Annotated in this window: 48 protein-coding genes and 8 pseudogenes; 21 read left to right on the plus strand and 35 right to left on the minus strand. The window is 67.7% G+C overall.

All coding sequences use genetic code 11. From position 1 onward, the window contains the following. Positions 1-39: 39 nt before the first annotated feature. A complete protein-coding gene (locus tag ACZ5CZ_RS33515; RefSeq protein WP_468948246.1) occupies positions 40-1890 on the minus strand; it encodes a DUF2637 domain-containing protein in 1851 nt (616 codons plus the stop codon). 741 nt (positions 1891-2631) lie between these two features. On the opposite strand from ACZ5CZ_RS33515, the pseudogene ACZ5CZ_RS33520 reads away from it, so the two are divergent. Next, a pseudogene (locus tag ACZ5CZ_RS33520) lies at positions 2632-3152 on the plus strand (transposase); the annotation flags it as partial. Positions 3153-3260: 108 nt separating this feature from the next. Further along, a pseudogene (locus ACZ5CZ_RS33525) lies at positions 3261-3701 on the plus strand (ISAzo13-like element transposase-related protein); the annotation flags it as partial. A gap of 263 nt (positions 3702-3964) precedes the next feature. Here ACZ5CZ_RS33525 and ACZ5CZ_RS33530 read toward each other — a convergent pair. The 4 genes from ACZ5CZ_RS33530 to ACZ5CZ_RS33545 all read right to left on the minus strand — a co-directional run bounded on the left by ACZ5CZ_RS33530 (position 3965) and on the right by ACZ5CZ_RS33545 (position 9329). After that, complete coding sequence (locus ACZ5CZ_RS33530; protein ID WP_468948248.1) at positions 3965-4696, minus strand: prepilin peptidase; 732 nt, start codon at positions 4694-4696, stop codon at positions 3965-3967. A gap of 822 nt (positions 4697-5518) precedes the next feature. Beyond that, complete coding sequence (locus ACZ5CZ_RS33535; protein ID WP_468948250.1) at positions 5519-6643, minus strand: glycosyltransferase family 4 protein; 1125 nt, start codon at positions 6641-6643, stop codon at positions 5519-5521. 27 nt (positions 6644-6670) lie between these two features. Next, positions 6671-8029 (minus strand): hypothetical protein, encoded by a 1359-nt coding sequence (locus tag ACZ5CZ_RS33540; RefSeq protein WP_468948252.1) that lies wholly within the window; start codon positions 8027-8029, stop codon positions 6671-6673. 52 nt (positions 8030-8081) lie between these two features. After that, a complete protein-coding gene (locus ACZ5CZ_RS33545; protein WP_468948254.1) occupies positions 8082-9329 on the minus strand; it encodes a nucleotide sugar dehydrogenase in 1248 nt (415 codons plus the stop codon). 65 nt (positions 9330-9394) lie between these two features. Between ACZ5CZ_RS33545 and ACZ5CZ_RS33550 the strand changes: the two genes are divergently transcribed. After that, a complete protein-coding gene (locus ACZ5CZ_RS33550; RefSeq protein ID WP_385847410.1) occupies positions 9395-10168 on the plus strand; it encodes a glycosyltransferase family 2 protein in 774 nt (257 codons plus the stop codon). 139 nt (positions 10169-10307) lie between these two features. On the opposite strand, the gene ACZ5CZ_RS33555 is transcribed toward ACZ5CZ_RS33550, so the two are convergent. The 5 genes from ACZ5CZ_RS33555 to ACZ5CZ_RS33575 form a co-directional block, all read right to left on the minus strand. Next, complete coding sequence (locus ACZ5CZ_RS33555) at positions 10308-11207, minus strand: TauD/TfdA family dioxygenase (RefSeq protein ID WP_468948256.1); 900 nt, start codon at positions 11205-11207, stop codon at positions 10308-10310. 56 nt (positions 11208-11263) lie between these two features. Next, positions 11264-11872: a hypothetical protein gene (locus tag ACZ5CZ_RS33560; protein ID WP_468948258.1), complete on the minus strand. Its 609-nt coding sequence runs from the start codon at positions 11870-11872 to the stop codon at positions 11264-11266. Continuing rightward, positions 11857-12249 (minus strand): hypothetical protein, encoded by a 393-nt coding sequence (locus tag ACZ5CZ_RS33565; RefSeq protein ID WP_385847414.1) that lies wholly within the window; start codon positions 12247-12249, stop codon positions 11857-11859. Before ACZ5CZ_RS33565 ends, ACZ5CZ_RS33560 begins: the two co-directional genes overlap by 16 nt. 364 nt (positions 12250-12613) lie before the next feature. Beyond that, a complete protein-coding gene (locus ACZ5CZ_RS33570) occupies positions 12614-13153 on the minus strand; it encodes a hypothetical protein (RefSeq protein WP_468948260.1) in 540 nt (179 codons plus the stop codon). After that, positions 13150-14049, minus strand: a complete 900-nt coding sequence (locus tag ACZ5CZ_RS33575; protein ID WP_468948262.1) for an ATP-binding protein — start codon at positions 14047-14049, stop codon at positions 13150-13152. Before ACZ5CZ_RS33575 ends, ACZ5CZ_RS33570 begins: the two co-directional genes overlap by 4 nt. 311 nt (positions 14050-14360) lie before the next feature. Here ACZ5CZ_RS33575 and ACZ5CZ_RS33580 point away from each other — a divergent pair, with 311 nt between their 5' ends. The 5 genes from ACZ5CZ_RS33580 to ACZ5CZ_RS33600 all read left to right on the plus strand — a co-directional run bounded on the left by ACZ5CZ_RS33580 (position 14361) and on the right by ACZ5CZ_RS33600 (position 19295). Beyond that, on the plus strand, positions 14361-15215 hold the full coding sequence (locus ACZ5CZ_RS33580) for a helix-turn-helix domain-containing protein (protein WP_385847418.1): 855 nt from the start codon (positions 14361-14363) through the stop codon (positions 15213-15215). Further along, the gene (locus ACZ5CZ_RS33585) at positions 15115-15465 is read left to right on the plus strand and encodes a DUF397 domain-containing protein (RefSeq protein ID WP_468948265.1); all 351 of its coding nucleotides are present in this window, start codon (positions 15115-15117) and stop codon (positions 15463-15465) included. The genes ACZ5CZ_RS33580 and ACZ5CZ_RS33585 overlap by 101 nt, the downstream gene beginning before the upstream one ends. Before the next feature lie 95 nt (positions 15466-15560). Further along, positions 15561-15752: a hypothetical protein gene (locus tag ACZ5CZ_RS33590; RefSeq protein ID WP_468948267.1), complete on the plus strand. Its 192-nt coding sequence runs from the start codon at positions 15561-15563 to the stop codon at positions 15750-15752. Positions 15753-16276: 524 nt separating this feature from the next. Next, a complete protein-coding gene (locus ACZ5CZ_RS33595; RefSeq protein ID WP_468948269.1) occupies positions 16277-16585 on the plus strand; it encodes a hypothetical protein in 309 nt (102 codons plus the stop codon). A 43-nt stretch (positions 16586-16628) separates the two neighbouring features. After that, on the plus strand, positions 16629-19295 hold the full coding sequence (locus ACZ5CZ_RS33600) for a helicase associated domain-containing protein (protein WP_468948271.1): 2667 nt from the start codon (positions 16629-16631) through the stop codon (positions 19293-19295). 62 nt (positions 19296-19357) lie between these two features. Here ACZ5CZ_RS33600 and ACZ5CZ_RS33605 read toward each other — a convergent pair whose 3' ends face one another. From ACZ5CZ_RS33605 to ACZ5CZ_RS33620, 4 genes are all read right to left on the minus strand, one after another. Next, positions 19358-21205: a hypothetical protein gene (locus ACZ5CZ_RS33605; RefSeq protein ID WP_468948273.1), complete on the minus strand. Its 1848-nt coding sequence runs from the start codon at positions 21203-21205 to the stop codon at positions 19358-19360. Then, positions 21202-21684, minus strand: a complete 483-nt coding sequence (locus tag ACZ5CZ_RS33610; RefSeq protein WP_468948275.1) for an ABC-three component system middle component 2 — start codon at positions 21682-21684, stop codon at positions 21202-21204. The genes ACZ5CZ_RS33605 and ACZ5CZ_RS33610 overlap by 4 nt, the downstream gene beginning before the upstream one ends. Further along, complete coding sequence (locus tag ACZ5CZ_RS33615) at positions 21681-22817, minus strand: ABC-three component system protein (protein ID WP_468948277.1); 1137 nt, start codon at positions 22815-22817, stop codon at positions 21681-21683. Before ACZ5CZ_RS33615 ends, ACZ5CZ_RS33610 begins: the two co-directional genes overlap by 4 nt. A 145-nt stretch (positions 22818-22962) precedes the next feature. Continuing rightward, positions 22963-23529, minus strand: a complete 567-nt coding sequence (locus ACZ5CZ_RS33620) for a hypothetical protein (RefSeq protein WP_468948279.1) — start codon at positions 23527-23529, stop codon at positions 22963-22965. A 372-nt stretch (positions 23530-23901) separates the two neighbouring features. Here ACZ5CZ_RS33620 and ACZ5CZ_RS33625 point away from each other — a divergent pair, with 372 nt between their 5' ends. Continuing rightward, the gene (locus ACZ5CZ_RS33625; protein WP_468948354.1) at positions 23902-24606 is read left to right on the plus strand and encodes a TRADD-N-associated membrane domain-containing protein; all 705 of its coding nucleotides are present in this window, start codon (positions 23902-23904) and stop codon (positions 24604-24606) included. Here ACZ5CZ_RS33625 and ACZ5CZ_RS33630 read toward each other — a convergent pair. Further along, on the minus strand, positions 24603-25436 hold the full coding sequence (locus ACZ5CZ_RS33630; protein WP_468948281.1) for a hypothetical protein: 834 nt from the start codon (positions 25434-25436) through the stop codon (positions 24603-24605). The genes ACZ5CZ_RS33625 and ACZ5CZ_RS33630 overlap by 4 nt on opposite strands. Positions 25437-26026: 590 nt before the next feature. Then, positions 26027-26262: pseudogene (locus ACZ5CZ_RS33635) on the minus strand (hypothetical protein). A gap of 429 nt (positions 26263-26691) precedes the next feature. Between ACZ5CZ_RS33635 and ACZ5CZ_RS33640 the strand changes: the two are divergent. Then, complete coding sequence (locus ACZ5CZ_RS33640) at positions 26692-27429, plus strand: DUF6207 family protein (protein WP_468948283.1); 738 nt, start codon at positions 26692-26694, stop codon at positions 27427-27429. 429 nt (positions 27430-27858) lie between these two features. Here ACZ5CZ_RS33640 and ACZ5CZ_RS33645 read toward each other — a convergent pair whose 3' ends face one another. The 5 genes from ACZ5CZ_RS33645 to ACZ5CZ_RS33665 all read right to left on the minus strand — a co-directional run bounded on the left by ACZ5CZ_RS33645 (position 27859) and on the right by ACZ5CZ_RS33665 (position 40336). Further along, on the minus strand, positions 27859-28059 hold the full coding sequence (locus tag ACZ5CZ_RS33645; protein ID WP_468948285.1) for a DUF6417 family protein: 201 nt from the start codon (positions 28057-28059) through the stop codon (positions 27859-27861). 242 nt (positions 28060-28301) lie between these two features. Beyond that, the gene (locus tag ACZ5CZ_RS33650; RefSeq protein ID WP_468948287.1) at positions 28302-28763 is read right to left on the minus strand and encodes a hypothetical protein; all 462 of its coding nucleotides are present in this window, start codon (positions 28761-28763) and stop codon (positions 28302-28304) included. Positions 28764-28858: 95 nt separating this feature from the next. Continuing rightward, entirely contained in the window at positions 28859-35413 is a 6555-nt protein-coding gene (locus tag ACZ5CZ_RS33655; RefSeq protein ID WP_468948289.1) for an RHS repeat domain-containing protein, read from the minus strand. Positions 35414-35539: 126 nt separating this feature from the next. Then, positions 35540-39163 (minus strand): laminin G domain-containing protein, encoded by a 3624-nt coding sequence (locus tag ACZ5CZ_RS33660; RefSeq protein WP_468948291.1) that lies wholly within the window; start codon positions 39161-39163, stop codon positions 35540-35542. 690 nt (positions 39164-39853) lie between these two features. Further along, positions 39854-40336: a hypothetical protein gene (locus ACZ5CZ_RS33665; protein ID WP_468948293.1), complete on the minus strand. Its 483-nt coding sequence runs from the start codon at positions 40334-40336 to the stop codon at positions 39854-39856. Positions 40337-40972: 636 nt separating this feature from the next. Between ACZ5CZ_RS33665 and ACZ5CZ_RS33670 the strand changes: the two genes are divergently transcribed. The 3 genes from ACZ5CZ_RS33670 (at position 40973) to ACZ5CZ_RS33680 (ending at position 43429) form a co-directional block, all read left to right on the plus strand. Further along, the gene (locus ACZ5CZ_RS33670; protein WP_468948295.1) at positions 40973-41716 is read left to right on the plus strand and encodes a 2OG-Fe(II) oxygenase; all 744 of its coding nucleotides are present in this window, start codon (positions 40973-40975) and stop codon (positions 41714-41716) included. 672 nt (positions 41717-42388) lie between these two features. Then, positions 42389-42760, plus strand: a complete 372-nt coding sequence (locus tag ACZ5CZ_RS33675; RefSeq protein ID WP_468948297.1) for a hypothetical protein — start codon at positions 42389-42391, stop codon at positions 42758-42760. Between the two features lie 261 nt (positions 42761-43021). Continuing rightward, positions 43022-43429 carry a hypothetical protein gene (locus ACZ5CZ_RS33680; protein ID WP_468948299.1) on the plus strand — a complete coding sequence of 136 codons (408 nt, stop codon included), beginning with the start codon at positions 43022-43024 and terminating at the stop codon, positions 43427-43429. Here ACZ5CZ_RS33680 and ACZ5CZ_RS33685 read toward each other — a convergent pair. Further along, entirely contained in the window at positions 43409-43921 is a 513-nt protein-coding gene (locus ACZ5CZ_RS33685; protein WP_468948301.1) for a PadR family transcriptional regulator, read from the minus strand. The two genes, ACZ5CZ_RS33680 and ACZ5CZ_RS33685, sit on opposite strands and share 21 nt — an antisense overlap. Before the next feature lie 77 nt (positions 43922-43998). On the opposite strand from ACZ5CZ_RS33685, the gene ACZ5CZ_RS33690 reads away from it, so the two are divergent. After that, positions 43999-44670 carry a cysteine hydrolase family protein gene (locus ACZ5CZ_RS33690; RefSeq protein WP_468948303.1) on the plus strand — a complete coding sequence of 224 codons (672 nt, stop codon included), beginning with the start codon at positions 43999-44001 and terminating at the stop codon, positions 44668-44670. Between the two features lie 188 nt (positions 44671-44858). On the opposite strand, the gene ACZ5CZ_RS33695 is transcribed toward ACZ5CZ_RS33690, so the two are convergent. From ACZ5CZ_RS33695 to ACZ5CZ_RS33710, 4 genes and pseudogenes are all read right to left on the minus strand, one after another. Then, positions 44859-45518 carry a hypothetical protein gene (locus ACZ5CZ_RS33695; protein WP_468948305.1) on the minus strand — a complete coding sequence of 220 codons (660 nt, stop codon included), beginning with the start codon at positions 45516-45518 and terminating at the stop codon, positions 44859-44861. 412 nt (positions 45519-45930) lie between these two features. Further along, positions 45931-46718: pseudogene (locus ACZ5CZ_RS33700) on the minus strand (IS5 family transposase); the annotation flags it as partial. A 63-nt stretch (positions 46719-46781) separates the two neighbouring features. Continuing rightward, on the minus strand, positions 46782-47105 hold the full coding sequence (locus tag ACZ5CZ_RS33705) for a transposase (RefSeq protein ID WP_468948307.1): 324 nt from the start codon (positions 47103-47105) through the stop codon (positions 46782-46784). Continuing rightward, on the minus strand, positions 47005-47250 hold the full coding sequence (locus ACZ5CZ_RS33710) for a hypothetical protein (protein ID WP_468948358.1): 246 nt from the start codon (positions 47248-47250) through the stop codon (positions 47005-47007). Before ACZ5CZ_RS33710 ends, ACZ5CZ_RS33705 begins: the two co-directional genes overlap by 101 nt. Here ACZ5CZ_RS33710 and ACZ5CZ_RS33715 point away from each other — a divergent pair. The 5 genes and pseudogenes from ACZ5CZ_RS33715 to ACZ5CZ_RS33735 all read left to right on the plus strand — a co-directional run. Further along, positions 47231-47602 (plus strand): hypothetical protein, encoded by a 372-nt coding sequence (locus ACZ5CZ_RS33715; protein ID WP_468948309.1) that lies wholly within the window; start codon positions 47231-47233, stop codon positions 47600-47602. The genes ACZ5CZ_RS33710 and ACZ5CZ_RS33715 overlap by 20 nt on opposite strands. A gap of 546 nt (positions 47603-48148) precedes the next feature. Then, positions 48149-48484: a hypothetical protein gene (locus ACZ5CZ_RS33720; protein WP_468948311.1), complete on the plus strand. Its 336-nt coding sequence runs from the start codon at positions 48149-48151 to the stop codon at positions 48482-48484. A 230-nt stretch (positions 48485-48714) separates the two neighbouring features. Continuing rightward, complete coding sequence (locus ACZ5CZ_RS33725) at positions 48715-48990, plus strand: hypothetical protein (protein ID WP_468948313.1); 276 nt, start codon at positions 48715-48717, stop codon at positions 48988-48990. Positions 48991-49267: 277 nt separating this feature from the next. Next, positions 49268-49825 (plus strand): GNAT family N-acetyltransferase, encoded by a 558-nt coding sequence (locus tag ACZ5CZ_RS33730; protein ID WP_468948315.1) that lies wholly within the window; start codon positions 49268-49270, stop codon positions 49823-49825. 18 nt (positions 49826-49843) lie between these two features. Beyond that, a pseudogene (locus ACZ5CZ_RS33735) lies at positions 49844-50057 on the plus strand (NF041680 family putative transposase); the annotation flags it as partial. Here the strand turns inward: ACZ5CZ_RS33735 and ACZ5CZ_RS33740 are convergent. From ACZ5CZ_RS33740 to ACZ5CZ_RS33755, 4 genes and pseudogenes are all read right to left on the minus strand, one after another. Continuing rightward, positions 50045-50211: pseudogene (locus ACZ5CZ_RS33740) on the minus strand (transposase); the annotation flags it as partial. The pseudogenes ACZ5CZ_RS33735 and ACZ5CZ_RS33740 overlap by 13 nt on opposite strands. Positions 50212-50381: 170 nt before the next feature. Continuing rightward, entirely contained in the window at positions 50382-50567 is a 186-nt protein-coding gene (locus ACZ5CZ_RS33745) for a hypothetical protein (protein ID WP_468948317.1), read from the minus strand. A gap of 87 nt (positions 50568-50654) precedes the next feature. Next, positions 50655-51017: a hypothetical protein gene (locus ACZ5CZ_RS33750; protein ID WP_468948321.1), complete on the minus strand. Its 363-nt coding sequence runs from the start codon at positions 51015-51017 to the stop codon at positions 50655-50657. Between the two features lie 192 nt (positions 51018-51209). Beyond that, positions 51210-51614: a helicase associated domain-containing protein gene (locus ACZ5CZ_RS33755; protein WP_468948323.1), complete on the minus strand. Its 405-nt coding sequence runs from the start codon at positions 51612-51614 to the stop codon at positions 51210-51212. Here ACZ5CZ_RS33755 and ACZ5CZ_RS33760 point away from each other — a divergent pair. Further along, positions 51597-51869: pseudogene (locus ACZ5CZ_RS33760) on the plus strand (LamG-like jellyroll fold domain-containing protein); the annotation flags it as partial. The gene ACZ5CZ_RS33755 and the pseudogene ACZ5CZ_RS33760 overlap by 18 nt on opposite strands. A gap of 209 nt (positions 51870-52078) precedes the next feature. After that, positions 52079-52468, plus strand: a pseudogene (locus tag ACZ5CZ_RS33765) (IS5 family transposase); the annotation flags it as partial. Here the strand turns inward: ACZ5CZ_RS33765 and ACZ5CZ_RS33770 are convergent. The 5 genes from ACZ5CZ_RS33770 to ACZ5CZ_RS33790 form a co-directional block, all read right to left on the minus strand. Further along, positions 52458-52814 carry a hypothetical protein gene (locus tag ACZ5CZ_RS33770; protein ID WP_468948325.1) on the minus strand — a complete coding sequence of 119 codons (357 nt, stop codon included), beginning with the start codon at positions 52812-52814 and terminating at the stop codon, positions 52458-52460. The pseudogene ACZ5CZ_RS33765 and the gene ACZ5CZ_RS33770 overlap by 11 nt on opposite strands. A gap of 214 nt (positions 52815-53028) precedes the next feature. Beyond that, the gene (locus ACZ5CZ_RS33775) at positions 53029-53418 is read right to left on the minus strand and encodes a hypothetical protein (RefSeq protein WP_468948326.1); all 390 of its coding nucleotides are present in this window, start codon (positions 53416-53418) and stop codon (positions 53029-53031) included. 45 nt (positions 53419-53463) lie between these two features. Next, complete coding sequence (locus ACZ5CZ_RS33780) at positions 53464-54681, minus strand: hypothetical protein (RefSeq protein WP_468948328.1); 1218 nt, start codon at positions 54679-54681, stop codon at positions 53464-53466. A 406-nt stretch (positions 54682-55087) separates the two neighbouring features. Next, a complete protein-coding gene (locus tag ACZ5CZ_RS33785) occupies positions 55088-55951 on the minus strand; it encodes a hypothetical protein (RefSeq protein WP_468948330.1) in 864 nt (287 codons plus the stop codon). Next, positions 55948-56841, minus strand: a complete 894-nt coding sequence (locus tag ACZ5CZ_RS33790) for a JmjC domain-containing protein (protein ID WP_468948332.1) — start codon at positions 56839-56841, stop codon at positions 55948-55950. Before ACZ5CZ_RS33790 ends, ACZ5CZ_RS33785 begins: the two co-directional genes overlap by 4 nt. Positions 56842-57102: the final 261 nt, after the last annotated feature.

Below are 57102 nucleotides of genomic sequence, written 5' to 3' on the forward strand. Positions count from 1 at the left end.
TGATCACTGGTTGTACAGCGTCAAGCCGGGCGCAGCTTCTCACTGCTGTGGCTGGGCGTGGTGGCGGGTCAGTGCCTGCCAGCGCCGCTCGAAGTCGACGGCTTGCTCGGCAATGTAGTCGGTGGTGAGGGGCTTGTTGTGTTGCGCAGTGATGCCGCGGGCTGCGCACTGCTGCGCAATGGCATCGAGCGACGGGGATTCGTTGCGCACCCGCTGTTCCGCCCACAGGTTGTAGACCCTGAACGGCAGGAGGTAGCGGCGCAGAGTGGACGGGCTGACCGGCTTTCCGCCACGGCCAGTCATGCCCTTCCTCTCTGCAAGGTAGGCGGAGAGCTGCTCGGCCTTGGGCTCCTCACCGTGCTCGGTCTGGTACTCCATCCAGGCGAGGTAGTAGCGGTCGACTGTGGTGAGCGCGGCCGGCTCCCCAGCCGTATCGTCCTCGCCCGGCGGGCCACCAATAGTCGCGCTCACTCGGGGCCGGCGATGCTCCCTGGCGGGGTGCGCGCCTACGCCGGCCGGCGACTCTTCGGACTCCTCGTCCGGGAGTGGATCGCCAGAAGGCACTCGTGCGGCGGGCAGGGTGGCTACCTCGCCGGCTGACGGCTCCGTCTCGGCGAACTCGCGCTGCCGGAAGGCCGCGACTAAGCCTTCCAGGTCTGCACCCGTGATGGGCTGGCCGTTGCCGCCGGTGATCCGGTCCCGCTCGTGGAGGTATGTGGCGAGGGCGGCGGCATCGGGGTAGCCCCGGTGCTCCTGGGCGTACGACAGCCAGGCGTTGTAGAAGTAGTCCGCCCATCCGTCATCGGTGTCCTGCGGGGCCTGGGATGCGGTTCCGTTCTCCGCTGAGGGCGTGTGGCGCTGCTTGAGGGACCCCAGCAGGGGTTCGAGTTGCTCATTGGGCAGGGGCCCGCTCGCCGGGGTGGCAATGCCGTATTGGTCTCGGAGCCACAGAGCGAACTGCGCGCTGGTGGGCTCGAAGCCGAAGGCGGTCACCCAGTCCTCATAGGCGTCGGCGAGTTGGGCGTTCCGGTCGTCTCGGAGGCCATCCGGCTGTTTTGGGCGCGCGGCTGGCACCTGCGCCGACGGCCGGGTGTCCGCCCCCTCTGCCTGCGCCGTTTCCTTCTGCTGGTCGATGGCGGCCTCGAGTTCGGGGCTCTGCGGCTGCGCCGGTTCCGGCGCCCGCTCGATGATGAACTGAATCGGCGGCTCGTTGATGCCGGCGGCGGCAAGCCCGGCCGGCGCCGTCTTGGCCAGGGGCACGCCGTAGCGGGCCAGGCGGAGTGGCATCAGCGATTCCACCGGAGCCTTGCGGCGCCAGGCGCGGCCGAAGCGGGAGCGGAGGCTGGCCTGGTAGACGAGGCGCTCCTGCTCGAGCTTGATGACCTGGTCGTAGGAGCGGAGCTCCCACAGCTTCATGCGGCGCCAGAGCAGGAAGGTGGGGATCGGCGAGAGGAGCCAGCGGGTGAGGCGGACTCCTTCCATGTGCTTGTCCGCGGTGATGTCGGCGATCCGGCCGATCGCGTGCCGGGCGGCCTCGACCGCGACGACGAACAACACCGGGATCACGGCGTGCATGCCTACGCCGAGCGGGTCGGGCCAGGCCGTCGCCCCGTTGAAGGCGATGGTGGCGGCCGTCAGGAGCCAGGCTGTCTGCCGCAGCAGCGGTAACGGGATTCGGATCCAGGTCAGCAGCAGATCCAGGGCCAGGAGGACACAGATGCCGGCGTCGATGCCGATCGGGAAGACGTAGGAGAAGGTGCCGAAGCCCTTCTTCACCGCCAGTTCACGGACTGCCGAGTATGAGCCGGCGAAGCCGATGCCAGCGATGATCACCGCGCCTGCCACGACTACGCCCATGAGGACCCGATGTGCTCGGGTCAGCTGGGGCATCGCACCGTTCCCCGCAGCCACGTCCCACTCCCCTGTCAAAGCCTCATCACTGAGCTGTTCTCACACTCCCATGAGCTGCGCCGAGCTGGGGCCCTTTGGGGGCGGCTCGGGGCGGATCGTCTGCGAAAAGTGATCCTTGAGGGGCAGTTGCGGCTGTGCGCGGCAGGGGCTGCTCGGCGTTCGTGGTCCGGCCTGCGGACAGCGGAACGGCGCCTGTCCCGGGGAGGAGGGACGCGTCGTGCGCGATATTCCGTCGGAATACGTTTCATCGCTTCCGTGTGGAGTTGAGCCGCTGGATGCCGAGGGCGTCGGCAATAGCGGCAAAGTCCTTCAGAGCCTCGTTGTGAGGGTCAAGGAAGCACCGCGGGCGCTTGCTGTACGCGAAGCGCACACCACCAGTATGCCCAGCCGGCCTAAGCTCAGCCAACTGGCTCTGGCTCTTGACTGAAGGGGCGTCATAAACGCGGCTTGCTGCCGTACTGGAGCGGCCGAGATCCGGGGATGGGTGCTGAGCCTCCTGTCGACTCAGCAGGGGAACGAAGTGTGAATGGCGTTCAAGCTCAAGTCCGCCGATGCAGCAATTCCGGACGACCCGGTTGACCTGTACCGGATTCTTGCCCTGACGAACCGCGGTCCCGAATACGTATGGGGACACCAGCAGGACGTCCTTCGGGACTGGCACGAGAAGAAGTCGGACGCATCAGATGTTGTAATTGAGCTGCCGACCGGAGCGGGCAAAATATCGCCTACCTCGGGCCATTGCTCGCCCTGCGGCCTCTCACGAGGTTCCGGAAGGACACGGTGCTGATCGTCGACGACATCCTGGCCCCTACCCGGGACCACACGATCGCCGAGCAGTCGAAGAACTACAGGTACTCCCCCAACCACCAGGTCGTCATCGATGCCGACCCCCGCCTGGTTGTCGCCGTCGGCCGGCCGGTCCCGGGGAACCGCAACGACTGCAAGGCATGGGAGCTATCCGGAGCGAAGGACGCCATCGGCCGGAACACTGTGATCGCTGACGGCGGCTACCGGGGCACTGGCCTGATCATCCCTCACCATCGTGACCCCGGTCGGGCCGAACTACCGAGCTGGAAAGGGAAAAGCAACGCCTCTCACCGCAAGGTCAGAGCCCGCATCGAGCACGCCTTCGCCCGGATGAAGAGCTGAAGATCCTCCGCGACTGCCGTTTGAAAAGCAACGGCGTTCACCACGCCATGCTCGGCATCGCCCACCTCCACAACCTCACCATCACCGGCTGAACTGAGCAGGCAGGTCAGGAAGCACGACCGTGATCAATTAGGGGACAACGCTTAGGGCTTGCAGATCATCAAGGTGTTGCTTCCCGTCCCGTGGCTCGTTGGTGTGGTATGCGCATCCCGGATGAGATCCGTACCCAACTCGCTGTGAAGTTCGCGGTGTTGTTCCCGCATCTGGACGAGCGGCAGCGACGGCTACTGATGGCCGCGGAGGCCCGTGTCCTGGGACACGGTGGTGTTCGGGCCGTCGCGCGGGCGGCCTCGGTGAGTGAGACCACGGTTCGCAAGGGCGTGTTCGAGTTGGAGACCGGCGAGGAGCCTCTGGGGCGGGTGCGGCGACTAGGCGGAGGCCGCAAGAGGGTCGCAGATCTCGATCCGGGGCTGCGGCCGGCCCTGCTGGCACTGGTCGAGCCGGACGAGCGCGGTGATCCGATGTCGCCACTGCGGTGGACGGTCAAATCGACCCGCAACCTCGCACGGGAGCTGGCCCGGGCCGGGCACAAAGTCAGCGCGGACACCGTTGCCGACCTGCTGCGGGAGGAAGGCTTCAGCGACAGCAGTCGCACCGCCATGCACCGCACCCTGCTCAAGATCAGGACACTGCTGAAGGCGCACAGCATCGTCATCCCACCGGCAGCCACCCCGCCCTCCGCCCTCACAGCCCTGCAGGCTCGGGTTCAAGCCCTGAGTGGCGACCCCAGCAGCATGATCAAAACAACGTGTTAATGATCTGCAAGCCCTTAGCCAGCACGACGCCCGCCACGCGCCCCATCGCCACACAGCCCCCGATCCAGCGTCCCTTCAGGGGCCCCGCGTCAGGGGCTGTGGGAGCCCAGGAGTACGCCAGCGAGTGTCCCGGCGAGCAGGAACGGGCCGAACGGGATCCTGCTCGTGCGGCCGGCTCGGCCCATGAGCATCAGGCCTACGCCGCACAGCGCGCCGAACAGGTACCCGGCGAAGGTTCCGACCAGGATGATCGGCCAGCCGTACCAGCCCAGGACGGCCCCGAGGAAGAGGGCGAGCTTGACGTCGCCGAACCCGAAGCCCTTGCTGATCAGGAAGAGTCCGAAGTAGCCGGCGCCCAGGATGAGGGAGCCGAGCAGCGCGGACGTCCAGCTGCCGTCGGCGCCGGGCAGCACGGCGGCGACGCCGAGCAGGACGAGCACGGTCGCGGCGAGCGGCAGGGTGAGCACGTCAGGGAGCCGGTGCGCCGTGAAGTCGACGGTGGCGAGCAGCACGGCGGCCGGTGTGTGCAGCAGCCAGACCACCAGCTCGGGTCGGGCCCCGGTGACGGCCGCGAGCAGGGCGCAGACCACGGCCGTGACGGAGGCGACAGAGAGTGTGCTCGGCCCGTAGGAATGCCCGGCGGCGCAGCGAGAACGTCCCAGCCATCCGTTGCCGGTGCCGGTGAGCGGATGGCCTGCCGGGCACGTTGACTGCCAGGGCTCCTCGAAGGACACGGAGAGCCGGTACGCGGGGCGGGGTATGAGCACGCCCGTGGTGCAGCCCCACAGAGCGGCAGCCGTGATGATCAGCAACGTCTCCACCGCATGGAGCTTAGAGTGAGGCGGACCCGGAGCTCAGCTTCGCTCGAGGGACGCTAATGAGGCGACGGGGACCGGAGTGCCCGGCCGCTGCGTGACCGCAGCCTGAGTCCCGCGGCCAGGCAGTTTGATTCGCGGCAGCCCGCTATGAGCGCCCAGACCAGGTAATCCGCGGGAGGAGCGACTCGGCATGAACTTTCTGCCCCTGGCCGAGGCCCCGGCCCACGCCGCGTGCGAGCTGCATGACGCCGCCCTACCAGGGAGTTGGAACGCGGCGGCTGTCGAGGACGCGCTCGAGGCGATGGAGACCACAGCGCTCGCCTTGCGAGCTGCTCGCCCGGCCGCCGCCGCGGCGACGGACAGCGTCGTCCAGGCCCTGTCCCGGCTCCGCCGCGACCTTGGCTTGATTACCGCGGACGGGAGTGAGGGGCAGGACCAGGCTGTTAGCCCGCCAGCCCTGAACCGCCGACCGAAGGCCCGTCGCGGCCTCGGCCTCAGGATCAGGGCGTGCGGATTCCCCAGCGCCGTCCCGACTCGGGTCGAGTAGGCGAGTAGCGTCGAAACCAGAACTATTGCCAGTTCCGCACCCGGGATAAGGTTTCTCCTTGCCCGCCCAACCTCGAGGACGGCTCGGGCGCCACGGTGCGTCGCCGGACATCACCCGTGCCGGTGATCGTCCGCGAGGCGTGCCGGATGCTGCCCGGCACGGCCTCACGCTGGACGAATACGTGCCTCTCCTCGCCGCGCTCGCCGTGCTGTTGTTCAGCACGGGCTGCGTCCACCTAACCCGGGCCGCCCCACCTCCGCCGCTGCTTCAGCCCGCCGTCAGTTGAGCGTGTGGCTGGTGGAGAGGCGGAGCGTCAGCTGGCGCAGCTGGCTTCCGGTGGTGGTGATGTCGTATCGGCGCGCGTTATCAAGAGCCGCCTTGGTCAGGGCCCTGCGTCGGTGGCAGTCCCGGCCCATCTCGTCCAGGGCCACCGCCAGCGAGCGCGGGTCGCCAGGAGTGTAGGGAACGCCGGCGCTCCCGAGGATGTCCCGCACACCGGGAAGATCGGAGTAGGCAACCGGAAGTCCGTGGGCTTGGGCCTCGATGAGGACGAGCCCGAAGGCTTCCAGACCCTTGGTCGTGAAGACGAAGGCGTCGAAGGTCGGCAGGCGGCGCCACAGGTCGGCGCGGGGAAGGAAGGGATCGAACTGAACCCGGTCCAGGAGTCCGAGTTCGGCGGTCCGCTGTTTCAGATGCCCCCGCAGGGCACCTTTGCCGATCACGGTCAAGTGGTGCGGCTGATCGGTGAGGGCGAGGGCTTCGACGGCGGTGACCGTGGATTTGTTGTCGTCCAGACGGCCGGCGTGCACCAGAGACAGCGGGCCGGCTCCGGTAGGCAGTTGATCGCGTAGCCGGACATCGCTCAGCGGGATTCCCCACGGGATGACGGTGAGCCGATCGGTGAATCGGTGTCCGGTGAGGCGGTCGATCCGGTCGGCGAGGGCGGAGGTCGGGGCGACGATCGCGGCGCTTGCGGCAGCGACTTCATGCATGGCCTGGCGTTCCAACGTGCTGCGCTCGGCAGCCATCACCTCGGGGCCGTGAGCGATGGCGACGATCGGGATGTGGCCGGCGGTACGGGCGAAGGCCAGGCTGAGAGCGAACCCGAGGTACTGGGCGTGAATGGCATCCGGATGGATCTTCTCAATGAGCGCCCCGACCTCACGCGTCAGCTCATCAACGTACGGGTCGAATTCGGGGCCGTGCGGGCGCTTCGTAGTGGAGAGGACGACCATCTGATCAAACGCGGCCTTCCAAGCCTGGTCGACCGGTGCCCTGCCCAGGAAGGTTGTGTGGATGTCAGGCATCGCGCCGTAGAGATCGTTGACGAGGATCATGCTCCCGGACGAAGGCTCGGAGGTGCGGTTGATGCCGGTCAGGATGCTCAAGGGCTTGGTGGCCATGCGGAAAGCTCTATTCACCGATGACCGTCAGGTGGGAATCGGAGAGCGGGCTTCCGGACCCGGCTCCAGTCGTGAAGTACCGGTGGCGTTCTGCGTCCCGCGTTGGCGGGGAGGCACCCACCACGACGCCAGGTGCGGCGTGAAGACGGCCTTGACCTCCTCGGCCGGATGTAAGTAGCCCTTGCTGTCCTGCTCTGCTGTCCACGCCCTGACTGTCGCACGGGGGTAGACGGGGCTGATACCGATCTCCCCCTTGGGGAGGATCCCGTTGAAGGGGGTCGGGATTCCCTCGGTGTTCCAGTAGTCCCATGCCTCAAGAGCCTTGGCCTTCTCGAAGCAGTGGTACAGCTGCCGGTAGCGGGGCATGTACCGGATCTCACGGAAGATCATCTGGCCGATCAGCCCAGGGGCGACGTTCTGGAGCGTGCCCAGATCGGCGCCCTGGAAGGTGACCGATGCCACGTCCTGGGACGGGTGCAGGGCGGTCAGTGCGACCAGATGGGACAGCCGTCGCCGGACGTACTCGGCGACTCCCGGCCCGAGAGTCGGTTCCATGCCCCCGATGATCTGGACGAGCCGGTGATGGCGCGGATTGAAACGGGCGAGGTCGAACAACCGAGCCATGCCGTCCACGGCGGCGAAGGCGAGTCGTTTGTAGAGCCAGTTGTTCAGCTCTCCTGCCTGGGCGCAGGTCTTAGTCTCCGCAGTAGCGGAGTGGAGCATCAGGTATTCGGACAGGACCTCGAAGTAGAGGTAGCCGAGGAACGGCACGTGGGTGACGGCATCGGACAGCTCGTCGATGAACATGGGTGCCGGAGTGGCACGGCCGGCGGCGTTGCGCAGGGCGAGGTCGAGGAACGGGGCGGCGGCGCGCAGCCCGCTCAGGACGGTGCGGCCGAGCTGGTCGTTCTCGGCCGGGGTGAGGAAGCTCTGGTAGCGCAGGTAGGTGCGCAGGTGGATGGCGCCGAGATGCAGGTAGTCCACGCCCTTGGGCGGGATCGGGGCGTCCGGGGCGACCTCGAAGACCACCGGTGTGGTGGAGGGCTTCGTCCGCATCAGGTAGGCGCCGAGGTTGTGGGGGCGCAGCCCCTCGCGCTGACTGGCGAGGGGTGAGCAGTACAGGGCCCCGACCAGGCACCCGGTGGAGACGTGCAGCTCCCGGCTGGCACGGATGGCGTCGATGTCCTTGGTGGTGTGCAGCAGGTACATCGGCTTTCCGCTGACGAGCGCTTCGGTCATGGCATTGTGCCGTATCAGCCAGCCGTTGGGGGTTGCGCACTCCAGGTAGTGGCGCCAGTCACTTTCACTTTCGGCGAGCGAGGCAGGGATACGGCGCTGCGCGGGCACGGTGTAGTCCGTGTGGGCGTGTTCCCATTCGTCGCGCAAGACAACTCCCGGGGACGGAGGGTTGGCGGCGGGGCCGACGGGTTCCGAGAAGCTAAAGCGTCTCGACGTTCGGCCCGGAAAGGCGGTTGCGGCAGTCGAGAACGTAGGGCGCGTTCTTCTCGATCATCGGGAGGTCGAACTGTGGGTGGTCCATGAGGAGAACCACGGCATCAGCGGCGGCTACCTCGTCCGGGGTAGCCCCGACCCGGGGCACGTTCAGCTTGGTGTCGTCGCCGTCCGGGGTGTTGGGTTCGGCGCCGCGGACCTGGGCGCCGAGGCCGATGAGAAGTTCGGCGACCCGCGCTGAGGGGGAATTGCGAAGGTCGGTGGCGTTGTACTTGTAGGTCAGGCCGAGCAGCAGAATCCGAGATCCGCGGACCGGCATGCCGCGCTGGTTGAGTGCTTCCACGAGACGCCGGACGACGTAGTCGGGCATGTGCCGGTTAACGTCGGCGGCGAGCTCTGCGAACCGGAAAGGGATGCCAAGCTCCTGCTGGGCCTTCCACGAGAGGAACATCGGGTCCACGGGCAGGCAGTGCCCGCCGACTCCCGGCCCCGGGGTGAACCGCGTGAATCCGAAGGGCTTGGTCGCGGCGGCGTCGATCGCCTCCCAGATGTTCACGCCGAGGGAAGCGGCCACCATCGCCATCTCGTTGATCATGGAGATGTTGACGAAGCGGAAGGTGTTTTCGAGCAGCTTGGCCAGCTCGGCGACCTTCGTCCCGGACACCGGGACCGTGGTTTGAAAGATCCCGTCGTAGAAGCCCTTGATCACGTCGAGTGACCTGGCGTCGATTCCGGACACCAGCTTCGGCGTGTCGAACGACCATCGCTTGTTCCCGATCCGCTCCGGGCTGAAGCCGGCCAGGAAGTCCACCCCGCCCTTGAGCCCCGATGCCTTCTCCAGGATCGGCAGCAGCAGTTCCTCTGTGGTGCCGGGATAGGACGTGGACTCCAGGACCACCGTCGCACCGGGGCGGAGGTGCCCGCCCAGCGTCCGGGCGCAGGACTCGATGTAGGTCAGGTCAGGCACGCCGTCCCGCAGAGGGGTCGGCACGGTGATGACCGCGATGTCGAAGCCGTCCAGCGCGGTAGCCTCGGCGGTCGCCGAGTAGGCCCCGGAGTCCAGCACAGCGCGCAGCCGCGAGGAGTCCACGTCCCTCACGTAGGACTGGCCGGCGGCGAGCTGCTGGACGCGGTGCGTGTCCACGTCGTAGCCGACGACACGGTGGCCCACCTCGGCGGCGCGTACGGCCAGGGGAAGCCCCACATAGCCCTGACCAGCGACAACTACGTGCATGACAGCTCCTACTCTGTGCGGTGCTTGAATGGACCGTCGTTCCCGATGTGGCAAGGAGAAGCGCTGTGCCCCTGGTGTCGGTCGTGATGCCCGTGTACAACTCGGCAGCCACCCTCGGCGCAGCCGTCCGATCGGTGCTCACGCAGACCCACAGCGACCTGGAGCTGCTCGTCACCGACGACCAGTCCTCCGATGGCTCCATGGACCTGCTCCGCGAGTTCGCCAAGCAGGACGAGCGCGTCCTGCCGAAGTCGGCACCCGAACAGGGCGGTGCCGGCCGGGCCCGCAACCTGGCGATTCAGCGGGCCCGCGGGGACTACATCGCCTTTCTCGACAGCGACGACATGTGGCTTCCGGAGAAGACCGAGAAGCAGCTCGCCTTCGCTGCGGAAGGCGATGCGCCGCTGACGTTCACCTCGTACTACAAGATGGACGCCGACTACGCCGGCGAGAGCACCGACTGGATCCCGAACGGGCGGGTGATCGGTGCGCGGGAGCACGTGGACTACCGCGCGATGCTGGTCCGAGACCACATCGGCGCCCTCACCGCCATGTACGACCGCAAGGTCCTGGGCACGCGGCTGATGCCGGAGATGCGCAAGCGCCAGGACTACGCCCTCTGGCTGTCGATCATGCGGGACGGCGCTGACGCCCGGGGTCTGGATGAGCCGCTGGCGGTGTACAGGGCCCACCAGGCGGGATCGCTGTCCTCCAACAAACTCTCCTTGGTCAAGTACAACTGGTCGTTGTACCGCGAGCACGAACATCTGTCGGTCCCGCGGGCGACACGGGCGCTGGCCGGCGCCGTGTGGCAGTCGCTGCGCAACGCGCGCATCTAGATCCGTGACCGGGCCCGAAGGGCCCGGTGCACGACCGTTTCCGGGGACGCCTGACCGGGTCCCGCTCCGTGGCCGGGCCACATCCTCGGAGTCTGGACCCGGGGGCGAGAGTCGGCGGGTCACCGGTGCCGTCGGCCGACTACGCGGCCGAGCCGTCGCCGGCCCTCGCCCGCAGGAACAGCTGAAGGAGCAGCCGCCGCTCGGAGACCGGAACGGTCTCCTGACCGCTATGGAGCGCCTCCCTGCCGTGCAGGAAGCGGCGCTGGTTCACGATGAGGTAGTCCCCGGGCTGGAGCATGAAGGAGACCTGCCCCCGGACGAGCTCCTCGGCGAGCTCCCTGGCGGCGTCGGCGTGCGCCTGGCCGAGCTGGGACCGCTCCAGCATCTTGGCGGTGAACCGGACGAACCCCTCTCCCGGGTCGGGGCCGTCCAGGATCGGAAACGGCGTGTACTCCTCGCCGACGCCGTGCAGGTCGAAGAAGGTCCCGTAGTGGTAGGCCGTCTCGCACAGCCGGGCACGGCTGTTCTCCGACAGCCGCGCCACCGCCGCGTGGGCGTCGGAGAGGATGCTGGGGCCGCCGCCGAGCGGATCGGGGCGGACGCACAGGAGCGTGGTGTACTCCGGGGGCCGGGTCGCGTTCACCAGGTCCATGTGGAAGGCGTTGTACCCGATGCCGCTGGACTTGCCGGGGTCCTTGTCGACCTTGACCCCGATGTCCTTCCACAGGGGCCACCGCGGGAAGGGTGAGAAGGGGACCGCCACCTCGGCGGCGAAGCCCGTCACCAGCCGCCGGAGCCGCTCGCCGGTGCCCAGCGCCTTGGCGAGGTTCCCCAGGCGCAGCACGGCGTATCCGCCGGCCTCCCCGGTCAGCGCACGGCGTAGTGTCGCGGCGGTCTCCTCGAACCGAGGGGTGGCCGTCAGCTCGGCCCGGTACTCCTCCATGGTGGACTTCGCCAGGAACGCACCCTCCAGTTCCCACGGCGGGAGACAAAGGTCGATCAGAGCGGATTCGAGTTCGCTCGGGATGTCGATGAACACGCGGGCTTCCTGTCTCTTGGGGTCTCGTCGTGTCGTTCAGACGGCGCGGCAGGCGATCAGGGGATGGCCGCGGCGAAGGCGACCACAGTGATGCGGCGGAGTTCACGCACGGCCTGGCGGGCGATGGCGAATGGCAGGTCGGAGGAGCCGTAGAGGACCAGGGCGTTCGGGTCGGGTTCGCCTGGCTCGCCCGGGCGGGGGTAGAGCGTCCCGCGTACACCGACCGGCTGGGCCTCCTGGACGCGGAGCTTCACGTGTCCGGCGCGCAGTACCGGGCACAGGCGCGGCGTTGTCTCGGCGCAGGTCTCGCACATGGGTGGGATTGCACACCGCACTCCTTCCCACGTCGCGGCCGCGGCGTCGCCGAGGAAAGGGAGCAGCCACAGCATTCCGCGGTCGTCGCGTGCGGCCGGCTTGCTGCAACCCGCGCAGAAGCGACTGTCCATCGCGGTCCGCTGGCGCTCCGGGTGGAGTTCCGCCGCGTACTCCGGCCTGCCGGTCGCCGTGCCGCTGCACAACGCCCAGAGCGTGCCGTCCAGGTCCCGGGCGAGGGCGTCCTGCACAGGGTCGGCGTACTTCACTCCGGACGCGGTGACCGCCACGGTGGAAGGCGGTGTGCTCTCGCCCGTCCACGGCGTCACGTACGGCGCTATCGGTCTGTCCACGGTGCTCCCCCGAGGGTCTGCTGCTGGAAAGCGATGAAGCTGTAGTGGCGGTGCAGCCAGCGCAGGTATGCCTCGTATGCCTCGTCGGTGCTCGGCATAGCTTCACGGCCGACCGCCAGGACGCCGTCGACGAACCCGGAACCGGCATGACGACAGGCGAGGTGGAACTGCGGCCGGGAAGGGGCCGTACCCGCCGTCGGCTCGTCGGTGAAGCGTTCACGGTGCACGACCCATCCCCGGTCTCGGGCGTGCTCGGCCAGGAGCCTGTGGGTGGCGTCCACGTCCACGCCGGGGGTGGCGAAGACGTACGTCGATACCTTCACGGGCCGCCCGGCACGGATGGCGGCGAGGGCGTCCTCGTAGACGCTGCGACGCAAGGCGCTGAGTCTGGCGTCGGCCGTCGGGAGGAATCGGGGTTCCGGGCCTGACCACCGCCAGCGTGGCTCGTCATTCTCCTCGAGCGGGACAGGCCGGAGTCTCATGGCGTCCTCCTGCACAGCTCGACGAAGCGCCGGTTGTCCTCCGCCTGCAAACGCTCTATCGGGCAGGGCGTGGGCGCCGGCCGCAGCCGGAGTGCAATAAGAGCGACGCCTACGAGGGCAAGGGCGCCAAGGAGCAGCTTTGCCATGTGGTGGCTCTTTCCGAGGGGTCACCTGCTGCCGGACTCGTATCCAGCCCGGCAGCAGGCCGTGGCCCGTGCTCGCCGACGCCCAGGGGGCAGGCGCCGGCGAGCACGGCGTCTCAGGGAGTGATTCCAAGCTGGGCCGCGAGCGCGGCGTGCGGTGTCGGCTCCGGCCGAAGCTGGGCCAGGGCCTCACGAAGCGGTTGCGTCGGTACGAGCCGGTCACTTGCCGACGGCCGGAACCAGTAGGGGCCTGGGGGCACGGTCCGGTTCAGGGAGGGCAGCGTGATCGTGTGGGGAGCTCCGAGACATACGGCGTGAGAGTGGTGCCGCCATTGGGCTGCGGACCCGGGCGGGACGAGCCAGTAGAACCAGCCGCTCTCGGGGTCCTCGATCACGGGGCCGCATCCGCCCTGGATCTCGTCCATGAGGGCGACGGCTCCGCGCGCCTGGAGGCCAGAGCTGGTGATGACGACGTCGAAGAGGTTGCCGCCCAGCCGTACGCGGGTGTCGCGGCGGGCCTCGACCGCGATGAGGGTGCGGATCACCTCGGCGAGGTCGGCCATGTCGGCGGCCGGCTGATGGGCCGCACCCGCGGACTCGACCAACTGCTGCATCACTTTGGCGCCGGTCGTCGGCGCGGCAGCCGGGGCAGTCACAGGTCCACCCGCCCGGGGCGCAGGACAGCGCGCACGGTCTTGGCGCCGTAGTCGGAACCGACCACGAACCAGGAGAGTTCGGCACCCTGGCGCACGGCTTCCCACAGGCCGCGGCCTACTTCGCCGGCAACGGCCTCGTCGAAGTTGGGGAACGCGGGGACGGGGTCCGTGACGTCGACGAGCAGTTCGTGTGCCTCAGTGACGCTGAGGCGTACCCCGAAGGTCTGCACGGTCTTGGCGACGGGGAGAGCGTGCCGCACCGCGTTGTCGAGGAGGACGTGCAGGACGTCGATCGCGAGGTGCTGGTTGCCGGGCCAGCTCAGCACGGTGAGCAGGGTCCGGGCCTGAATGCGGGCTAAGCCCGTGGCGCTGGGATCAGCAGGGAGATCCAGCGGGATCTCGCGCAGGACCGGAGCGGTCACCGCGACGGGTTGCATCTCTTCGGATCCTTTGTTCAGGGGGAGGGTGCACCAGGTGGTTGCGCCGTCGTCACTGACACCCCAGGACTCGGCCAAGGCGTCAACAAGAAAGAGGCCGCGGCCTCCTTCGTCGGTCGGGCTGGCGCGGCGCAGTGCTGGACGGGCGGATGAGCCGTCGTTCACCTCGATCACGCAGCAGCCATCGTGGAAGAAGACACGGACCGTGATGTCATGACCGTGGCCATGTCGGAGGGCATTGGTCGCCAACTCTGAAAGCAGCAGCTCCGCGGTCTCGATCAGGTCCGGCCGACGCCAGTAGGTCAGGCTCGCGCGGACGATGCGGCGAAGGCGCTTCGGCCAAGCGGCGTCTGCCTCCGAGAGGTCTCCGGTGAGGGAGTCTTGGCCCGGATGGCGCTCGATGGACACTTCGAGGGCCGCCCGGATGCCGTCGTGCTGCGCCTGGAACACAGGTGTCATTCCGCGACCTCCGAGCCGTCCGGTGCGGGGGACGTGGCAGGAGCGGAGGGCGCACGGGGTGCGAGATTCATCCGCTTGCCTGTCACGGCTTGCGTTGGCTCAACTACGGTGGCGGTAGTACGCATTGAGAAGCAACTGGATCGCCGCTGAAAATTCAGCGGAGCCGTAAATGGACTATGCCGGAACCTGCACAGGGGGCTGCGGTGAGCGCGCAGCGGATGCCACACTCTGCGCAGGGTTCTACTCAACCAGCGCAGACGCATGGGGGTGGTGCACAGGTGGCGGCAAGGCGAGGGGCAACCGGGCGGCGCTTGGAGCTCGGCATCCAACTCAGACAGCTGCGCGAAAACTGCCCGCCGATCGAGGACGGCAGGGCACGGGGCATGACCCGCAAGGCTGCTGTTCGGGGTCTTCGAGCACTGTCCGAGGCATCCCTCGCTCGGATCGAGAACGGCGAGCTGAACTTCCGGCGCAACGTGGGGGACCTCCGCACGCTGTTGAAGCGGTACGCCGTCGAAGATGAAGAACTGATCGAGCAACTGGTCGAGCTGAATCGCGAGGCACCGAGCGACGACTGGCTCACCCAGTACCGCGCGTTCATGCCGGCTGGGATGCCGCACTACGTCGGCTTGGAAGCGGAGGCCACGGAGATCCTGGCCTACCACCCGACCGTCGTGTACGGCCTCTTGCAGACGGAGAACTACGCGCGGGCCCTGTTCGAGGTCCAGCGTCCCGTCGAAGACACCACCAGCGAGTTCATACAGCGCAACGTGGATCTTCGGATGGAGCGCAAGCGCAGGGTTCTCGATCGTGAGGACGTCCGTCTTCGCGTCATCCTCGGCGAGGCCGCCCTTCGCATCCCTGTCGGGGACGAGGACACGATGCGCGAGCAGTACAGCGAAATCGCCAAGCTGGCACGGAAGGACCACGTCCAGGTCCAGGTGCTGCCCTTCAAACGCGGCTACCGAGCCACCAACGACTTCGCCATCCTGGACCTCGGCGAACTTCCGTCTCGGGTCCAGACTGACAATGCATGGGGGGCTGTGTCCACGTCGGACAAGCCCCGTGAAGTCGACCGGTTCACCCGCCGATTCAACGCGATGGTCGGGGCCGCCCTCGGCCTGGAGGAGACCATCGAATTCCTGGAAGCACTCACCGGAAAGTAGCGGAGCCATCAACACACACCGACTGCCCAAGGCATCCACCGACATCGCCCCGGAAGAGGCATGGTTCAAGTCCTCGTACAGCAGCGACGGCACCGGCAACTGCGTCGAGGCCGCCTACCTCGTCAGCGAGATTGGAGTCCGTGACTCCAAGGACAAACAGGGGCCGGCGCTGGTCTTCCCGCGCAGCTCCTGGACTGCCTTCATCAGCAGCGTGAGCACGGGTAAGATCCACCCTGATATGCGCGGCTGACCTGGCCTTATGCACAAGTAGGGCGGTCCCCCTCAGGCACGTTGAGGGGGACCGCCATCGCCTTACTACCCGCCACCGATCAGTTCGGCGCCAGCGTGCAGCACACTGTACTTGCGCCCTACTCCGTCTACTGGGCCGACGTGCGCGGTTCCATACCCGCCCTCGTCCAGGCTGTCGGCCGCGCGCTGCGCATGCAGCCCGGCGAGGGCAAGGTCGCATCCCTCGTGGTGCCGGTCCTGCTCGGGCCGGGCGAGACGGTGGACAACATGCTCGCCTCCCGGGCGTAGGGCGGGCTGGCGAAACTGCTCGAGGCGCTCAGGACACACGACGCCCGGGTGGTGGAGCAGCTCGCCCAGCAGCAGGCCCCGAGCCATGTCAGAGGCGTACAGACCCGCAGCGAGCATGACGAGGAACCTCGGCCGATGGGTGCGCTCGGTCCGGCTCAGCTGGGACAACCTCACAGGCGTCCAGCAGTGGATGTGCGACCACGTCCTCGGAATCGAGCCCGCAGCCGAGGACGAGAAGCCCAAGCCGCGCCGGACACAGGCCGACAAATGGGCGCTGAACTACGAGGCCGCCAAGCAGTTCTACGAACCCGAAGGACACCTACGGGTACCGAGGAAGCACATCGAGCCAATCGTCGTGGGCGGCGACGGGAGCGGCGGCAGCAGCGAGGACCAGGAGGAGCGGCAGAGCGGCCCACCCACCCACGAGCACCCACTGGCCAGCCCCGTAACACCCACCCCTGGACCAACGCGACCGACTCTCACCACCACCGACACCAACCCGACAAATCACAGTCAGGGACTTGATGGCCCGTGCCGGTTGGGGCGCGCATGAGCCGGAGCGGGACGCCGAGGGCTACACGTGGGCTCAGGAGCGCGAAGAGTGGCGTGAGGGTGCTCTCGCAGCGCGGGCCGGCTTCGAGGCGCGGCGGCGGGAGGAGGCGGATGAGCTGCGGGCGGAGCTGTGGCTGTCTGCCGTGCCCAGCCGGCTGATCCGGGCGGTGGCCGATCGGGCCGGGCTCATGCCTGCCCCGGTCCTGGCGCAGCTCGCGGAGCGGGTCGTGGTGGGCGAGGACGGTACGGTGTCAGTCCCGCCTTTCACGCCGTCCCGGTGATTTCCCGAAGCGGTCAGTAAACGGGTTACGGGAGGATTGCTAAATGCCGGGTATTCAGCTCAAGGAACACCAGGTTGACCAGAAGGCGGCTTTCCGTAAGTGGGTGGGGTTTCCTGCAAGGTCATCTGTGCCACCGGAGGGTGCGCGGGGCACGATCGTGTCCGCGACCGGGTCGGGCAAGACGATCACGGCCGCCGCGTGCGCGCTGGAGTGCTTCCGGGACGGGCGGATCCTCGTGACTGTGCCGACCCTGGACCTGCTCGTGCAGACCGCCCAGGCGTGGCGCCTGGTGGGCCACCGGGCCCCCATGGTCGCGGTGTGCTCGCTGGAGAACGACCCGGTCCTCAACGAGCTGGGGGTGCGCACCACCACCAACCCCATCCAGCTCGCCCTGTGGGCCGGGGCCGGGCCGGTGGTCGTGTTCGCCACGTATGCCTCTCTCGTGGACCGCGAGGACATCGACGCAGCCGAGGGTCAGCGGAAAGTTCGAGGGCCACTGGAGGCCGCTCTGGCGGGCGGAGAGCGGCTCTACGGCCAGCGCATGGCCGCCTTCGACCTCGCCATCGTGGACGAGGCCCACTCAACTGCCGGTGATCTTGGTCGGCCGTGGGCCGCGATCCACGACAACCAGCGGATCCCCGCCAACTTCCGGCTCTACCTCACCGCCACCCCGCGCATCCTGGCAGCTCCCCAGCACCGTAGGACCGCGGACGGCCAGGAGCTGGAGATCGCGTCGATGGCCAACGACCCGGACGGCACGTACGGCTCGTGGATCGCCGAGCTCGGCCTGTCGGAGGCGATCGAACGGGGAATCCTCGCCGGGTTCGAGATCGACGTCTTGGAGATCCGCGACCCCTCCCCGGTCTATGGGGAGTCGGACGAGGCACTGCGGGGCCGGCGCATGGCGCTGTTGCAGGCGGCGCTGCTGGAGCACGCGGCAAAGTGGAACCTGCGCACGGTGATGACGTTCCACCAGCGGGTGGAGGAGGCTGCCGTGTTCGCGGAGAAACTGCCGGAGACCGCTGCCGAGCTGTACGTCAACGACGTCTCCGACGCGGACCTGGCGGCCGCGGAGGAGCTGCCGAAGTCGTCGATCGACGCGGAGTTCTACGAGCTGGAGGCCGGCCGCCACGTACCCCCGGACCGCGTGTGGTCGGCATGGCTGTGCGGCGACCACCTCGTCTCCGAGCGGCGCGAAGTGCTCCGGCAGTTCGCGAACGGCATCGACGCGAACAACCGGCGCGTACACCGGGCGTTCCTCGCCTCGGTGCGCGTCCTCGGGGAAGGCGTGGACATCACCGGCGAGCGCGGCGTGGAGGCCATCTGCTTCGCCGACACCCGCGGCTCCCAGGTCGAAATCGTCCAGAACATCGGCCGCGCGCTCCGCCTGAACAAGGACGGCAGCACGAAGGTGGCCAGGATCATCGTGCCCGTCTTCCTCCAGCCCGGCGAGGGCCCGCAGGACATGGTCGCCTCCGCCAGCTTCCGCCCCCTCGTAGCCGTCCTCCAAGGCCTGCGCTCGCACTCGGAACGCCTCGTCGAACAGCTCGCCTCCCACGCCCTCACCCACGGCCAGCGCAAGGTCCACGTCCGCCGCAACGAAGAGGGGCGGATCGTCGGGGCCAGCGGCGAAGGGGAGGGCGACGACCAGGGCGACACCGACGGCGCTGCCGAGTCCGCACTGCTGCACTTCTCCAGCCCGCGCGATGCCGCCACGATCGCGGCGTTCCTGCGCACGCGGGTCTACCGGCCGGAGTCGCTGGTGTGGCTGGAGGGCTACGAGGCGCTGCTGCGCTGGCGCCGGGAGAACCAGATCACCGGCCTGTACGCCGTCCCGTACGACACCGAGGTCGAGGTCGGCGTCACCAAGGACTTCCCGCTGGGGAGGTGGGTGCACCAGCAGCGCAAGACGCTGCGCGCCGGCGAACTCGATCCGCACCGCAAGGAACTGCTCGACGCGCCCGAAGCCGGGATGGTCTGGGAGCCCGGCGAAGAGGCGTGGGAGGCCAAGCTCGCCGCGCTCCGGTCCTACCGGCGGGCGACCGGGCACCTCGCGCCGCGTCAGGACGCGGTGTGGGGCGAGGGCGAAGCGATGGTGCCCATCGGGCAGCACATGGCCAACCTCCGACGGAAGGGCGCGAAGAACGGCCTGGGCAAGGACCCGGAGCGGGCCGCCGTGCGCGCGGCGCAGCTGACGGAGATCGACCCGGACTGGGACTGCCCGTGGCCGCTGGACTGGCAGCGGCACTACCGCGTCCTGGCGGACCTGGTCGACGCCGACGGCCAACTGCCCGACATCGCACCCGGCGTGCTGATGGACGGCGACGACATCGGCAAGTGGCTCCAGCAGCAGAAGCAGCCAGCCATCTGGGCGCGGCTCCTGCCCGAACAACAGGAGCGGCTGACCCAGCTGGGCGTCACGCCCGCTGAGGCGCCGTCTCCCGCCCCGGCCGCCAAGGGTGCGACGAAGGGCCCGAGCAAGGCGCAGCAGGCGTTCCAGCGGGGTCTGGCGGCGCTCGCGCAGTGGGTGGAGCGGGAGGGCGCGCGACCTGTACCGCGCGGCCACGCTGAGGAGATCGCGGTCGACGGCGAGACGGACCCGGTGGTCGTGAAACTGGGCGTATGGACATCGAACATTCGCGCGAGGCGGGACAAGCTCACCCAGGAGCAACTGGAGGCGCTGCGGGAACTGGGCGTGGAGTGGGCGTAGCGCTCGTTGGGGGTGTGGCCGGCCACCACAGACAGTGGTCGGACGCACCCCAAAACTGGTGTTCAGTCCGTAGGTGTCTGATCTCGTGGCGGGAAGAAGCCGAGACGCTCTGAACCATCGACGTTGAAGGCGTAGATCCTGGCACGTTCAGTGATGGCAGCGGGTGGAGTGCCGTTCTCGATGATGATGACCTGCCCCGGGGGATCGTCGAGCAGGTCTCGGTAGAAGTGCTCGACTACGTCATAGGTCATCAGCTCGGGATCGGCTTCCCGGTTTTCGGCCTGTCGGTAAGTGACGACAGGCGAGTCGAGCATCACGAATCCGGGGTGGATGAATCCGCGAGCTTTGTTGCGGCGTGCCAGTGATACGGCGAAAGCCGCGTGGATGATGGACCGCATGCCCTGGCCTCGGCTCCCCCGGGGGCGCCCATCGACTGCGATCTCTGCACTGGTCGGGTTGTAGGTGACCCGGTTCTCCCCGGGGACGTGCCAGGCCTGAAGCGTTTGATGAATCGCCTGCTCGAAGTCTGAGACGTCGGCAGCGGGAATGCCGTCTGGCCTGGCTGGCGGCGGGGCGGGCAGGGCGTTCGGCAGTGATGCCTTCATCTCTTCGAGCTGCTCGATCTGGGCATGGATGGCCAGCTCCTGCTCCAGGCGTGAACGAGCTGCGAGGACCTCGCTGGTGTCTGTCGTGAGCGGTTCGAGCTGCTCCTCAAGTGCACGCAGTTCACTGTCGATGCCTGTGAGCTGGTCCTCGTGGCGGGCGCTCTCCGCGTTCAAATCTGCCGTTTGAGCCTCAAGGTCTTCGATCGTGCTGAGCAGGTCGCGGTGCAGCTCGGTCGTCTTTCGGGTCTCGGCGGCAACAGCTGCTGCCAGTTGCGTTGTCTCAGCGAGGTGATGCCCAGGGTGCTGATGCTCTGGTTCTGCACCGCAAAAGACGCAGGTGCCGGTCTGAAAGTAGCCCAGGAGATTTCCTGCTTCACCGACCATGCGCAGGCGTTCGAGGTCTGACTCGTACTGCTCCCGTAGCAGTGAGAACCGGGCTAGGAGTTGACGCACTTCGCTGACGCGCTGCTGATTGGCGCTCTCGCTGGCTTCCAGGGCTCGGCGACGCTGTACGAGCGCAGAGCGGGAAGCGATGAGCTGACCGGATCGGGAAGTGGCGTTGTCCAGTGAGGCTTGCAGGCGGGCCAGTTGCTCGCGTAGTTCGGACTGATTCGCAGCGATGGTGAGCTTTGCGCGGTTGTCGTCGATGAGGCGGTCCAGGATCTCGACCTGGCCCTTGCCGACCTTCTTCTCCACAGTGCCGGGCGCGGTCGGGCCGACTGGTTCGTCCCGCCCGGTGAGGAGGAGCTTGAGGATTGACTTCTCGCCGGTCTCGTTCTGCGGCAGCCCTGTGGTGAGGACCGGCGACCGCTCGCCGCCCATACGCGAGTCGTTGATGACTGACAGCCGAGCCAGGTCCCGGAAGTTGAGCAGCCGTACTTCGCCGCGTGAGTTCCGCAGGATCTTCAGTCCGTCGATCCCCAGCACCTTGAGGAGGTATCGGGAGATGTTCCGCTGGGAGGTCGGACTGTGCTTGAAGCTGAGCGTGGCGTCGGCTGGCGCCGTAGTGAGCTGGCGCAGATCACTGTTGAACACGTCGATGGTGCTGTCCGCGAGCCCACGGGAGAGGGTCAGGACCTTGCCGTCGTCTGCCTGCAGCCCGAGCAGGATGCGGCTGTAGCCCTCGTCCTCCGGGATGGGCTTGAGCTCGCTGGCACCGAGCATGTAGTCCACGGACTTCTCGACATAGGACTTGCCACGCTCGGAAGCGCCATAGATGACCGTCAGGCCCGGGCTGAACTCAACGGTCGCGGGAGACTTGCCCACTCCGAGGAATGTCAGGTGTACCAGCGTCAGCCTGTTCACAGGACGTCCCCTTCGGCTGGGTGCGGCGTGTCAGCGGTGAGGCGGTCGAACCAGCGCTGGGTGATCTGCTTCATGCCGTCGCGGACGTCCGTTTCTTCGTGCATGTAGGTGCTGACTAGCCAGGAGGCCCGTTCCGTGAGCAGCCCGACGTAGGGGGCTTCCAAGACGTTGAGGAAGCTGGCTGCCTCCTCTGTAGCCCCGTAGAGGAAGCCGTCGTCGGTGGCGGCCAAGTCGGCGAGGCCGGCACGCATCAGCACAACCAGTCCCTGTTCGATGAGGCGTCGGCGCATGCCTAGTTCGCCGGGGCCGATAGGCAGGTCGGGGTGGAGGCTGGACGGGCCGTCGTCGAGGTCGCCGCTGTGGAGCATCGCGTGGTCGAGGTAGACGAGCTGGGCGACGTCCAGGCGGCGGGGGAAAGTCTCCGACAGCAGAACCAGGGCGCGGACGCCGACTTCGAGGGGGCTGTTGAGAGGATTCACGCGGACTCCTCTTTGCACCAGGTCAGCTTGTTGTCGTTCGCCAGATGGTGGCAGAGACCTTTGAGGTCGATGACTTCCACGACAGCGGCGAGGATGTTGTGCGGATTGGGCTGATGGGCTGCAGCGGCGTCTATTACGGCGTCAAGGCGATCGTGTCCGCAGTTGTAGTCGCGGTCCTCGATGTCGACCACAGCGTTGTACAGGTTCGTCTCGATCTTCTTGTAGGTGGCCTCGGGGACGCTCTCGCGGGCGAAGAGCCGCAACGCGTCTGCGTGGAAGAACGCCTCTCGTTGTCGGGCCAGGTGCCGGTTGATCCGCTCGTGCTCGCGAGCCTGGGCAAGGGTCTCCAGGCTGAGGCCGTACTTCTCGTTGTAGACGTCCAGGAGCTTTTGCACGTATACGGCCTCGTCAGCCCTCTGCTCTGCGGGCGCCGGATCGGCCTCCGGACGCGGCTTGAGCTGCTCTGGGAAACGCCGTACGTGGTGTGGGGTCGTGGCGTGCAGCTCCAGGATGTTGTCGATGTCCGCGGCCTCGAACATCGAGAATTCTGTCTGCCGAGCGAGGTCCCCGACAGCCTGACGTACGGCCGGGTCAAGGTCCGTCCCGAGTTTGGAGTCCGCCTTGTCCCAGGCTTCGAGGAAATCCTTCTTCAGTTTCGGGGGGTGGAGGAGGAGCCGATCCAGGGTCTGGCCGATCTTCGGTGCCACGAAGACGTACCGGGTGGGCAGCTCGTACTCGCCCAGCACCTTCGCCGTGAAGATCTTGACCATCTCGGGCCATGCATCGCTCTGCGTCAGCGCCTTGCTGTAGTGCTTGCACTGGTAGCAGTGCCACTCCCCGGCGGTGCCCTGCGGAGTCAGGCAGGCCGCGACGTCCGCTCCTCGGTCGCCTGCCCCACCCATTCTCTTCACTCGAAGGTAGGGTCGCCCGTTCCACAGGCCGAATGCCCGGACCCATTCGACGGTGAAGTCCTCCCAGTCGTCGGCCTTGTAGACGTGGGCCAGGAGTTGTTGCGGGGTGAAAGTAGGAGCGCCCTGCGGAGCGGTGACCACCACCGGAGGCGAGGCAGGCTCCGGAATGTTCTCGAAGACTGGCCTCGCGCCATCCCTGCCTGGCTCCAGCTCCCCAGCCACACTTCACCGCCCCCCAGCACTGATCCGTCACGCAAGATCACGCAACGTAGTCATATCATCCCGACTCGCTTACCGTGAAGCCGCGGAGCACAACGTGAAGGCCGCCCAACTCCCGCTAACCGGATCAGCGCGATGCGTACGTCGGCTACCACTCGCAGCGGTGGGGCAGTTGGCGAGCGGCCCGGATGAGGTCTTCCGTGCGCGGGTGGCACGGGACCTTGAACCAGTCCGCGGCGAGGACGACGGCCGGGGTGTTGCCGTAGTAGTGGGCACCCCAACCTGTGTGCAGGGTCAGGCTCAGGCCGTGGCGGGCGGCCCGGGCGTCGGCCTTGCCGAGTGCGCGCAGCGGGACGTCGTAGGGGTACCAGACGTAGGCCGCCATACGGTCGCCCGCCCACCAGGTGTCCTCGTGGTCCACCTTCAGCTTCCCGCCGAACGAGGGCAGGTCCGGGGTCAGGGAGCATTCGTCCCACTCGCCTTCGAAGTCACGCTCGGACTTGCCGAAGTTAGGGTGGCACTTGGGCAGCTTGCCTCGCGGCTTACGTCGCTCCATGGGATGGTCCTGGTGAATCAGGTGGCAGGCCGGTCGGAACGGCCGGTCGTGGTAGCGGCTGGTGGTGATGCCGTGCTCCTTCTCCAGGATCTCCACCATCGCGTCCCGGATGTCGTCGTAGGAGAACCGCTTCGGTTCCCGCCGTCTGCTCGCTGCCATGTCCGCTCTCCTTCTCGCTGTCACCCGGTCAACGCCGCGCGCCGGGTCCTCGCATCGAAGCCAGTAGCGGGCATCACCCGATCAGCCGAGCAAGGCAGGCGGCGTGGTGAAGCAGGACAAGCCGTTCCTTGAGCTTCTGGCGGTCGATGCCGGCCTACTGCTTACTGCCCGTGCGCCCTTAGTTGGCTGGTCAGTTTCTGGGCGGGGAGATGGCGGACTGCCACACTCACCCGGTTGAACTGATCACTGCACGGCTGTGACGCCGTACGGAGACGTCCAGGGGGTTCCTTGTCGAACGCACGCCCAACCCGCGGCCACTACCGGCCAGGCTCCCAACCGTCCACCCTCTCGTTTCTGATCGTCGCGTGTTTGGTGCTGCTGGCCATGGGCGGCAAAGGAGGTGAGGGCGCGGTGCCGCTGTGGTTGTGGATCCTGATAGGCGTCACGGTGACCGCAGTGGCGGGCATAGCGATCTACCTGCTGGTCAAACAGATCCGTCGAGAGGGCCTCCAGTTACAGGCGGCTGAAGAGGCAGCCGAGCGGCAGAAGGAGATCGATGCGCAGAAGCTCGCGGACCTCAAGACCGTCACGCCCCTGGCCACGCTCCTGGAGCTCAACCAGTCCCAGATCGACGAATACCACCGGATCGCCACCGACCAAGCTGACCGGTCCTTCCGGTCCTCGCAGCGGGCGATGGCGTTGGGTCTGCTGGTGATCGTGGGCTGCTTCGCCGCCGGCCTGTACTTCGCCAACGGGCAGACCAAGGTCTTCGTCGCCGCCATCGCGGGCGTCGCTGCGGCGCTCTCCGCCTTCCTCAACCGCACCTACCTGCAGATGTACGGGCAGACCCTGAGCCAGCTCAACCGCTACTTCGAGCAGCCGGTCCTGACCGGCTACTACCTGACTGCGGAGCGCCTGGCCCAAGACCTGGGCGAGGATCCCGAGAGCGAGATGCGCCGCCGCATCATCGACCAGGTCCTGGAAGCCAGTGCCCGGATGAACAACGGCGCCACCGGAGAAGAACCACCGCCACCGACCAAGCCGAAGGCGAAGAAGAAGCGCACCACGGCGTCCTAGTCGCTGCTGATCAGCTGCGCGCTGCCAGAGCCTAGGTGAAGGGTCCCGGAACAGGGCGTTTTCTCGCGGTAGACGGCTCCTGGGATGCGGGCCGCGGAACGGGTCAGCAGCTCGACGACCTGATCGTGTTCAGTGTCGGAGCGGGCGTCCAAGATGAGCCGGTCCGGGCGCGTGGTGTGGCCAGTGGCCCAGGCAGGACTGAGGTCAAAGCGGTACCACAGTGGCATGGAGCGCATGAGGAGTGCGCTGCGCAGCGGGGTGCTGGCGGTGTACGCCCAGCACGCATGGTGTGCGGCTTCTTCGTCGGTGAGGCCGTTGTGCTGCCACAGCGGTGAACGCCCGTCCTTCTGATGCCAGCCGGTCTCCTGCCGGAAGACCATGCGGGCGGTATCCATGTTGTGCCAGCGCTGCGCATCCACGAGGTCAAGGCGCGCCCCTGTGGGGAGGTGGGTCAGGCGCACCCGCCGACAGGTGAGGTCGATCAGCCGGAGACCGGGGATGCCGCACACGCCGTGGTCTTCGTGGAGGAAGGGCAGGATGCGGCTGGCGACGCGGCAGGCCGTGTTGGTGTGGATCTCCAGGTGGTCAGGCTGGTGGCAGATGGCGTTCAGGTAGCCGCTGATGCTGGCCATCGCGCTCTTTCGCGGCTGTTCCAGGGGGTGCGGGTGCTCATGGTTGCTCATCAGGCCCTCGAAGAGGAGGGCCTGGAAGGCCAGTTGTCCGCGGTCGGTGGGGTCCAGGGTGGGGCGGGTGCCCTTCGTCTGGAGTCGTCCCAGGTACAGAAGGCGCGCGAGTTCCTTGCTGATCCGCTTGTCGGTCGTGTGCGGCATGAGGTTCCTGCTCCGGCTGCTCCCGGGCGGCAGCCGTGGAGGAATGCCTGCACGGACACCGAGAAACGCGTCTTGCGGGACCGGGCATCCCACCCTTAAGACTCCTGCGACGCCGCCCGGGCGGATCGCTCGCCTCCAGGCCGTCCCTGGCCTGTCAGGGGGACAGTAGCGAACCGCGCGCGGCAGACCACGCGACGCGCCGGGCGTCACTCGACACCACGTTTTCCAGCGGCACGGCGAGTGGTTCGTCGTTGCGTGGTGGAGGAGGTCCGGTGTGCCGATGACAGCGGCACGGCGGCCCCGGCCGACGCGCAACCGGCTGAGCGCGCCCCGCTCCCCGGCTGCGGCCGCGCCGCCCATCCCGCCCGTCCCTTCCTCCTTCACTCGAGCCAAGGGACATGGGCAGAGCAGCCGCAACGGAGATGTCAGCAAGCCGACCACGGCAAAACGGCGCGGTGACCTGCGCGGACACGGAGAGGGTCCTTCGGGCCGCGCGAACACCTGGCGCAACCCTGGGCGCAACCCCCAGCGCAACAGATAGGCGCAACCCCCAGCGCAACCTCGTGCTCCTGGTCGACCGGGGCGGCCGGTCACGCGGCCCGGACAGCTCCGTGGGCGCGGGCGAGGTGGCGCAGCTCGGACCGTGCCGCCGGCACCGAGGGTGCGGTCTCCCAGTAGGGGTGCCACCACAGCCGTACGGACAGGAGCAGCAGGCGGCGGCGCAGGGCGGTGGTGTCGCGGGGGCGGGTACGGCGAGTGCTTGGTAGGTGGCGTTCCAGGCGGCTTGCGTCTGCACCAGGTCGTCGGGGAAGTCGGTCACGTCCATACCGACATTAGATCGCCTGTTCGAATTCAGTGTCACATCGGACACGTCCTCACCGGGGGCGGTGGTCAGGGTCGCGCCGGGCATGGTCGGCCTCACGGTCGGGCCCGTGGTCGGCCCCACCGCGGCGGTCAAGGCCGGCCTGGAGCAGCACCCGGGCGGGTGGTTTTCCCTCGCGTACGCGGGTGCAGTCCGGGCGGCGCGCGTCCAACTTGACTGCTTCCAAGGGGTATTTACCGTTTTCTTATGTTCTGTCATGTTCTATTCCGCCGCTTCCGGCGACCGAGCGAGAGGTGATCTCATGCGACGAACCGAGTACGACGCGGCCAGGCCGCCAAGCGCCTGAAGGAGCCCGCAGCGGCCTTCCGGTGGGCACAGCACACCGGCCTCATCCCCGACCCGGACGCGTCGTCCTGGTGGTCCCGGGCCGCTGTGGAGGCTCTGGACGCCGACGCCATCCGGGCCGCGATGTCGCCGCTCGGCGGCGGCGCGGCAGCGGCCCGGATCGCCGACGCGCTCGGCACCCCAAACGTGATCGGCAAGAAGGCGAACGTCACAGCCTTCGTGGTGCGGCGGTTCGTCGACCGCGGCCTCCTGGTCGACCTGAGCGCAAACCCGGACGGGACGCTGCACCACCCCGGCCAGGTCGCGGAAGTCTGCCGCCGCGAGGACCTGGCAGACCTGGTCACCGCCGACACCCCGCTCGGCCCCGAGCAAGCCGCCGCCCGCCTCGGGGTCCGACGCGCCATCCGTCGACGCGATCGTCCCCGCCCACCCCGAGGTCGACTGGGAGCATCTGCGCGCAGTGGAGAAATGGTGCCGGGACCCTCGGTCATGGCCTCCTTCGGAGCTCTGCGGGCGCGGCACCGTCTCCGTCGTCGCCACGAGACGGCTCTACTCGGTCGGGTGAACACGCCAGGAGAGGAGAACTGCATGCGGCGCGGGCGCGTGGTGCCTGGCATGAAGCCGATCAGCGACGTACATGTAGCGGAGCCGGGCCTGGCCGTCGTCGAGGTCGTGGCCTGTGACGACCGGACCGCGTTCGCGGTCCAGGAACTGCTCGCCAGGCGATGGGCGACCGCGACCGCGGACACCACGACCCGGGCTCCCGGGGAGCCCGGCGTCCGGCTGCGCTGCTACCTGGACGTGCGCCAGGAACTCAGCCCATAACATCGCCCGGCCGTGCAGTCCCCGCGCAGGCACAGCCGATCAAGCGGCGGTCTTCTTGCGGCGGCCGCTGCGGGCGAGGGCGCCGATGAGTTCCCCGGCTCATCTTTCGCCCGAGCCATCACCATGCTCCATCCCGCGTCATCCAGCACCTGCTGATTCCACGCTCGCACCGCCGCCCGCCCCACGCGCGCCCAGCCACACCACAGACACCTGATTGGCTGCCGCCGGCCGGCGCGCCGGGGATGGCGTGACCTTTCTGCACGGTCAGGCGTCGGGCACGGCACGCGTACTGGACACCGTCCTCCCCGTGGACGCGTGCGGAGACGTGGGGCCCGAACCGTGCCCGGCCTTCGGGCCTCTCCCCCGGCCACCGCAGCGTGCGCCAGGAACGGCGAGCGGAAGGGGCTGCCGGAGCCTCGGGCGGTCCGGTCACGCCCGGATCAGCCGCAACTGCCCGCCGACCGGACAGGGTGAAAAGACGACTCCGTACCGCCTGGCGAACCGGTTGGCCTCCGCCGTGGAACCCGCCATCGAGCGCAGGTAGAAGGCATAGGCCACCGACGCGGCCTGCGCCTCGTCCAGGCACAGCGCCCACCGGTTGTCCGCCCGGTCAAAGCACGCAGTACGCACCCGCTCCGCCAACCCCTGCGCCGGCGGCACCCGCAGCCGCGCTCCGCGCAGCGCAGTGTCGTCACCCCAGGGACATGGCTGCACATCCCCTCAGCCGCGCCGGGCGTGCCCGCACACGGCCGCTGACCGGCGAAGCGACCGCCTCCGTTAGCGGCTGGCATCGCCGCAGGCCGACGCATAACCGACCGGACACAGCGAACCGGCCGGTTCCCAGGATGTGGCGAATTCACTGAGCGTGCATTTCAAGGCAACTCGTTCAACATCGCAGTCAGTTTCGAGCAGGCGGGGTTTTGCTGGAAATCTGGGTATCGTTGCGTGATAAGTTCCAGAATTCCATAACAGAATCCGAATACAGCCGCGGAAAATTCATGAAGGTTACACGCCGCGCGCATCGGGTCCCACGATCTCTCCATCACCACCTTCTCACCATCGGGCACGAAATCAATCAGCAAGTCATTCTCCGTAAAGCTAACCCTTCCGGGATTCCCTTTTTGGATTTCCTTTGCTGCAGAAAGGAGGCAGAAGGCGAAGTCTATTGCCGGAGTCCCGGGCAATGCTTCTTCACCGAATACATCCGTACAGATGCCAACGGTCACCGGAAAGTAGTCATACCGCAAATCCATCTCGCTTGCCCGTGCCAGCTTGGCCAGCTCCTTACTGGTAGGCTCCTTCATCGTTTCTGGAATAAAGGTGAATTTTATCATTATTCTCCAGATTATCGCGTGAATCGGCACATCGCCCGTCGCCCACACGCCCTACATGAGTAATGCGGGCGACGAGTGCGGCAAGGTGGGTGAGCTTATGGGATCGGGTGGGCTGTCCTCAGGCTACCATCTGGATTGAGGACTACCCTGATGCCGTACGCCCTATTGGAACCTAGCCCGCGGCTCTGCAAGTTACTCAGAATTCCGACGCCGTCAGGACCAGCATTGATTCGACCCTCGTAAACATATCCGCCACGCTCGCCGTTGGGCCTCGCAGGGTTATTGTTCACGACATCTTGAATCCACTGCTGCACCTTTCTACCCTTTCCAATGAAAGCACCCTTGGTCTCTGGGTTGTACTCGCTACCACCGATGCGATGCCTATCCAGGACGTGCTGCCAGCCGTCGTAGTCGTCTGTCTTCCAGATGACGTCCGGGTTCTGCGCGCCCGGATCAATCGTTTTTCCGCCTCCACTGCTTGCGTCGGCATCCGCTTCGCGGAAGGCGCGGCCGAGTTTGTCCGAGCCCGAATTAATCTGTGATTGGCCGAAGACAACGACTCCGGCGCCGCCAGCGATCGAAGGAGCACCCACTTCGCACAGAACCACGGTGCCGCATTCAACTACCCCCGATGCGCCCAGGACAGTGCCGCCGCCTTCGCTGACCCCTCCGAAGACGGTTTGAATAAGACCCGACAAGAAGTCGGAATTCTCTCCAAGACTGGACAGGTAGTTGCCGACGTAGCTGTTGCTGTCACCAGGCCCCATAACCGGGGCGCTGCAGTCTTGCGGAAGCCCGGTGTGGGCGCAGCGATTGCCGTTATTGCTGGCACCGCTGCCGGAACTGACGTTTCCGGAGCTGCTTGTGGGCGCCGTTCCTGAGCCGTGATAGCTCAGGTGCTGCTCTTCGTATTGGGTGTTGGCGGACTTTCTCGGCGCGTGGGGGATGGTTCCGGGTGTGTTGTTCTCGTAGTCGGGGCCCGGTCGGGTCGGGCAGTCCACCTCCGCGCACAATCCGGTCGGGTCGGCGCTAGTCGTGGGTGTGTTGTTGGCGTAGGCGTAGCCGTTGAGGGACTGGTGCTGGTCGAGGGTCAGGAGGGGGTCGACGCTGAGGAACTGGCCGATGGTGGGGTCGTATTCGCGGGCCCCGATGTCGGTCAGGCCGGTGGTGTCGTCGGCCGGCTTGCCGAGGAACGCCTTGTCGTCGGGCCAGGATGCCGGCTTGGTGCCACGTGGGGCGCCGAAGGGCGTGTTGTAGCGCTTGGTGACTGCGTAGGTGTTCGCGTCGAGGGCGATGCTGGACGTGCCGTGGTGGTCGGCGGCGAGGAAGCTGAGCTTCGTGCCCGTCACTCCGGATGTCGCCGTGCGGACGGCGATGGTCTGGCCGTTGGCTGTGTAGGAGCGCGTGCCGGAGACGGTCTTGGTGGTGCCCTTGGTGGTGAGGTGGAGTTCTGTGCCGGCGCCCAGGTAGAGGATGGTTTCGCCGTCTCCCTTGGCGCGGCGGATGAGCAGGTCGCCGCCTGCGTCGTAGAGGTAGCTGGTCTCCTTGGTGCCCTCGGTGAGCTTGGTCAGGTCGCCCTCGGTGTTCCAGGCGAGGGTCTGCTGGGCGGTCGGTCCGGGGCGTGAGGTGGTGTTGCCGGTGCTGTCGTAGGAGTAGGTGGCCGCGCGGGTGCCGGTGGTCTTGTCGAGTGTGTGCGGCTTGTTGTCGGTGGTGTCGTCGTAGGTGTACGAGGTGGCTTTATCGCCCGTCGGGGTGTGCTGTGTCTCCGTTTTGCGCTGGCCGGCGTTGGTGTAGGTGTAGGACGTCCAGTACGGGGCCGCTCCGTCGAGGTTGGCCACCGCCCGGCCGGAGGTCGAGCAGTCCGCGGTCTTCGGGGTCCAGGCGTCGCTCAGGCGGCGGTTGCCGTCGTAGGCGAAGCACTGGTAGTCGGCCTTGGCGGTGCCTCCTTGCGTGGTGGCGTCGAAGATGGAGGTGACGTTGCCGGCGTCGTCCTGGGTGAACTTCAGCTCCTGCGGCATGTAGCCGTGCACGTCGTCGGTGACGTAGGAGCGGGTGAGGCGGCGGGTGCCTTCCTCGTAGTCCCAGGTGAGGTAGGCCTTCTTCGCCGAGGCCGCGCCGTCCATGCCCAGGGTGAGCTGTCGCAGGTCACCCTGCGGCGAGAAGGCTGCACCTTGCAGGTAGCCCGTGGTTCCCTTGGCGGTGAGCTGCCCTCCGAGCGCGTTGTAGGTGTAGGAGACTCCCTCTGCGGCCAGGCCGCCTACCGCCGGGGCGGAGTACTGGCTGATCGAGCCGTCCAGGTTGTAGCCGGTAGAGAACGACAGCGTCTTCGGCACATATCCGCCGGAGACAAGGGGCTCCGTGTCGGGCAGGATCAGCTGGTTGCCGGTCGCGTGGTACATCGCGTCGAAGGCGGTGACCTTCTCGGTGTACGCCTTTCCGGTCACGCCGCCGTCGTACCGCGTGGCGGTGTCCTGCTGGCCCTTGGCGACCTGGTCGTATCCCCAGGTGGCGAGTTTGTTCGCGTCGGTCTTGTCCACCTGCCACAGGTCGGTCTTGCGGCCGAGGTCGTCGTAGGCGTAGATGAGCTTCTTCGACGCGTCGTCGTTGGGGGTGGTGCTGACGACCTGGTCGAGGCTGTTGTACTCGGTGGTGGTCTTCCCCTTGTCGGGGTCGGTCGCTGTGACCTGACGGCCGAAGAGGTCGTAGGTGTAGGACCACTTCGTCTGGTCGGGACCGGTGATGGTCTTCTGCTGGCCGGCAGGAGTGTAGGTGAAGTCGGTCGTCGTGAAGTCGGTGCCGGTCGGCTTGGGGCCGGCGTACTCGCGGCGCTGGGTCGTCCGGCCGAGCGCGTCGGTGACCACGGCGGTCGCCTGGCCACCGGCCGGGGCGCTGGTGGCGACGGTGTCACCTGTGTAGGTGGTGTCGGTCGTCCATCGGGTGACGCCGTGGACCTTGGTCACGGCCTTCGTCGCCCGGGCCGCTCCGTCATACGTGGTGTCCGTCTGGACGGGGGCCTGTCCCCCGTCGATCTCCGCGGCCTGGGAGCTGGGCGGTGAGGTGCTGTCCCAGATGTCGGACTGCTGGCTGACCGCGAGGCCTCGAGCGTCGTAGAGCGTCAGGGAGATCAGGCGGCCGCCCTGCGGGGTGGGCGACTGGGTCTGGCGCGTGCGCAGCAGGGAGTCGTAGAACTCGTAGGTGGTGTTGTAGCCGGATCCGTCGTTCTTGAGGGTCCCGGTGGAGACCCAGGACATGCCTGAACCGGTGACGTGGTAGTCGTAGACGTAGTTCGGGGTCTTGCCCAGCACCTTGGAGCGGTTGGGCAGCCAGAGCTTGGTGATGCGGCCGAGGCTGTCGTACTCGCTCTCGGTGACCTTGCTGTTCGGGTCGGTGGCCTTCAGGGTCGCGCCGGTGGCGAAATCCAGCGCCGCGCTGACTTTGAAGTGCTTGGCGTCTTCGGTCACCGTCGAGGTGAGCGGTCCCGCATCGGCCGGCACGTAGGTGGTGGAGGTCGCCAGGTCGTTGGTGTCGGTGACGGTCTTCGGACGCCCGAGGGTGTCGTAGGTCGTCCCGGACAGCTTCTGCCAGGTGGGGGCGCCGTCGCTGCCGTAGCCCTTGGCGCGGCCCTTCCATGTGGCCTCGCCCTTGGTGGGTTTCTGCGACGCCGACCAGGTGGTCGCGGCGCTGTCGTCGTAGACCGTGGCGACGTCGGAGACGACGTCACCCGGGCGCTTGGAGTCGGCCGGCAGGTCGAGGGCCGAGTCGGCGGTCGTGCACGGCTGGGCAACGGTGCGGGTGCGGGAGACGAGGGAGTTGATGCCCTTGTCGTCGTTGCGGGCGTACCAGGTGCGGGTGCACGTCTCGTCGCCGCTGACCGCGTCGTCGCCCTCGTCTTCGACGGTCTCGGCCATGCCGTAGTCGTCGTAGGTCGTCTTGACGGTGTGCACGCGGTCGTACGGGGTGAGCTTGCTGGTGATGTTGGTGCGGGTGTGGGTGGCGCTGGTGCGTACGTAGTACGCCTCGGTGTCGGCGTACGACTTGTGCTGGGTCGCGGTCTTCTTCGACCACGGGTCGTTGATGGTTCCGCCGACTTCCGTGTCGCCGTCGTAGGTGACCGATTCGCGGGTGAAGCCTGCGTACTGCTCGGAGTCGGTGATCTCGCCGGCCTTGATGCCTGAGACCGTGACGGTCTTGCGCTTGTCGGGGTCGGGGGTCTTGCCGTCTGCGCCGAGTACCCGGTCACCGTTCATGCCGCGCAGGTAGACCGTGGTCTCCTTGCTCTGCGTGCCGGTGGAGACGCCGGTGAGGTGGGTGACCTGCTGGTAGCCGCGCCAGACGGACCAGGTGCGCTCCTTGGCCGGGGTCAGCGGGTCCTCGTCGTAGTGCCAGGCGCCGCCGCCTGTGTACTGGTAGCTGTGCTGGACGGCTTCCGAGCCGCCCTGCGGATCAGAGGTGGACACCGAGCTGACCGGGTACTTCTGGAACCAGTCAAGCTTGGGGTCCGTCTCGCCGTTGGGTGACCAGTACACCGGGTAGCAGCGCCTGGTGTTCTCGTCCAGCTTCGGCTTGCTGCCGCCGGCGGTGCAGTCCGCCTCCTCGTAGGAGACGATCGTCTGAGCACCGGTCTCGGAGGTGACGGTCTTCAGGCGGGGCTTGTTCAGCGGCAGGATGTCGTCCGCTGCGCCGTCCACCCGGTTGGGCAGCATGACATGGCTGAACTTGACGGGGTCGAGGGACAGGTCGGTGCCGCGCTTGCCGGTGTGCTTAATCTCGTCGAGCCAGAGGGACTGGTCTGTGGAGTCGCCTGTGTCACCGGGGTCGAGGTAGAGCTGCTTGAGGGACCAGACGTCGACCGGTTCGAAGGCGGGGGTGGAAGCTGCCGCGTTCCAGGCGTAGGTGGTGATTGCCGTGAGCCGCTTGCGGGTGAAGAACGAGGGGCCTACGTTCCCGGTGCATTTGTCGCCGTCTTTGCAGATGGAGTCGAACGGCACGTCCGGCCAGTTGTCCCGGGTGTCCTTGGTCAGCGAGTCGCAGCCGCTGCCCGAGGCCAGGCAGCGCTCGTCGTAGGAGAGGACGACCTTGTCCGAGGCGGCAGGGGAGGCGGAGAAGAGGGTGCCGGCGCGCTGGCCGTAGCGGATCTCCTTCAGGTAGCCGCCGCGGACGTAGTCGGTGCCGGTGTTGTCGTCTCCGAGCATGTCGTAGTTGTTGTGCTCGGCGGTGTACCAGTACGACTCGGCGTTGCCGTGGGTGTCCTCGACGTAGTCGAGGTTCCAGCGCCAGGCCTGTGTCTTGTGCCGGCCGGAGAAAGAGTCGCCGCTGCTGTAGCCGGGTTCGCCTTCGTCGTCGCCGAAGACGGGCACTATCCACACCGACTGGGTGCGGTCGTCGGAGCCGGCCCCGTCGAGCTTGTTCAGGCCGAAGACGTACTTGGTGCCGTCGCCGGTGACGACCGTCCAGTACTCACCGTCGTCGTCGCCGTTGTCGGCGCCGGTGGAGTGGGTGACGGTTGAGGCGTCGTCGTCCTTCAGCCGCCACTTGCCCGTGGTGTCGTCCTTGACGAGCTCGGTGGATCTGCCGTTGAGGACGAGGGAGGCGTTGTCGTACTTCCAGCACAGGTCGTACTTGCCGTCCTGGCCGTCGTCGTCGCAGGAGCCGTACTTGCGCTCGATGTAGGAGGAGGTGAGGTCGAAGCCGGTGCCGAGCTGGCTGCCCTGGTTGTTGGAGTTGGCGGTCTGTCCGTCGACGGCTCCGGAGTCGTACGAGATGGACAGGCCCGGCTGGGGGCCGGCTGCGGCCGGGGGCACGCGCAGGGGGTAGGACCAGGTGAAGGAGCCGGACGAACCGCCCGCCTCCCATGTCGAGGACGGGGACAGCGGTGTCGCCTTGTAGTCACCGGCGCCGGACTGGGCGCCCGCTGTGACGGCCAGCAGCATGGGCCGGACGCCGGAGGAGAAAGTGACCGGTGCTGTGAGGCTGTCCTTCGCACGGTGGTTCACCGTGTCCATGGGCAGTCGCCGGTGGCACTTCGCGGCGGCCGGGTCCTTAAGGGCGCAGTCCGCAAGGCGTGTTATCTGCAGGCGGCCTGCCCAGTCACCGCCGTAGGCGGAGGCGAAGGCCGAGTAGTCGACGCCCAGACGCGCCGTGCCGCCGCTCCGTGGGCCGGTGAGTTTGAGGACTACTCCCTTGACGCCCAGTTCAGCGGTCGTCTTCTGGTCGAGGACCTCGACGGTGACGGACTTCGCCCGTCTGCCGCTGCGCGGCGCGGTGACGGTGACCGGCAGGGAGCCGGGAGCCGCCTTGGCCGTTCCCTTGCCGGGTACGACCAGTGACGCCTTGCCGGGCTTCGGCCAGGCGGTCTTGCGCTGCTGGTCGTGGCGGGCCCGGGCGGCCGCCGCCCGGTCGGCCTCGTCGGCTTTCTTGACCTCCGCCGCTGCTTGTTCGTTCACCTTGGCGGTGAAGGGGCTGACCTTGGTGGCGTGCGGGACCTCCAGATGGGGGCGCCCCAGGGGGTCGGTGTCCGCCGCGGAGGCGAGGGGAGTCAGCAGGCCTGGCAGGAGAGCCAGGCCGGTGGTCGCAGCGATACGACGGGACCAGCGTGTTCTGTCCCTGCCCCTGCGGCCTGCTGCGGACCTGGATATGCCAAAGGAATTCATGGCGGTTCTTCCTACGCGGCGTCCGGCTGTGTCACGCCGGACGCGTGCCGTTGAAGGGGGATGCGGTGGGTCTTCAGGCGTCTGGTGCCGGGCGGCCCGTCAGAGGACGGGCCGCTTCACCGCGTGTCAGGTGGCGTCCGGCGTGTCCAGTACCTGGGAGAGGATCTGGTCGAATCCCAGCGCCCCGGTCCACACCCGCAGTGACTCCAGCGAGCCGGGCAGGTAGTAGCCGGTAGATCCACCGGCCGCTCCTCTGCCCGCCGACAGCACGCCGGTGCCCTGCTGGACGGCGGAGAAGCCGGAGTTGTCCTCGCCGGGCTGCTCGGTCCCGCCCACATACAGGTGCAGCCGGCCCAGCCGGTCCTCGGTCTTCGACGCATCAGCCGGGTCGGTCCACTGCCACGACTCCTGCGCGTCGAACACGCCCGTGACATCGACTCCGGTGTTGACCTCGGCGGGATCAGCGGCTGCCACCTCCGCGCTCTGGGTGACCTTGCCGTCCGCTCCGATGGCTGTGCGGGTGAACTTCCACTGGTAGGTGTCGGCAGCGGGCTTCACCACCCACAGCGCCCAGGAGGACTCTCCGCCGCTCGCCTGTCCTGCCACCTGAGCCTGGTAGCCGACCGGTTTGGCCGCCAGTTTGTCGGCATCCAGTCTCACGTGAGCCGAAACGGTGAACGAGCCGGTCTCATCGACCACCGGACCGGCGGCCGAGGCATAGCCCGACGTTCCATCCAGGACGAGGACGTTGTTGTCCGCGTCCAGCACCGCGCCGCTGGAGGACAGCGCCAGCGCCGCAGCGGGGTAGGGGGTGAGCTCCTTGACCTGGGTGCCGGTGGAGGACGTGGCATCCCAGTCAGCAACGAGTTCGTCGGCCGTCACGCCGTCCTGCGTCAACTGCGCATCCTGGGCGATCTGCTCCGGCGTGAGCGCGTACTGCCACACGGAGACCTCGTCGATACGGCCGCGGAAGTTCTGTTCTCCGACCCCGCCTGCGAGCACGCGGCCGAACTGCAGGCCCGCCGAGGACGTCCACGGCTGGTAGGCGGAGGACAGATCGTTGAGCACCACCTGCTTGCCCTGCGGGCGCCCGTTGACGAACAGCTGAATGGTGTCGTTCGTCTTGTCGGTATCACCCTTGGTGTCGAAGACGGCTGCCAGGTGCGTCCACACATTCAGCGGGGGCGGCCCGGTATCGCTGATCGACCGGAGGAATGCCGGGTCCTTGACGTCGGCGGCGCTGCGGTTGAACACCCACTTGTTGTAGGTCGAGGAGTAGTACAGCGTGAAGGACGAGGCGAGGGTGCCCGGGGCGGACAGCACCACGTGGTTCTGTGAGGCGTCGGTGAGGTAGACCCAGGCCGAGACGCTGAAGGAGTCCTTGGTGTTCACCGCCGGTGCCGTGGTTGCTGCGTAGCCGTCACGCGTGGTGTCGCTGCTGCTGTCGTTGAGGTAGAGCGAGTAGTCGGACTCTCCTCGGCGTCCGAGCGTGGACCAGCCGGCGTGGGAGGTGTAGAGCGTGGCGTCGTGCCGGGTGCCCTCCGTCGCGGTGTCTTTGGCGACGGTCGTTCCCGACCCCGGGGCTGCGTCGTCGAAGTGCCAGCGGCCGACCGCTCCGGCGGCAGGGGCCACCTTGAAGACGAACTCGGCGGGCGTCCCCCACCGGTTGTGCACGTCCTTGGCCCGCACCGACAGGACCTGGGTGCCGGCGAGCGGTGGTTTCACGCCCGTGACCTGGACCTTGAGATCACCAGAGACCTGCTTGGCCGGCGTGGACAGCAGCTTCCACTCGTAGGCGGTGTTGTCGGTGTGCCCGTTGACGATGTCGGCCGCGTTGGGCTGGAAGGTGAAGGAACCGGGCACTCCCGGGCCGCCCTTGCCGTCGCACAGGTCGGCGGTGCACTCGGTATAGGGAGAGCCGGCAGTGATACGGGGCGCCTTGGGTGCGCTTGAGTCGACCTTGAAGTAGCACCAGGAGCTGTAGGGCGACCAGAGGTCACCGCTTTTCCCGTTGTACGACCAGTGCGACTGTGTGCGCGCCTTGTAGCGGTACAGGCCACCGTCGGCACGGCTGCTGGTGCGCATCTTCTCCAGCGTCTCGTCCGGGTCCCAGCCCGTGTCGGGCCGATGGCCGGTCCACACTTGGTGCCAGGCCGCGTCATCGCCGCGCTCCACCACGAACTCGGCTTGCAGTGAGCCTTCCTCATCACCCTTGTGGGCCTCGACCAGCGTCTGGACGCGGGCCTGGACCATCGGATCCGTTCGGGTGACGACCAGCGGATCGGAGGAGGACTTGTTGCAGTAGGCGGTGGTGCCGTCGCCGGGAATGACACCGACGCTGGTGGGTACGCCGGGCTTGTAGGCGAAGGTGACCTGCAGTTCGGCGCTGTCGTCGAACCGCTTCCAGGCGCGCGGGTCGCTTTCGTCCTTCGCACGCAGCATGAGTGTCAGCCGGCTGATCTTGCCGTCCGCGAAGGAGCGGACGGTGCTCGTGAGGTTCTCGTCCGACTCATCGGGGTTGTCGTTGAACTCGATCCATGAGTCCGGCTGATCGGGGCTACACAATGTGCCGCGGCCCGCGGAGACGTAGCGGTCGCCCATCAGGTCCAGCTGCTTGGGGCCCGGCCACGTGGTGCCCTCGGAGATGTTGTCGGTGCGGACCAGGTCCACCCAGTGGGCATCGCAGTTGAACGACCACGTCTCATGGGCCCGGAAGGTGGCATCCAGTACCTGCTTGCCGACCAGTTTGGTGGGCGCGAACTCGAAGTACATGCGGTCGACGTAGCCGCCGCCGCAGTAGTAGCCGTCGGCCGTACCGCACTTGCCGACGCCCTTGTCGCCGTCGAACATCCAGAACTTGTCGCCGTCCGAGGAGATCTTCGTGCGTTCCGAGACGCCCAGGCCCACGGAGGGGTCGATGTAGACGGGGTAGACGGTGTCCTTGCCGCGGAGCAGACCCAGGTCCGGCTGGACGGCCACAGCGCCGTCGTCGACCTTCACCGGCAGGACTGCGGTGGAGTCGCCTTCGCCCGGCTGCGACGGGTCGTCCTGCGACTGACCGTCCGCGGGCCCTCCAACGTCGGTGCGCATCAGCTGCGTCTGTGGGCCTGATTTGGTGTCACCGGACGAGTCCCACATCTGGCCGGCCGGCCCGCGGAAGACGGCGTTGCCGTTTTCGTCGATGGCGCGCAGACCGCCGCCGACTCCGGGCACCACGGACAAGCCGTCCCCGGACGCTGTGAGTTTGACCTGCTCCAGCGCCGGGTTCTGCGCTGCCTCGGGCGTTTTGACGACGAGAACTTCCCGGTAGCTCTCAGCCGTGGCTGTCAGCTGCAGGTCGACGCCGTCGAAGACGTTCGCATAGGTCGCTGTCGCACCGTTCAAGGTCGGTGCCGGCAGGGCTCCAGGCCAGCCGAGAGTGACAGAACGTCCGTTCTTGCCCAGCTGGATCATGTCCGATCCGGAGCCGCCGCCCGAGAAAGACAGATCCACCACAGCGCCCTTGGGGGCTACCCGGCCGTCCTCGCGGCCCTCCAGTACGGGGTCGACCGTCCCCCAGCCGCCGTCCTTCTCCTTCACCCGCTGCGGGCTGGCGGACTGCGTCAGCGTGAACGAGCCGTCGGGGTTCGCCCTGGTCGTGGAGTACTCGGTGCGGTCCGCCGTCACCTCCACAGGCTCCCCCGACGCCTGAGCACGCGCTGACGCGGTGGTCTCCCCCAGCGGCCCGGTCTCTGCTGCCGCGCTGGACATCGGAAGGGCTGCTGCGGCAGGCAGTCCGGGCAGTACCGACAGGACAAGCGATGCCACGGCGCCGCCCAGAAGGCAGGCGCGTGTTCTTCGTGCTCTGCGCGCAGGCGACACGCCGGCCCACTGAGGCTTCACGGAAATCCCCCCGTGTATGGATCTTGTAAAGGTCTCGGAAAGTAAACGTCTGGTGACGGCACGCGGTCAATCAAGTGTGACGCTGCTCACACAAACGCCCCTGACCTGCACAGTTGGTTTCAGCCACACGATCCGCACCCCGAAACCAGGGCATTTACCGGAACACTGCGCAGCCCACCGCATCACCCGGAAGCCGGCCCCGCGCCATCATCGACCGCTGCGAACCGGCCTGGCTCACAGGCTCGGCAAGCCCCCCCCCGGCTCCGCCCGGCCGCAGCACAGCAACACAGGTCCAGCCGGTACGAGTGCAATACGGAGCGGCGGCTGCCGTCCCCGACGCCCCGCATAAACCGGCGAGTTGCCCGGCGGGCTGGCCGCCAGCGCGGCGACGGGCCTCTACACCGGGTCGACGGGAAGGGCGTCCTCGGCTGTCCGGTCCCCGTGGAACAGGGCAGCGACCAGGCGTGCGTCCCGCTTCAGGGGGCTGGCTGGAGCGGTGCTTGGGCGGCCCTCGGCCAGCCAGGCACTGATCTTGGCGGTTTCGCCGTCGACGCGTCGTCACGGCCGGGCGGCGGTCGCTACCTGGAGGGCTTGCACCAGTTCGGCGCGGCGGGCGGCGTCGGTGCGTTTCTGGTTGCGGGTATTCCAGGCGAGGGCGAACCGGCCGACCTGCTGCCAGTCTTTGCTGGCCATGAACTCCACTCGGTGGGCGGCGATTCTGGGTGATGGGTACTCGTAGATCGACACCGTGTCGGTGGTTATGAGCTGCAGGCAGTCGGACGCCGGGGCAGGCTCTCTACCGGCAGCCTTCTCGGAGCAGGAGGCGGTGTTGTCGGTCGGGTTTCCCAGGGTGGCGACGCCGGTGGCTTCGGCGAGCAGAGCGGCGGCCTGCTCGGCGGTGAGGCGAGCGGGCGTGGCCCGTGTTGTGCCGGGCAGCGTCTTCGACTTGGCCGGGTCGGCGGCTGAGCTGGAACCGGAGCACGCGGTGAGCGAGAGGGTGACAGCTGCGAGCAGTCCGGTCGCGATGGTGCGGGCCTTCATGGTCCCCCCATGACAGTTGTGGTCAGGGGGCCATCATGCGGTACCCCTCGAGCACCTCGCGCGAGAAATCCGCGGGCGCCGACAGCTTCAGGCCGCCATCGGCCGACGTGACCCGCGGCCGGCCTCAAGCGGGGACCGTTCGTGCTAGGTGAACCAGGTGCCTTGGGGTGACGTCGGCCAGGTGCGCAACGGCACGCCTCATTGTGGCCGCAGGCGCGGGCTGACGTGTCATGCCGGCTGACACGACAACAGTCCGGCTGGAGTTCGTGCCAGGCGGCGCTGTGCTCGCCCCTGCGGGCATTACGACCCTAGCGCGCGAAGGGCGCGCGCGGAGGGAACGCGCACCTGGTCGGTGCCCGGCAAGGTCGACGCCCTCGATGGCGTCAGCCGTTCCGGTACGGAGCAGCCCAGCGCCGCGTGGGACTACCTCGCCTCGGTAGTCTCCTGAGCCGGTCCCCGCCCCGTCTCCCGGCCCTCTCCGCCGCGTTGGGCACGTCCTGCTTGCTTTGCGGGCTCGCCCCGGCCTGATATCGTCATCGTGACGATAACCGCCCAGTGGTCCCCGCTCCCTGTTTCGGGCTGTGGGGCCCGCGGCCACGTTGGGATCGACGACGGCCTCAGCACGGAGAAGTGATCATGTTCGAAATGCCGGTAAATCCCTTTGAGCTCTCCGAAGAAACGCTGAGCCGAATATCTGCCGATGACTCATGGACCCCGATCAAATCGGAGATCCCAAAGGCCAAGGCCAAGGTGATTCGCCATTTCCTCACTCCGGCCGAAGTGGAGGTATTCGCGACCGAACTGGCCGCCCAGCGCTTTGCCCCGGTGGGCCGAGACGGCATTGCCGCCAACTATACAGAGGGAGATCCGGTCGCCCATCTCCGCGCCACGACCGAATCCACATTCCTTGCGGCAGAATTCTACCGCAGGCTGCGGACGCTTCTATCGCTTGAAGTGGGATCGGACGATCCGACAGATTCGGACGGAAGGCCCTGGAGGCCGGCGGCCGTCAACCCGCGTATGCGCTTCATCACGTACGAACACGGCGGATTCATTGTCCCGCACTACGATTCGCCCTATTTCGCCCCCGATGGAAGGCGCACCCTCCTGACGGTCGTCGTCTACCTGTCGTATGAGGCCGTGGGCGGAGAAACGCGGTTCATCGCCGATAGGCAGAACGATCTTCCCTTTGCGCAACGTGACTTCTCTGACTGGCCGCGGCTCGCGAAGCCTGAGGAAATATTGAGTGCCCACCGGCCCGAACCGGGCGATGCGCTCCTCTTCTGGCATCGGACGCTTCACGACTCGGCCCCGCTTCTTGAGGGTACGAAAACAATACTCAGAACCGACGTGCTCTACGAGCCCGTAGATGTGCCTTGAGCAGCGGAAAGGCCACCGTCGCGTTGTCCCTCACCCCGGATACCGGCGTCCGGCACGCCGTGACCGCCCACCTCCGGGCCGGGCGGCATCGGGACCTGCCCGCGGCCGGGCATCGAATCCACTCGCACCGAACGGCAGGGAGAGGAGCATGACCACCGGGAGGATCCACACCGACTGGGTGGAGACGGTGGTCTCAGGACGGCCTGCTCCTGATGCAGACGCGCTTGGAGGTGAGAGTTCCTACGTCTGAGGGTCGCAAGTTCATCACCTGCGGTCTGGCCCGGAAGACGTACGTGGTGAAAGACGGTATTGCCTGTCGGGTTTCGTCCTGCGCACTCGGCCGCGGCCTGGGCAGCCCGGGCAACTTCGACTTCGAGATCGTTTCTGCGACGGGAGGCCCTCCGATCCGGAGGTTCTTCGACTGGGACGGCGTGCCGGCCGAGATACGCGAGGGCGCTCTGTTCGACGCGCATGAGGGGCTTGACGATGGCGAGTACATCGTCCGGATCGCGGCGGGAATGACGACCAGCTGGGACAGCGGGGACGGGACAGAGCATCGAGCTCCCTGTCCCGTGCCACGAGCTCGCATTCGTCGTGGTGGGATCCGCACCGCAGGAGGTGCGCGCGAGTACCGGCGGCCCGTGGGCGGCGCGGCCCTCCGTGGAGATCCCCGTGGTCGATTGGCGCGATCAGCACACGGCGGAGGCGGCATGGGAGGCCTACCTGAACGGGAACAGAATCAGCAGAATCAGTCTCGATGCCTACGGGATCTTCTCCCCAAAGCATCTGATGAGGAATCAACGGGATATCGCTCTGGAGATTCTCCGGAGCGAGGGCTACGCCATACCGCCAACCCCGGAACCCGCCAAGACGCCTGGGACCTGGCTGGGTCACTGGGGTGGAGCATGGATGCCGGCCGATGTGCTCGCGGCCCTTCACACCGTGCCGGACGACACCGCGCAACGTGCGTGGTATCAGGGAGCGAAGGAATCCCTGGACATCGCATGGGATATGCACCTCCTGTGGACCACCGCCGTGTTCTGACCGGGCCCGCGCTCCGTCCATGACCACCGTGGCGGGCCCTCGGCAGTCACCCTGCACCGAGGTGCCAAGTACCGGCCGCGGCCCGGTCCGCCTCCGGCCTGACTACCGGTCGGGGCCCGGGCGAGGATGACCTCCCACAGATCCGCGAACGCACTCCGCACGCATCGATCACCACCCTCCTGCACGCAGTCCACGCTCACCAGGCTCAGCGCGTGTTCGCCTGCGATTCCGCGCTGGAGGGAGACCTCGGGCATCACTGAGGTGCCCGAAGACCGTGCGGACGACGTGGCTGCCGCGCTCGCCCTGCTCCAGGTCGCCCGCGACGACCTGGAGGGCCTGGAGGGTGCCCTGCTGCTGGCCGCCCGCACAGCCAGCACTCGCGCGGGCAAGCCGCTGCTGACGTTCCGGCAGATCGCCGCCGCGCTCGGTGTGGACTCCGAGCAGGCCGCGCAGGGCCGCTACCGCCGGAAGGTCGGCACGCCGAACGCAAGCATCGTCGGGCGTCGACGGCACCCCGTAGCGGCGGCCGTCAGGCGCCCCGCCTCGCACACGCCGCGTACGGCGTCGCGGATGTCGAGGACCGTCACCCGTCCATCTTCTCGACTCCGAATTGTCCAGGGCGCGGACCGGCGGGGCCTGCCGGTGTCGTCAGCCCAGGACTTCCCGTAGCCAGGACTGTTCCGCGTGGCTGGTGGCGCGGGCGATGGTGAGCATGCCGCGACGGTAGGGGTCGCTGGTTTCCTCGGCGCGCAGTGGGCGCTCGCCGTCGTGGAAGAAGCTTGAGGGCTGTTGCAGGAATTCCAGGCGCCGGCGGAGCACCGCGTGCTGGTCGGCGGTGTCGGGGAGCTGGGAGAGGAAGGCCAGGATGGTGAAGTACCGGGTGCTGTCGCTGATGTCCAGGCCGTCGGCATCCCGCAGCCGGCGCAGGAGCTCGGTGCGGCCGGCGGCGGTCAGGCTCAGGGTGTGGCGCTGGGCGGCCGAGGCGCCCGGCTCGGCTCTGCGGTCCAGAAGCCCGGCGTGGACGAGGCGGTTGATCGCTGGATAGAGGCTGCCGTCGCTGACTGGTCGGGTGTGGCCGGACAGGTGCGCTATCCGACGGCGCAGTTGGTAGCCGTGCAGCGGCCCGTCGGCCAGGAATCCCAGGATCGCGAGTTCCAGCATGCTGCTACTCTCGCACATCGAAACGAGGTACCTCGAATCGATGTAGGGAGGTGAGGATGTCGTATACCGAGGAATGGGTGACCGCGCGGGCGCGTGACGCCTACGAGCACGGCCGGGCATCCTTCGACATACGGCCGGAGCGCACGGCGTTACTGGTCATCGACATGCAGGACGAATTCATCCGGCCCGGCTGGAGCCCTTACTGGGTGCCGGCGGCGACCCGGATGGCACCCAGACTGCGTCGGCTGGTCGAGGGATGCCGATCCGCCTCGATCCCGGTGATCTGGACCATCTTCGACGACACGCACCTCGGACTGGACCGGCCGAAGGCCCTGCGTTACCTTCCGCACGCCGACGCCGACTGGCGTCGGCCGGGCCCGGCCGAGGTGTGGGACCAGATGGGTCGCCGCCCCGACGAGGCCCTGATCCGTAAGCCCTCCTACGGGGCGTTCTACGACACCCCGCTCGACACGATGCTCCGCAACCTCGGCCGCGACACGGTCATTGTCACGGGAACGCTCACCAACTACTGCTGTGGCACCACAGCCCGGCAGGCATACGAACGCGGCTACAAGGTCGTGTTCGGGGCAGATGTCACGGCCACAGATGACGAGTCCCGGCAGGAACCAGAACTCGCCGTCCTACGCAAAGGCTTCGCACTCGTCTTGACCGCCGAGGAGATCACGGACCAACTGGCCACAGCCGACGCCCGCCCACGAGAGGTAGCCGACAGGGCGAACGTTGGCTGATGCGGCACTAGACGACCGCACTGAAGCGCCTCGCTCTGAGCTGAGGCGTCCACCAGCTCCTGCTGCTCGTCCGGGGCGGTCCAGCCGCCCTCGGCCAGCAGCAGACCACCACCGAGCCAACCTCCGAGCCCATCCCCCAGGGCATGGCCCCGTCCGCCCTTGCCGACGCTGTGACCAGGCGTGGGACATTACTCCTCGTCGATGGTCTGCAGCTCGACGGGCCGGTCGGCCACGTCGGTCGCCTGTGGCGTGGCCAGCAGCCTGTTCAGCCCAAGGGTCAACTGCACCACGAACACGCTCAGTAGCACGGCCAGGGAGATCCGGGCCAGGCCGTAGATGGCGTCGACGTTCGCCGCGGTCTCGTAGTCGCTGGGCGTTTGGAGATTGGAGTTGACCACGAACGAGACGTAGGCCGCAGCGAAAACCGACAGGAACCACGCGCCGTAAGTCCAGACGGCTCCGCGGCCGCCTGGCAGGGCTCTGGACCATCCCAGCCCGATGTCGGTGCGTGACATGGCGTTCGCGTGGCCGGCTCGCGCCCACCACTGGTAGGCGTACAGAACTGCCATGAAGACCAAGAAGCGCAACATGCTCGTGGTGTTGATCGTTTGGAGTGCGCTGTGCAAAGCCTGCCGGTCATAGCCGTTGTTAGCGGCGGCCAAGGCCCATTGGTGTGCCCGCGTGCGCTCGGCGGAGAACCGCACGGCCTCGCTGACGACGGTCGCCGCGGCTGCAGCCAGTACCGTGAGCAGTGGGCCCGTCATCGAAACACGCCCGGGACTCACCTTGGACTGGACCAGCAACACCGCCTTGTCATTGCGCCCGCGACGCTCAGGCGGCTTCGACAAGTCACTCTCCTGCTGACAGACCGGACACAGTCCTTTGATCCCGTCCCAAGCAACTTCGCGCTGCCGACACTTCCGGCACGTCAGTAGCATTCCGCGCCCCCCTCTTTGCTTGATCTCGGTGAATTGAGCGCCGCATCCTATGGGGTCCGCCAGAGAGGCGTCGATACCTCTAACACAGTGAAGATCGAGAGCGGATGCAGACCCCCTGAGGAGATCTGCACCCACACCGGTTGGGGCGGTCGACCCCCGGCTCGTAGTGGCGTGCCCGACGCCACGCACGGTCTATGGACACGGCCACGCCGAAGCCGTACAGCTCGTTGCGCGCGCCGGGCCCGGTTCGGCGCCCATGTGATCACGAGTGCTGCAGGCCACGCATACAGTCGCGCCTTAGAGGTCATTTTCTCCCGATGCTTCATCCCGGGATGTGAATTTGATCCGGTGATGTCGGGTCACGCCAGGAGATGGTGGTCTCGCCGGTGAGGCGGCGGGCCATCAGATCGGTCATGGCGAGATGAATCATGGCTTCGGAGCGGTGCGGGTGGGTTTCGTGGTCACGCGCCAGGCGCCGGTGCAGCATGAGCCAGCCGTAGGTCCGCTCGACCGTCCACCGCTTCGGGATCGGGGCGGATCCCCTGGTCCCGGGGGGATGTCGAGGTCGACGCCGAGGGCGGCAGCATACTCGAGGAAGTGCTTGCGGTAGCCGCCGTCGACCCAGACCTTGCGCAGAGTGGGGTGGTCGGTGGCGGCCCGCTCCAGGAGGGGGCGGCCGGCGGCGGAGTCCTGGACGCTGGCAGCGGTAACCAGCACCGCCAGCAGCAGGCCGAGGGTGTCGGTGATGATGCTGCGCTTGCGGCCCACGATCTTCTTGGCCGCGTCGGTGCCCTGAGTCTTGGCGGGGACGGAGGTGGAGCACTTGATGCCCTGGGCGTCGATCACGCGGGCCGAGGAGTGGCGGCGCTTGCCTTCCTGCTGGCGCACCAACTCCCTTAACAAGCCGCTGAGCTGGGCGAAGATGCCATCGGTCTGCCATTTCGCGAAGTAGCCGTAGACCGTCTGGTGGGGCGGGAAGTCGTGCGGGAGGTAGGCCCACTGGCAGCCGGTGCGGTCCACGTAGAGAATCGCGTTCATTTTCTCGCGCAGGTCATGCCGGGGCGGCCGGCCGAAGTCCAGGGCCTGGCCTCGGCGTTCGAAGCGCCAGGACATCGCGGGGCACGGTGCGTTCCTTGACGAGACAGGCCCTGGAAAGCAGGTCGTCGAAGCGTGTCATGGAGTTGCCCCTTCGTCGGTCTCGGCCTGGGCGGCCCGGAGCATGTGCTCGAAGGTGCCGTCTTTGGCCCACCGGCCGAAGCGGGTGTGCAGAGTGGCCCAGGAACCGTACCGCTCGGGCACGTCCTGCCAGGCCGTTCCGGTCCGGAACTGCAGCCTCCTCCTCCCAGTGCACCGACTGCCTGTCGTTAGCCGCGGGCCTGGCCGAACATCCGCCGCATCAGCTGCCGACGCCCGTGGGGACGGCCCCAGCCAGGAGGGTGCGGGCGTACTGGCGGACGGTGGCGTCCCGCCACGGGTCGGTTCTGGGGTGGGTGACAAGCAGGGCGGTGAGTTGAGCGGCTGCTGGCTTGTCCGGGTGGTGGGCGGATCTCTCGGCGATGTGGTCCGTGTCGCGCAGGGCAGGGGTCTGGCGGGTGGAGGCAAGGGTGAGGTCGAGCCAGAGCGTGTCGTCGATGCTGGTCACCCGCCGCCAGCAAGCGTGGGCAGCGCGGAAGGCCAGCGGGCTCGGTGGCTACTGGCCAAGTTGCCGGAGGAAGGTGCGCCTGCTGGCCGCCACTCGTTCTGCGCTACCGACGGACAGCGCTGTGGCCACAGGACAGCGCAGCGCGGGCGGCCGTCATTCTGGCATTCTGCAGTGGCCGGTTGATCAGGGGGAAGTCATGGACGAACACGAACTGAAGCGCGCGGCCGACGTGGGACTGGCACAGCGAGAAGCCGACAAACGCACGGTGGAGCGCATGCAGACCATTGCTCTCCGGCTGTTCTGTGTCGCCTCCTTCCTCGGCCTCTGCGGTTGGCTGCTGAACAAGCTCTGAGCCACGGTTCGCCGTCATCGCCGCCTGCTGCCAGCGGGATGCAGGTAGCGATGCCTGCCGTTACCGACCACAGCAGGGCCTACACCAGAACGGCCGGCACGGCGTCCTCGCCCGCCCAGCCTCCTCCTCGAACAGGGCGGCGACCAGGCGCACGTGGTGGTGGGGGAGCTGGCCGTAGCGGTGCCGGGGGCGGGCCTTGGCCAGCCAGGCGCCCAGCTTGACGGTGTCGCCGTCGACGCGGACCGCCTCCCGGGTGGCGGGAACGCGGCCCTCGCGGTGCAGAAAGAGCTCCAGCAGTTGGACGGTCTCCTCGAACGTTCGGCGGCTACGGCGGGCGGGAGCGATCGGGTTGGCCTACACCCCCCTCCCCCGCTTCTCCAGGTGCGCCGGCCGAAGGACCGCGCGAGGTAGCCGTTTTGCTGCCCCCCCGGTCGGGGCGCGCCGGTGAGACGTGAGCTGAGCTGGTGCCAGCCGCTCGTCCGGGTGGGCGAGGCGCGCTTTCTGGCCACTCGCAGGTAGCGGTACGGAAGACCGGCTGGTGTGGGCATGATCGCCGTTGTGGTGCGCGACGACATGCCCGCTTGCGTGCGGTGGGAGATCCTGATGCACGAACGGTTCAGCGGCGTGTGGATCTGCAAAGACTTCGGCCGAGCGACCACCGGCGCGGACCCCGTCGAGCTGGGCCGTGCTGTCCTGGCCGCCTACCTGGCCGGCCGGGACAGCCGGGGCGAAACGTTCCGGGTCGACGTCCGCACCGACCACGGCAACCACGTCGTCATCACTGCCGACCAACTCACCGCCCCCGACTGGGAAGCAGACCCGGACGTCCGCCAGGCGCTGCCCGCCTACCTCCGCAAAGCCCCCGCCTGGCACCGGGCATAGGTAGTCGTCCGGTCGTCAGGAATGTCACGCAGCAGTTCGAACAAGGCGCACGGTGCTGCCAGGCCGCTCGGGCGGGCGCGGCGCAGCGTGGGTTCCGTGCGCGGCAGCAGCAGCCGGACAGGCCGTGGAGGCCAAGCGGATCCGCTCCGGCCTACCCGGCAGGGGACTGCCGGTCCGACATGTGGTGGGATGGCCGCGCTGTGTAGGCCACCTGGTGGGAGACCGTTCCGATGCCCGTGTACTCGTCGCTGTCCCACGCTCTGGCGGAGGCGTTGGTCGATGTCCTCTGGTTCGTCGACAACTGCGAAGACGAGCAGATGGATACGGACGATGCTGTCAAGGTTTTGGAGGGTGTCGCCTACCTCATGAGCCTGCTGTCGAACGATCAGCGCAGCGAGTTCATCACCCTGCTCGGGATGATGGCCGAAGAAGAGACCAACCCTTCGCGCCGCATGTTCCTGAAGAACTTCCCCCAAGATTTCGGATTTAGTGAGGATGCAGGGTGACCTTGTTCGCGTTGCTACGGCGGTAAGATCACCGCAGGGCCTGCGCTGTGGCTGGATGCTCAACGACCCGGGCCCGCCAGAGCCACGTCGACCTACGCCGTGCCGTCCGTGCGCCTGCCGAACCGCCGTGGGCCTCGCGTCTCAGCTGGTCGTTTAACGTCGGGTGGCATACATGGCCTGGGCCTTCAGGGCCGGAAGTCTTTTGGCGCCAGGCCACAGGCTGCCTCAGGGGATCACAAGCCTGGAACTGCCGAGCGACAGCGTGATCAAATAGGGGATGACATCGTTCTGGGCCGGCAAACGGGTGCGTCTGCGCGGTATCGAGCCTGACGACTGGACGGCGTTCATGCGCTTCACTGCGGACGAGGAAGGGCTGGGAGATCTGCTACAGCCGCCTCGCTCCGCCGAGGGCTACCGCGTTTGGGCGAGGGAGCAAGCCGCTGCCAAGCCCGATGACGACTGCTTCCAGTTGGCAATCGAGGCCGTTGACACGGGCACAATAGTCGGTGCTGTCGGCTCGCATCTTGCTGACTCTCGTGCCGGGTGCTTCGAGTACGGAGTGACGATCGGTGCTGAGCACCGACGCAAGGGCTACGCAGTTGAAGCCGTCGAGCTGCTGCTGCGCTTCATGTTCGCCGAACGTCGCTATCACAGGTGCCAGGCACGGATCTTTGCCCACAACGAAGCGTCCCTGACACTCCACAGGCGGCTCGGATTTACGGAGGAGGGCCGCCTCCGTGATCACATTTTCGTTGCTGGCCAGCACCGTGATCTCGTCATGATGGGCATGCTCGCTGACGAGTTCGCCCAACTGCACTCGATCAGCGAACCGTGAACTGATCGAGGAGCCAGCATCGAACACGACTCGACGTGTCCTAGGGATGCGCTCGCGGAAGTGCCACGCTTCCGGACGGAGTTGTACGCATATCTGGCCGGGCGGGGCGACGCATTATTCGAGTTGTGCGACGCGTTGCTGTGCACGGAGGGGCCCAGTGCGGACGCTGGTCAACCCGGCGCTCGCGCCGGAACACCGCCGCGGGCACGCAGCTCTCTACGGCGCTCTCTCCCCTTGGGGATAGGACAAGGCGTACTCCTTGAGCGAGGGCGTCGGCCGACGCATCACCCGGTCCGACCGCAGCCGGCCCAGGACCTCGACGGGCAGGTCGCCCAGCAGGTGGGCGAGCGGGGCGCGTCGTATCCGGCGTCCAGCACGACCAGGACGCCGCGCTGCGGCGGGCTCGGCGGCGGCCGGAAGACTTCGGCCGAGCGACCACCCGTGCGGACCCCGCCGAGCTAGCCGGACCTGCCTGACCGCACAGCATCGGGCAGCCAGGCGGGAGAGGGCGGTCGCGTGCTCGTGCGCTGCTCTCCGGGGGGCAACGGTCGCCGGCCTACAGGGCGCTGGAAAGCTGCTTCGGCTCGAAGACGTTCTGCGGGGTGCTCTGCTGGGAGGTGGGTGCCAGGAGCAGGACCTGCGCCAAGTCGCGCTGTATCCGGTCGGCTTCCCCGCGGACCTGGACGGGGATGTCGCCGCGCTCGGCGACGAGGCGGTCGTAGACGGGAGTCTGCGAGAACACGGTGGGGAATTCCTTTCAGCAGGCAGTTCGCCGGGCTGGCGCAGCATACGGGCTGGCGATCACTCCCCCTTGCCCGGGCACAGCATTTCAGGCCAGGACGGCGGGAACGGCGTCGTCGAACGTCCAGTCGCCGTCGAAGAGTGTGGCGAGCAGACGGGCATCGTCGTCGGGGAGCTGGCCTGAGCGGTGCCGGTGGCGGGTCTTGGCGAGCCATGCGCCGATCTTGACGGTGTCGCCGTCGACGCGGATCGTCTCGCGGGCGGCGGGGGCGCGGCCTTCGCGGTGCAGGAAGAGTTCCAGGAGCTGGACGGTCTCGGCGAAGGTGCGGCGGGCTCGGCGGGCGCGGGTGAGCGGGTTGGTGTCGGGGCCCAGGGCGGTCATCAGCTGCTGGCTGCGGGTGAGGGCGGGCCAGGTGGCCAGCGGGCGGCGCAGCCAGGAGCCGATCTTCACACCGGCGAGCCCGGTGTCGCGGGTGAGGGTAGCGGGGTCGGCGCCGCCTGCAAGGTGGATGCGCAGCAGGTGGTACTTGCGGTGCCAGTCCGCACCGTGCGGGAGGCGCCAGTCGGGGGCGAGGGCGGTGAGGGCGTCGGCGCGGGCGGTGTCGAGTTCGCCCTTGGCGGCCAGGTGGCGTTGTTCGGCGAGCTAGGTGGTGGCGGGGGCGGCGAGGTGACCGTGCGTGCGGTGGTAGTCGGCGGCCGCGGTCAGGCGGGCGCGCCAGGCGGCGTCGTGCTTGTCCCAGATCATGCCCAGCGGGTCGAGTTCAGCGATCCAGTCGACTTCGAGGCGGCCGGCTTTCGCGGCGTCGCGCATGGTGGTGATGAAGATGCCGAGCCGGTAGCCGGTGGGGTCGGTGTAGTCGGCGGGGACGTCGAGGTGGTGCCCAGCTTCGAGTTGGCGAGGATCGCGGTGTCGGCGGCGGCGAAGCCCGTGAAGATGCCGGCGCGCTGGGCGGGGGTGTGCTCGCCGTGGGCGAAGACAGCTTCGGGGTGATGCCCGGGGCGAGGCCGGGGGCGGTCCGGGCCCGCAACGGTCGGAACCTGGACCCATCTCGTCGCCACCTACCGGGCACCCGTCGCCGGAGACTCCAACAGCGGAGTCATGACCCTCTACCAGAACGGCACCCTAGTGGGAACGGACAAAAACCTCAGCCCCCAGTACGACTCCTCCATGCCCCTCACCGTCGGCGGCTGCGTCAACAGCACAGCAGCCGGCACTCCGTACCTCGCCTTCCCCGGATCCGTCACCAACGTCCACGTCTACCCGCGCACGCTCTCGGCCACCGAAGTCAGCACACTGCACTGACCCCGGCCACCGACCCAGGGCCGTCAGTTGCTCCACTCAGAAGCGGCCGACGGCCCGCTGACCGTTCTGACATATGTCCGCCGAGCCCCAGGGCCCGGGCTACTGGCCTACGAAGCACCAGCATTGGACCGGGAAATCGGTCCTTGAACGACCATCGCGGTCGACAGCATCCCTCACGGCGCTCAGCGTCGTCCCAGTTCACGCCGACCCCAGGGTCCCTGGATATCTCCGGCGCGAACGTGCACGACAGTCAGGGTCTGGAGCCGCTCGTGCGCTGCATCCCGCCCATCCGCTCCCGCCGCAGTCTCCGGCGCCGACGGCCAGCGAAGCTGCAGGCGGACAAGGGCTACGACTAGGACCACCTGCGCCGATGGCTCCACCGGCGGGGCATCCGCCATCGTATTGCCCGCAAGGGTGACGAGTCCTCGCAGCGGCTGGGACGGCATCGGTGGGTGGTCGAGAGAACCGTGTCTTGGTTGGCCGGCTGCCGAAGGCTCCACCGCCGCTATGAACGCAAGGCCGAGCACTTCCTCGCCTTCGTCGGCATAGCAGCAGCCCTCATCGGCTACCGCCGCTTGGTCAGCCTTCTCACGGCCTGAGCCGGTTCTGCTGCACGTCGAAGCAGACCAGGCCCATGGACTCCGCGACGGCCGCCGCATAGGCCGACGCCTCCTCGGCCATGCTCCACCGCATGGCGAAGTAGATCAGCGGCCCACTGGCCTCGCCGATCAACGGGCCGGTCGACCAGGGCGAGGTGTCCTCCTCGTCCTCTGTGAGGTCGCACCACCGCTCAAGCAGCGCAGCCACGTAGGCCGCGATGCGCTCAGACGGAGCCTCTTCCACCTCGCCGTCGATGTAACGGTCATACAGGTCGCTGAAGACCCGGCCGCCGGTCTTGTCATCCGCCGGCCTCTCGCCTTCCCAGACAGCAAGGTCGTAGCTCATACCAGGAGGTTCTCATGCTGCTCTGACAGCCATAAGAAACGACGTCCTACGCTCGGGCGCGGCGGGTGAGCTCTCCCCGGAATTCGTCGCTCTCGCAGGGCCCGTCGTGCTCTTCCACGCACGCCTGGCCGTATTGCAGACAGCCCGGGACTCGGCGCCGCTCGCGTAGTCCCCTTGCGAAATCAGTGCGTCACCGCATCGCCATCCGCCACGCTTACTTGGATGACCGCAGCGCCTGAACCTCGTCCGTCAGGCCCATGAGACGCTCCTGCTCGACTGCGGGTACCCGGAAGCCCGCTGCACGGGCCCGGCCGACGAACTCGTCCGGAAGAGCCAGGTGATAAGTGGTCACGTAGAACGAGAGATCTTGTCGCCATACCCATTCACCGTCGGTGAGCAGGGATCCGCCACCCACGATGCTCTCCCCCGATCCCAGGACGTCGTCTACCACTCCCATGGACGCGAAGAGCACGTGCCCGCCGCGGAGATAGGCTGCAACCTCCTTCTCCTCGGGGCAGGGCGCATCTGTGACGTCATCACGGATGCTGCCCACGGCGCCGGGGGCCGAGGGCCACGTCTCGACGTGGAAGCCGAGGACCTTCATGGGGCGGTTCCTTTCGCTGGGTCGGTCGAGGCGGCAGTGGAGTTGTCAGGGAAGAAGGGGAAGGAAGGTCCGCCAATAGCCACCATTCTGCACCTCCGGTTCCTGGCCCTTCCCACGGGACGGATAGATGCCCACCTCGTCCGTCGGCGCTGTCACGGGGACCTTCATCTCATTTGCCAGCGCCTGGGCGGCGGGGATGCCGACTTCCCCCTCCTTGAGGGCACCGGTGTGGCAGGAGATGAGCCTGATCGGTTCACCCTGGTAGCTTGGGTTGTTCCGAACCGCCTCGGCGATGTGACCCGCGCTCACTTCACCCGGCGGAAAGTCCACCCCGGCGGCGTTCTTCCTGCCGGGCATGAAGAAACCCTTGTCGTTGCCGTGCACGACGATGTCGTGGTGGCCCTCGGTCCGGGCGGTCATCTCCCGGTTCAGCTCGGTCATTCGGTCGTACCCGATCGTGGTCAGGTTCGGCTCGAGGTACACGTGGTCGCCGGTCGCCAGCACGATGTCGCCGGATTCCCTGGGAGGCGCCGGAACTCTCGACTTGGGATCGTCCGGTGCGATGTAGTCGGACCGCATGGTGCGCGTGAGGTCGTCGTCGGCGCCTGGCAGCGCGGAGTCCTCGCCGCGGAAGGAGGAATGCCGGTCATCCGGTGTGCCGTCGGAGGACATGGGTTCCCAGGGGTCGGGAGCCACGTCACCCGAGCCGTCGCTCGTAGGCCCGTCGCCAGACTCCAGAGTGCCGGACGGCTCTTCCGTCTCCTGTGAGGCGACGGCATGCGGTGCCTCACCCCGCTCCTGTGCCGACGAAGCGTGCGCAGGAGCATCGGCCCCTGCCGCTTCCGCGTCGTCCCAATCCCCCTCAGCCACCGGTTCCGGAGCCTCGTCTACATACCCGGCACCCGTGTCATGCGTGTGGGCAGAGCCCGTTTCGGAACGCGAGTCCGCCGCGTTCACGGGTTCCGGGGCATCCGCACCGGCCTGCTCAGCCTCCGGCTGCGGGGCATCGGTCACTTCCGGTGCCCTGTCGGCTTCCTCTGCCCCCACCGGTTCGGGAGCGTCCTCCACTTGCTCGGATCCCGCGTCGCGCGCGTCCGACGACTCCAGGACGTCTACTGGGCCTGTGCCGGAGTCTGAGCCTTCCACACTCCTCTGTCCCGGGCCTTGGGCGACAGACTGCTCGCCTTCCCGATCCGCGGCGTCATCGTTCTGTGGCGCGCTGTCCGCATCCTCTGCATCCGTCGGCTCCGGAGCGTCCTCCACTTGCTTGGATCCCGCGTCAGGCACGTCCGACGACCGGGGCGCGTCCATAGAACCTGCGCTGGAGCCCCAATCCGCCGCAGTCGCCGGATCCGGAGCGTCAACCGCCCCAGGAGACGGGGCCTCCTGAGGCGTCTGGCACTCTTCCGTCCGACGGTCACTCATGATCAACATTCTGGCATTGCCACAACGGCACGACACCCCCCTGCCGCTTCCGCCACCACGACTCCTCCAAGCCCCTTACCGTCGACGGCTGCGTCAACAGCGCGACGGGCAGTGCGGGCCAGTGCGGAGCCGGAGCGCGTGTTCGCACTGGCGCGGGCGGTGGTGGCCCGGCGGCGGGAGGAGGCTTGCGGCTGGGGTGGAGCCGTTGCTGCCCCGGGGTCCTCGTCCGCCTGGTCGCAGGCGCTCAGCTGGTGAATCGCTTGTCTGCGGCCTTGGCAGCGGCGGAGACCAGAGTGTCACGGTTGTGGGGGGCGTCGATGGTGAGGGCCATCAGGTTGGCGCCGTTCCGGACGACGAGGACCAGGTCGGGAGCGGTGCCGCTGCCGGTGCCGATGCCGCAAAGGAGTTCGGCGCTTTGATCGCCATAGCGGGGAGCAGCAAGTCGCGTCAGTGTGAACGTCGCCGCGGGTGTCGGTGAGGTAATGACACCGGCAGGGCAGGCAGCCACATCGCGCAGCAGGTTGTTCAGTGCCCGTTCGGCCCGGGCGGGGCTGAAGAAGGAGCCCACCCATTCGTTCACGCCCGCCCCTGTCGTGGGATTTCCCGGGACGCGGGTGGCGTACTGCTCCGCCGAAAGCCTGCCAACACGCGGGTTCATGGCGAAGGAAGCCATGGCGTCGATACAAGCGGCCGATCCGGGCCTGAGCGTACGAAAGGCCGGGGAATGATCCACTCCCGTCTCGTCGCCGCCAAAGGACCTGTAGCCGGGGCCGAGTTCGCCGGGGGTGAGAAGCCGTTGCTCGCGGTTGCGGGCGATCTGCCAGCGCACGTAGTCCGGGGCGAAGCTGTGCCCGGCCGGAGCCTGGTCTTCGGTGAGGGCACCGGCCTTCACGGCTTCCCTGCCGGTGGTCGCCGTGAAGTAGCCGGCCTTCGTGGAGACCCGCAGCGTGGGGTGGGCGGCCAGGGCCGGGGCGAGCAGGGTCTGCGCGCGGCCGGTGGCGTAGTTCGGGGCGGTGTCGATCCACTCGACGCCGCAGGCGGCCGCATGGGCAGCCGCCTGCGGGCTCGCCCGGCACCGGTAGGTGCCCAGAGCGAGCTTCGCCGTCACAGCAGTCTCCCCACCGTCGTGGCCTGCCCGGCAACGAGCTCCTGGACCAGCCCCGCGACATCCTCGAGCGCGAGCCTGGCCGTGTCGGCGAGCGTGGCCAGGTCCACGGTGCGGCCGTCCACCAGCGGGCGCAGCACCGCCTCGGCGGCCGGGGCGAACTCATAGACGCTCCCGGCGGCGGACAGCGTCACCGTGTCCTTGCCGGTCTCCAGCACGGCGCGGGCCGTGGTCAGCCGGACCCGCAGGCTGCCGTCGGCGGGGATGGTGTCGATGTGCGGCAGGCTTGGCACCATGCGGCCGGCGGCCTGGCCGTCCATCGCCGTCCGGTAGCGGGCGATCAGCTCGGGGTCGTCGAGCAGTTCGGCGAGGCGCTTGCGTATCCCGTCCAGGGCGTCGGCCTGGATATCCGGTGCGGCGAGCGGCGGCAGGTCGCGCCGCCAGTCCTCGTGTGCGAGCAGCTGCTCGCACACCCACGCCATCAGATCGGTCGCGGTGTGAGTCTGCAGGCCACTGGTGACGTGCAGGGAGCGGCTGCCCTGGTCGGCGGAGACCGCGTGCCACATCCCGCGCGGCACGTACAGCACATCCCCGGGGTGTAGGACCAGGTCAGCGACGGGCTCGGTGGGGGCCTCGCCAGGATCCTCGATGTCTCGGTACAGCGGGTACGGGCGGGTGGTGCCGTAGATCCGCCACCGCTTCGCGCCGTCCACCTGGACGACGACGGTGTCGTGGTCGTCCCAGTGGACCCCGAAGCCTTCAGTGCTGGTCCGGGAGGCGTACAGGTTCGCCTGCACGCGGGTGCGCAGGTCCCGCTCGATCGATTCGACCAGGCGGGCGAGGGGAACCAGCCTCGCCGGCCTCCGGGAGGAGCAGCGCGCCACGGAACTCACCGAGCTCCGGAGCAAGCTCCGCACGAGCCGCGATCAGTGCCGTCAGCTCCAGGACCAGGCCGACGCCGCCGCGACCGTCGTCATGACCCTTCTCGCCGAAAACGCCGCGCTGCGCGATACACGACGAACAGCTCAACTGTCGTCGTCCGCTCCCACCAATAGCTCCAGCTGTAGATCCTAATCTTGCCGGGCGTGAATCAACTGGGCGACCGATCCAGATCATGGAAGGATGCCTGTTCAGGACAGGGGAAACGGGGCGGC

This window comes from Streptomyces sp. NPDC031418 (genome assembly GCF_055581605.1).

Coding starts and splice junctions, on each gene's coding strand:
- ACZ5CZ_RS33620 (WP_468948279.1), bottom strand. CDS start 23,529: ATGGCAGCGAGCAGACGGCGGGAACCGAAGCGGTTCTCCTACGACGAC.
- ACZ5CZ_RS33595 (WP_468948269.1), top strand. CDS start 16,277: ATGGCCCGTGCCGGTTGGGGCGCGCATGAGCCGGAGCGGGACGCCGAG.
- ACZ5CZ_RS33755 (WP_468948323.1), bottom strand. CDS start 51,614: ATGGGTCCAGGTTCCGACCGTTGCGGGCCCGGACCGCCCCCGGCCTCG.
- ACZ5CZ_RS33535 (WP_468948250.1), bottom strand. CDS start 6,643: ATGGCCACCAAGCCCTTGAGCATCCTGACCGGCATCAACCGCACCTCC.
- ACZ5CZ_RS33670 (WP_468948295.1), top strand. CDS start 40,973: ATGTTCGAAATGCCGGTAAATCCCTTTGAGCTCTCCGAAGAAACGCTG.
- ACZ5CZ_RS33650 (WP_468948287.1), bottom strand. CDS start 28,763: ATGATAAAATTCACCTTTATTCCAGAAACGATGAAGGAGCCTACCAGT.
- ACZ5CZ_RS33660 (WP_468948291.1), bottom strand. CDS start 39,163: ATGTCCAGCGCGGCAGCAGAGACCGGGCCGCTGGGGGAGACCACCGCG.
- ACZ5CZ_RS33515 (WP_468948246.1), bottom strand. CDS start 1,890: ATGCCCCAGCTGACCCGAGCACATCGGGTCCTCATGGGCGTAGTCGTG.
- ACZ5CZ_RS33730 (WP_468948315.1), top strand. CDS start 49,268: ATGACATCGTTCTGGGCCGGCAAACGGGTGCGTCTGCGCGGTATCGAG.
- ACZ5CZ_RS33665 (WP_468948293.1), bottom strand. CDS start 40,336: ATGAAGGCCCGCACCATCGCGACCGGACTGCTCGCAGCTGTCACCCTC.
- ACZ5CZ_RS33685 (WP_468948301.1), bottom strand. CDS start 43,921: ATGCTGGAACTCGCGATCCTGGGATTCCTGGCCGACGGGCCGCTGCAC.
- ACZ5CZ_RS33775 (WP_468948326.1), bottom strand. CDS start 53,418: ATGAAGGTCCTCGGCTTCCACGTCGAGACGTGGCCCTCGGCCCCCGGC.
- ACZ5CZ_RS33725 (WP_468948313.1), top strand. CDS start 48,715: ATGCCCGTGTACTCGTCGCTGTCCCACGCTCTGGCGGAGGCGTTGGTC.
- ACZ5CZ_RS33600 (WP_468948271.1), top strand. CDS start 16,629: ATGCCGGGTATTCAGCTCAAGGAACACCAGGTTGACCAGAAGGCGGCT.
- ACZ5CZ_RS33630 (WP_468948281.1), bottom strand. CDS start 25,436: ATGCCGCACACGACCGACAAGCGGATCAGCAAGGAACTCGCGCGCCTT.
- ACZ5CZ_RS33720 (WP_468948311.1), top strand. CDS start 48,149: ATGATCGCCGTTGTGGTGCGCGACGACATGCCCGCTTGCGTGCGGTGG.
- ACZ5CZ_RS33655 (WP_468948289.1), bottom strand. CDS start 35,413: ATGAATTCCTTTGGCATATCCAGGTCCGCAGCAGGCCGCAGGGGCAGG.
- ACZ5CZ_RS33770 (WP_468948325.1), bottom strand. CDS start 52,814: ATGAGCTACGACCTTGCTGTCTGGGAAGGCGAGAGGCCGGCGGATGAC.
- ACZ5CZ_RS33575 (WP_468948262.1), bottom strand. CDS start 14,049: ATGACACCTGTGTTCCAGGCGCAGCACGACGGCATCCGGGCGGCCCTC.
- ACZ5CZ_RS33545 (WP_468948254.1), bottom strand. CDS start 9,329: ATGCACGTAGTTGTCGCTGGTCAGGGCTATGTGGGGCTTCCCCTGGCC.